The 56,310-nt window shown below is 56.0% G+C and carries 56 protein-coding genes (1 of these 56 only partly in view); 26 read left to right on the top strand and 30 right to left on the bottom strand.

All coding sequences use genetic code 11. From position 1 onward, the window contains the following. The first annotated feature begins 439 nt into the window (after positions 1 to 439). The 4 genes from R6V78_RS15885 (at position 440) to R6V78_RS15870 (ending at position 4,487) form a co-directional block, all read left to right on the top strand. A complete protein-coding gene (locus R6V78_RS15885; protein WP_410290357.1) occupies positions 440 to 1,504 on the top strand; it encodes an extracellular solute-binding protein in 1,065 nt (354 codons plus the stop codon). A gap of 183 nt (positions 1,505 to 1,687) precedes the next feature. After that, the gene (locus R6V78_RS15880) at positions 1,688 to 2,773 is read left to right on the top strand and encodes an ABC transporter ATP-binding protein (protein WP_410290356.1); all 1,086 of its coding nucleotides are present in this window, start codon (positions 1,688 to 1,690) and stop codon (positions 2,771 to 2,773) included. Further along, entirely contained in the window at positions 2,770 to 3,636 is an 867-nt protein-coding gene (locus R6V78_RS15875) for an ABC transporter permease (protein WP_410290355.1), read from the top strand. Before R6V78_RS15880 ends, R6V78_RS15875 begins: the two co-directional genes overlap by 4 nt. Beyond that, complete coding sequence (locus R6V78_RS15870) at positions 3,633 to 4,487, top strand: ABC transporter permease (RefSeq protein WP_410290354.1); 855 nt, start codon at positions 3,633 to 3,635, stop codon at positions 4,485 to 4,487. The genes R6V78_RS15875 and R6V78_RS15870 overlap by 4 nt, the downstream gene beginning before the upstream one ends. A gap of 43 nt (positions 4,488 to 4,530) precedes the next feature. On the opposite strand, the gene R6V78_RS15865 is transcribed toward R6V78_RS15870, so the two are convergent. After that, complete coding sequence (locus R6V78_RS15865) at positions 4,531 to 5,391, bottom strand: PAS domain S-box protein (protein WP_410290353.1); 861 nt, start codon at positions 5,389 to 5,391, stop codon at positions 4,531 to 4,533. 247 nt (positions 5,392 to 5,638) lie between these two features. On the opposite strand from R6V78_RS15865, the gene R6V78_RS15860 reads away from it, so the two are divergent. Further along, on the top strand, positions 5,639 to 5,833 hold the full coding sequence (locus tag R6V78_RS15860; protein WP_410290352.1) for a hypothetical protein: 195 nt from the start codon (positions 5,639 to 5,641) through the stop codon (positions 5,831 to 5,833). Then, positions 5,834 to 6,106: an OsmC family protein gene (locus R6V78_RS15855; RefSeq protein ID WP_410290351.1), complete on the top strand. Its 273-nt coding sequence runs from the start codon at positions 5,834 to 5,836 to the stop codon at positions 6,104 to 6,106. A 152-nt stretch (positions 6,107 to 6,258) separates the two neighbouring features. Here the strand turns inward: R6V78_RS15855 and R6V78_RS15850 are convergent, their stop codons facing one another. Further along, positions 6,259 to 6,729, bottom strand: coding sequence for a pyridoxamine 5'-phosphate oxidase family protein (locus tag R6V78_RS15850; protein ID WP_410290350.1), 471 nt, complete (start codon positions 6,727 to 6,729; stop codon positions 6,259 to 6,261). Positions 6,730 to 6,804: 75 nt separating this feature from the next. Continuing rightward, a complete protein-coding gene (gene lysA, locus R6V78_RS15845; protein ID WP_410290349.1) occupies positions 6,805 to 8,046 on the bottom strand; it encodes a diaminopimelate decarboxylase in 1,242 nt (413 codons plus the stop codon). Positions 8,047 to 8,333: 287 nt separating this feature from the next. Here lysA and R6V78_RS15840 point away from each other — a divergent pair, with 287 nt between their 5' ends. The 3 genes from R6V78_RS15840 to R6V78_RS15830 all read left to right on the top strand — a co-directional run bounded on the left by R6V78_RS15840 (position 8,334) and on the right by R6V78_RS15830 (position 13,109). Next, positions 8,334 to 10,808, top strand: coding sequence for a mechanosensitive ion channel domain-containing protein (locus R6V78_RS15840; RefSeq protein WP_410290348.1), 2,475 nt, complete (start codon positions 8,334 to 8,336; stop codon positions 10,806 to 10,808). Between the two features lie 3 nt (positions 10,809 to 10,811). Further along, positions 10,812 to 11,549, top strand: coding sequence for an oxygen-insensitive NADPH nitroreductase (gene nfsA, locus R6V78_RS15835; protein ID WP_410290347.1), 738 nt, complete (start codon positions 10,812 to 10,814; stop codon positions 11,547 to 11,549). 96 nt (positions 11,550 to 11,645) lie between these two features. Continuing rightward, positions 11,646 to 13,109: an NAD-dependent succinate-semialdehyde dehydrogenase gene (locus R6V78_RS15830; RefSeq protein ID WP_410290346.1), complete on the top strand. Its 1,464-nt coding sequence runs from the start codon at positions 11,646 to 11,648 to the stop codon at positions 13,107 to 13,109. A 102-nt stretch (positions 13,110 to 13,211) separates the two neighbouring features. On the opposite strand, the gene R6V78_RS15825 is transcribed toward R6V78_RS15830, so the two are convergent. The 7 genes from R6V78_RS15825 to R6V78_RS15795 form a co-directional block, all read right to left on the bottom strand. Further along, a complete protein-coding gene (locus R6V78_RS15825) occupies positions 13,212 to 14,321 on the bottom strand; it encodes an NADH:flavin oxidoreductase (RefSeq protein ID WP_410290345.1) in 1,110 nt (369 codons plus the stop codon). A gap of 10 nt (positions 14,322 to 14,331) precedes the next feature. Next, on the bottom strand, positions 14,332 to 14,733 hold the full coding sequence (locus R6V78_RS15820; RefSeq protein ID WP_410290344.1) for a Rieske (2Fe-2S) protein: 402 nt from the start codon (positions 14,731 to 14,733) through the stop codon (positions 14,332 to 14,334). Between the two features lie 11 nt (positions 14,734 to 14,744). Further along, positions 14,745 to 15,803, bottom strand: a complete 1,059-nt coding sequence (locus R6V78_RS15815; protein ID WP_410290343.1) for a DUF362 domain-containing protein — start codon at positions 15,801 to 15,803, stop codon at positions 14,745 to 14,747. A 139-nt stretch (positions 15,804 to 15,942) separates the two neighbouring features. Further along, positions 15,943 to 17,346, bottom strand: a complete 1,404-nt coding sequence (locus R6V78_RS15810; RefSeq protein WP_410290342.1) for an amidophosphoribosyltransferase — start codon at positions 17,344 to 17,346, stop codon at positions 15,943 to 15,945. Positions 17,347 to 17,652: 306 nt separating this feature from the next. Continuing rightward, entirely contained in the window at positions 17,653 to 17,967 is a 315-nt protein-coding gene (locus R6V78_RS15805; protein ID WP_410290341.1) for an AzlD family protein, read from the bottom strand. Then, positions 17,964 to 18,683 carry an AzlC family ABC transporter permease gene (locus tag R6V78_RS15800; protein ID WP_410290340.1) on the bottom strand — a complete coding sequence of 240 codons (720 nt, stop codon included), beginning with the start codon at positions 18,681 to 18,683 and terminating at the stop codon, positions 17,964 to 17,966. The genes R6V78_RS15805 and R6V78_RS15800 overlap by 4 nt, the downstream gene beginning before the upstream one ends. A 151-nt stretch (positions 18,684 to 18,834) precedes the next feature. After that, on the bottom strand, positions 18,835 to 19,488 hold the full coding sequence (locus R6V78_RS15795; protein ID WP_410290339.1) for a TetR/AcrR family transcriptional regulator: 654 nt from the start codon (positions 19,486 to 19,488) through the stop codon (positions 18,835 to 18,837). 203 nt (positions 19,489 to 19,691) lie between these two features. Here R6V78_RS15795 and R6V78_RS15790 point away from each other — a divergent pair, with 203 nt between their 5' ends. Next, positions 19,692 to 21,131, top strand: coding sequence for a pyridoxal phosphate-dependent decarboxylase family protein (locus R6V78_RS15790; RefSeq protein ID WP_410290338.1), 1,440 nt, complete (start codon positions 19,692 to 19,694; stop codon positions 21,129 to 21,131). 60 nt (positions 21,132 to 21,191) lie between these two features. Further along, positions 21,192 to 22,580, top strand: a complete 1,389-nt coding sequence (locus R6V78_RS15785) for a hypothetical protein (RefSeq protein ID WP_410290337.1) — start codon at positions 21,192 to 21,194, stop codon at positions 22,578 to 22,580. 51 nt (positions 22,581 to 22,631) lie between these two features. On the opposite strand, the gene R6V78_RS15780 is transcribed toward R6V78_RS15785, so the two are convergent. Together R6V78_RS15780 and R6V78_RS15775 are read right to left on the bottom strand one after the other, a co-directional pair. Further along, the gene (locus R6V78_RS15780) at positions 22,632 to 23,789 is read right to left on the bottom strand and encodes a M20 family metallopeptidase (protein WP_410290336.1); all 1,158 of its coding nucleotides are present in this window, start codon (positions 23,787 to 23,789) and stop codon (positions 22,632 to 22,634) included. A 73-nt stretch (positions 23,790 to 23,862) separates the two neighbouring features. After that, complete coding sequence (locus R6V78_RS15775; protein WP_410290335.1) at positions 23,863 to 24,771, bottom strand: DMT family transporter; 909 nt, start codon at positions 24,769 to 24,771, stop codon at positions 23,863 to 23,865. A 325-nt stretch (positions 24,772 to 25,096) separates the two neighbouring features. Here R6V78_RS15775 and R6V78_RS15770 point away from each other — a divergent pair, with 325 nt between their 5' ends. Continuing rightward, positions 25,097 to 26,071, top strand: coding sequence for a TAXI family TRAP transporter solute-binding subunit (locus tag R6V78_RS15770; protein ID WP_410290334.1), 975 nt, complete (start codon positions 25,097 to 25,099; stop codon positions 26,069 to 26,071). Between the two features lie 90 nt (positions 26,072 to 26,161). Next, on the top strand, positions 26,162 to 28,093 hold the full coding sequence (locus tag R6V78_RS15765) for a TRAP transporter permease (protein ID WP_410290333.1): 1,932 nt from the start codon (positions 26,162 to 26,164) through the stop codon (positions 28,091 to 28,093). Positions 28,094 to 28,197: 104 nt separating this feature from the next. Here the strand turns inward: R6V78_RS15765 and R6V78_RS15760 are convergent, their stop codons facing one another. The 9 genes from R6V78_RS15760 to R6V78_RS15720 all read right to left on the bottom strand — a co-directional run bounded on the left by R6V78_RS15760 (position 28,198) and on the right by R6V78_RS15720 (position 35,999). Further along, a complete protein-coding gene (locus tag R6V78_RS15760) occupies positions 28,198 to 29,262 on the bottom strand; it encodes an elongator complex protein 3 (protein WP_410290332.1) in 1,065 nt (354 codons plus the stop codon). A 2-nt stretch (positions 29,263 to 29,264) separates the two neighbouring features. Next, positions 29,265 to 29,978, bottom strand: coding sequence for a ribonuclease III (gene rnc, locus R6V78_RS15755; RefSeq protein ID WP_410290331.1), 714 nt, complete (start codon positions 29,976 to 29,978; stop codon positions 29,265 to 29,267). A 2-nt stretch (positions 29,979 to 29,980) separates the two neighbouring features. Beyond that, the gene (locus R6V78_RS15750) at positions 29,981 to 30,871 is read right to left on the bottom strand and encodes a PHP domain-containing protein (protein ID WP_410290330.1); all 891 of its coding nucleotides are present in this window, start codon (positions 30,869 to 30,871) and stop codon (positions 29,981 to 29,983) included. Then, positions 30,849 to 31,211 carry an RNA polymerase-binding protein DksA gene (gene dksA / locus R6V78_RS15745; RefSeq protein WP_410290329.1) on the bottom strand — a complete coding sequence of 121 codons (363 nt, stop codon included), beginning with the start codon at positions 31,209 to 31,211 and terminating at the stop codon, positions 30,849 to 30,851. The genes R6V78_RS15750 and dksA overlap by 23 nt, the downstream gene beginning before the upstream one ends. Before the next feature lie 220 nt (positions 31,212 to 31,431). Beyond that, positions 31,432 to 32,370 carry an ACP S-malonyltransferase gene (fabD, locus tag R6V78_RS15740; protein ID WP_410290328.1) on the bottom strand — a complete coding sequence of 313 codons (939 nt, stop codon included), beginning with the start codon at positions 32,368 to 32,370 and terminating at the stop codon, positions 31,432 to 31,434. Beyond that, entirely contained in the window at positions 32,367 to 33,641 is a 1,275-nt protein-coding gene (gene hemA / locus R6V78_RS15735; RefSeq protein WP_410290327.1) for a glutamyl-tRNA reductase, read from the bottom strand. Before hemA ends, fabD begins: the two co-directional genes overlap by 4 nt. Before the next feature lie 77 nt (positions 33,642 to 33,718). Continuing rightward, complete coding sequence (gene ccsB, locus R6V78_RS15730; protein ID WP_410290326.1) at positions 33,719 to 34,540, bottom strand: c-type cytochrome biogenesis protein CcsB; 822 nt, start codon at positions 34,538 to 34,540, stop codon at positions 33,719 to 33,721. Position 34,541: 1 nt separating this feature from the next. After that, entirely contained in the window at positions 34,542 to 35,219 is a 678-nt protein-coding gene (locus tag R6V78_RS15725) for a bifunctional precorrin-2 dehydrogenase/sirohydrochlorin ferrochelatase (protein ID WP_410290325.1), read from the bottom strand. A gap of 9 nt (positions 35,220 to 35,228) precedes the next feature. Further along, positions 35,229 to 35,999 carry an MBL fold metallo-hydrolase gene (locus tag R6V78_RS15720; protein ID WP_410290324.1) on the bottom strand — a complete coding sequence of 257 codons (771 nt, stop codon included), beginning with the start codon at positions 35,997 to 35,999 and terminating at the stop codon, positions 35,229 to 35,231. A 384-nt stretch (positions 36,000 to 36,383) separates the two neighbouring features. On the opposite strand from R6V78_RS15720, the gene R6V78_RS15715 reads away from it, so the two are divergent. The 8 genes from R6V78_RS15715 (at position 36,384) to R6V78_RS15680 (ending at position 41,021) form a co-directional block, all read left to right on the top strand. Further along, positions 36,384 to 36,650: an AtpZ/AtpI family protein gene (locus R6V78_RS15715; RefSeq protein ID WP_410290323.1), complete on the top strand. Its 267-nt coding sequence runs from the start codon at positions 36,384 to 36,386 to the stop codon at positions 36,648 to 36,650. Beyond that, positions 36,625 to 37,014 carry an ATP synthase subunit I gene (locus tag R6V78_RS15710; RefSeq protein ID WP_410290322.1) on the top strand — a complete coding sequence of 130 codons (390 nt, stop codon included), beginning with the start codon at positions 36,625 to 36,627 and terminating at the stop codon, positions 37,012 to 37,014. Before R6V78_RS15715 ends, R6V78_RS15710 begins: the two co-directional genes overlap by 26 nt. Positions 37,015 to 37,031: 17 nt before the next feature. Continuing rightward, positions 37,032 to 37,706, top strand: a complete 675-nt coding sequence (gene atpB / locus R6V78_RS15705; protein ID WP_410290321.1) for a F0F1 ATP synthase subunit A — start codon at positions 37,032 to 37,034, stop codon at positions 37,704 to 37,706. Next, on the top strand, positions 37,707 to 38,684 hold the full coding sequence (gene atpE, locus R6V78_RS15700; RefSeq protein WP_410290320.1) for an ATP synthase F0 subunit C: 978 nt from the start codon (positions 37,707 to 37,709) through the stop codon (positions 38,682 to 38,684). Between the two features lie 85 nt (positions 38,685 to 38,769). Then, positions 38,770 to 39,018, top strand: coding sequence for an ATP synthase F0 subunit C (atpE, locus tag R6V78_RS15695; protein WP_155305369.1), 249 nt, complete (start codon positions 38,770 to 38,772; stop codon positions 39,016 to 39,018). Between the two features lie 98 nt (positions 39,019 to 39,116). Then, on the top strand, positions 39,117 to 39,566 hold the full coding sequence (locus R6V78_RS15690) for a hypothetical protein (RefSeq protein ID WP_410290319.1): 450 nt from the start codon (positions 39,117 to 39,119) through the stop codon (positions 39,564 to 39,566). A 2-nt stretch (positions 39,567 to 39,568) separates the two neighbouring features. Next, on the top strand, positions 39,569 to 40,147 hold the full coding sequence (locus tag R6V78_RS15685; protein WP_410290318.1) for a hypothetical protein: 579 nt from the start codon (positions 39,569 to 39,571) through the stop codon (positions 40,145 to 40,147). Between the two features lie 172 nt (positions 40,148 to 40,319). Then, complete coding sequence (locus tag R6V78_RS15680; protein ID WP_410290317.1) at positions 40,320 to 41,021, top strand: AAA family ATPase; 702 nt, start codon at positions 40,320 to 40,322, stop codon at positions 41,019 to 41,021. A gap of 50 nt (positions 41,022 to 41,071) precedes the next feature. Here R6V78_RS15680 and R6V78_RS15675 read toward each other — a convergent pair whose 3' ends face one another. From R6V78_RS15675 to clpB, 4 genes are all read right to left on the bottom strand, one after another. Beyond that, positions 41,072 to 43,552: a hypothetical protein gene (locus R6V78_RS15675; RefSeq protein ID WP_410290316.1), complete on the bottom strand. Its 2,481-nt coding sequence runs from the start codon at positions 43,550 to 43,552 to the stop codon at positions 41,072 to 41,074. A 36-nt stretch (positions 43,553 to 43,588) separates the two neighbouring features. Then, positions 43,589 to 44,341 carry an FHA domain-containing protein gene (locus tag R6V78_RS15670; RefSeq protein WP_410290315.1) on the bottom strand — a complete coding sequence of 251 codons (753 nt, stop codon included), beginning with the start codon at positions 44,339 to 44,341 and terminating at the stop codon, positions 43,589 to 43,591. Positions 44,342 to 44,368: 27 nt separating this feature from the next. After that, positions 44,369 to 45,220, bottom strand: coding sequence for a PP2C family protein-serine/threonine phosphatase (locus tag R6V78_RS15665; protein ID WP_410290314.1), 852 nt, complete (start codon positions 45,218 to 45,220; stop codon positions 44,369 to 44,371). A gap of 172 nt (positions 45,221 to 45,392) precedes the next feature. Next, positions 45,393 to 47,975: an ATP-dependent chaperone ClpB gene (gene clpB / locus R6V78_RS15660; RefSeq protein WP_410290313.1), complete on the bottom strand. Its 2,583-nt coding sequence runs from the start codon at positions 47,973 to 47,975 to the stop codon at positions 45,393 to 45,395. Positions 47,976 to 48,269: 294 nt separating this feature from the next. Between clpB and R6V78_RS15655 the strand changes: the two genes are divergently transcribed. Next, positions 48,270 to 49,166 carry a hypothetical protein gene (locus R6V78_RS15655; protein WP_410290312.1) on the top strand — a complete coding sequence of 299 codons (897 nt, stop codon included), beginning with the start codon at positions 48,270 to 48,272 and terminating at the stop codon, positions 49,164 to 49,166. Here the strand turns inward: R6V78_RS15655 and R6V78_RS15650 are convergent. From R6V78_RS15650 to R6V78_RS15640, 3 genes are all read right to left on the bottom strand, one after another. Then, positions 49,163 to 50,395 (bottom strand): PLP-dependent aminotransferase family protein, encoded by a 1,233-nt coding sequence (locus R6V78_RS15650; protein ID WP_410290311.1) that lies wholly within the window; start codon positions 50,393 to 50,395, stop codon positions 49,163 to 49,165. The two genes, R6V78_RS15655 and R6V78_RS15650, sit on opposite strands and share 4 nt — an antisense overlap. Positions 50,396 to 50,595: 200 nt before the next feature. Next, positions 50,596 to 51,195 carry a TetR family transcriptional regulator C-terminal domain-containing protein gene (locus R6V78_RS15645; RefSeq protein ID WP_410290310.1) on the bottom strand — a complete coding sequence of 200 codons (600 nt, stop codon included), beginning with the start codon at positions 51,193 to 51,195 and terminating at the stop codon, positions 50,596 to 50,598. A gap of 218 nt (positions 51,196 to 51,413) precedes the next feature. After that, positions 51,414 to 51,587, bottom strand: coding sequence for a hypothetical protein (locus R6V78_RS15640; protein WP_410290309.1), 174 nt, complete (start codon positions 51,585 to 51,587; stop codon positions 51,414 to 51,416). Positions 51,588 to 51,955: 368 nt separating this feature from the next. Here R6V78_RS15640 and R6V78_RS15635 point away from each other — a divergent pair, with 368 nt between their 5' ends. The 3 genes from R6V78_RS15635 to R6V78_RS15625 are packed head-to-tail and all read left to right on the top strand — an operon-like array spanning position 51,956 to position 54,218. After that, positions 51,956 to 52,495 (top strand): hypothetical protein, encoded by a 540-nt coding sequence (locus R6V78_RS15635; protein WP_410290308.1) that lies wholly within the window; start codon positions 51,956 to 51,958, stop codon positions 52,493 to 52,495. A gap of 21 nt (positions 52,496 to 52,516) precedes the next feature. Further along, positions 52,517 to 53,419 carry a DMT family transporter gene (locus R6V78_RS15630; RefSeq protein ID WP_410290307.1) on the top strand — a complete coding sequence of 301 codons (903 nt, stop codon included), beginning with the start codon at positions 52,517 to 52,519 and terminating at the stop codon, positions 53,417 to 53,419. Between the two features lies 1 nt (position 53,420). After that, complete coding sequence (locus R6V78_RS15625) at positions 53,421 to 54,218, top strand: sugar phosphate isomerase/epimerase family protein (RefSeq protein ID WP_410290306.1); 798 nt, start codon at positions 53,421 to 53,423, stop codon at positions 54,216 to 54,218. Between the two features lie 3 nt (positions 54,219 to 54,221). On the opposite strand, the gene R6V78_RS15620 is transcribed toward R6V78_RS15625, so the two are convergent. Both R6V78_RS15620 and R6V78_RS15615 read right to left on the bottom strand, forming a co-directional pair. Beyond that, positions 54,222 to 54,851, bottom strand: a complete 630-nt coding sequence (locus R6V78_RS15620) for a TetR/AcrR family transcriptional regulator (RefSeq protein WP_410290305.1) — start codon at positions 54,849 to 54,851, stop codon at positions 54,222 to 54,224. Between the two features lie 129 nt (positions 54,852 to 54,980). Next, positions 54,981 to 55,865 carry an exopolyphosphatase gene (locus R6V78_RS15615; RefSeq protein ID WP_410290304.1) on the bottom strand — a complete coding sequence of 295 codons (885 nt, stop codon included), beginning with the start codon at positions 55,863 to 55,865 and terminating at the stop codon, positions 54,981 to 54,983. 394 nt (positions 55,866 to 56,259) lie between these two features. On the opposite strand from R6V78_RS15615, the gene R6V78_RS15610 reads away from it, so the two are divergent. Further along, on the top strand, positions 56,260 to 56,310 hold the 5' end (the start) of the coding sequence (locus tag R6V78_RS15610) for a hypothetical protein (RefSeq protein WP_410290303.1). The gene runs 876 nt beyond the window's last position; the window shows 51 of its 927 coding nt (coding positions 1–51); the start codon lies at positions 56,260 to 56,262; the stop codon falls past the right edge of the window.

The following is a 56,310-nucleotide window of genomic DNA, read 5'->3' as shown; positions in this document are numbered from 1 at the left end:
AGGGATTTGGTTTTGTCAAATGGTGTTCGATTTATCGACCGCCGCATGATGACCGCAAACCGAATCGCAAGGGCCTTTCCATGCGGGCAATGCAGTCCGGATGTCGCAACGACGTTTTCTGATGATGAAACGGCGGCTTTCTCATCGGCGCCTAACAATTGCCTGCCACATTCGCCGAAGCCGTTTCCGGAAAACACCGGTTGCACCGCCATAACCGGCATGGGTAAAACCGCCGGCCGGGAGCCGATTTTTTTCAGGTTTCGTATTGACGCCGCCGCGGCCCGGGAATACTATAAAAAAGTCCAGTGTATCATTCTCAGCACCATTTCAAAGCTTATGATCCCCCGATCAGGTTTGGCCTTGAACCGTGCAGCACAAAACGTTGCAGCGGATCAATTCTGCGTTACGCGCATCGCACTTCAACAGGAGGAGAAAAAAAATGAACAAAGCAGCCGTTGTGTGTGTCGCCTTGTCACTGGTCCTCGCATTTTCCCTTTCTTGCCAGGCCGAAACCCTCGAATTGCTCACCTGGGAAGGATATGCCCCCAAGGTCCTGATGGACAAGTTCGAGAAGGAGACCGGAATCACGGTTAAACCGACTTATTCCAATAACGAGGAGATCATTGCCAAGCTTCGTGCCACGCGCGGGGCGGGATTCGATCTGGCTCAGCCCAGCCAGGACCGCATCTCATCGGTTCAGGCCAAGTACAAACTATACAAACCCATTGACTACACAAAGGTGGATGCCGCCCAGATCGTACCCTCCATGCTTGAAGCGGTCAAGAAAAACACCATGGTTGACGGAAAAAGCTATGCGATCCCCCACGTATACGGCACCTCGGGTCTGATTGTGAACCGTAAATATGCCCCGGAAGCGTCAGACTACAAGGATCTGCTCAACCCCGCCTACAACGGCAGAATCAGTTACCGGCTCAAACGCCCCACCCTGATCGGTATTGCTTATTCCATGCAGCAAGACCCCTTTGTGCTCTACGCCCTTCCGCCAAGCTATGAAAAACTGATGGAACGGGTTGGGGAAAAATTGATCAACGGCAAGGGACTGGTCAAAAATTACTGGACCAACGGGGATGCACTTCTGCAGTCCATGCGTTCGGAAGAAGTGCACGTGGCCATGGCCTGGGACAACGGCGGGTGGAAGCTGCATGCCGAAAATCCGGATATCGATTTCGTGGCACCCAAAAGCGGTGCCCTGGGTTGGATCGACACATTCACCATTCCAGCCAAGGCAAAGAACGTCGAAGCGGCTTACAAATGGATTAATTTCATGCTGAAGCCCGAGAATGCGGCGGTGTTTACCAATATGGAAAAATACGGCACCGCTTCTGCCGGGGCAATCGAGTATTATGATGCCGAGGTAAAAGCCAATTTCCAGCGGTCCTTTTCCAAGGCGGATATCGACAATATAAAATGGTATCCGCCGGTGCCTGCCAAGCTGGAATCGATTGAAGGGTTGATTCTTGATAAGGTGAAGGCCGCCAATTAGTGCGTGTTCATCCAGGAGCGGCATCTTGAGGTCCAGGCCGGCGTTCTCGCGCTTCCGCAATCCTCGACGCAGCGCTGCTACGCCTGCGGGTGCGGAAGCGTTGCGGCCTTGGGCTGAACCTCAACCTACCACTTTCTGGACAAACACGGGGGTGACTTTGAATAGAAACGAACTGCGATTGATATGGCCATAGACCTGTCCGTTGAGCGTGTAACCAAAAAATTTGGCGATTTCACTGCCGTGAGCGAGGTCTCATATACGGTTGAGCAGGGGCGGTTCTTTTCCATTTTAGGGCCATCGGGCTGCGGAAAAACCACGCTGCTGAGAATGATTGCCGGTTTCATCGAACCCACAGGGGGGCGAATTCTCATCCGCGGTACCGACATGGCGGGCTTTCCGCCCAACCGACGGCCGGTGAACCTGATCTTTCAACACCTGGCCCTTTTTCCCATGATGAACGTTGCCCAGAATATCGCTTTCGGCCTCCAGCGGCGCAAGGAGAAAAAGGCCGCTATCAACAAAAAGGTAACGGATATCCTGGAGCGGGTGGGGCTGCCGGGCTTCGCCAACAAAAAGATCGATCAGCTTTCCGGCGGCCAGAAACAGCGGGTGGCCATTGCCCGCTGCCTGGTGCTGGACCCGGCCGTGCTGCTGCTGGACGAACCCCTGGGCGCCCTGGATTTAAAGCTTCGCGAGCAAATGAAGGTGGAGCTGAAAAAGCTGCAGGTCCAGGTGGGGACCACCTTTATCTATATCACCCACGACCAATCGGAGGCCCTGGTCATGTCCGACCACGTTGCTGTTATGAACAAGGGTTGCTTCGAACAGGTGGATACCCCCCGGAATCTTTACGCCCATCCAAAGACCCCCTTTGTGGCCCGTTTTGTGGGAGACAACAACGCCTGGAACGGAACGGTGACCGATCGGCAGGAAGATCGGTGCATCCTCAGAACCAGCGACGGCCAGACGTTCACCGCCGCGGCCACAGCGGATCTGAAACCGGGTACAGATGTCGCTTTTTTTATACGTCCCGAGGCCATCATTATTGCCCCGGATGCCGACTTAGATCATTTCAACCGGCTGACCGTGACCATCAAAGCGGTTCTCTTTGACGGGGCCAACAGCCGCCTGCTGGCCACCCCGGGGAAGGGCAAGGCGGAGTTGATGATCGCCTTACCCCAAAATCGACAATATGATCACCTTGCTGCCGGTGACCGCATCGATATCGGCTGGAGCGCCCGATCGATCAGCTGCTTCAAGGCGTCATGAACGCTTCCCGATCCCGCATTACCCTGCCGTTCATGATTTTCATCACGCCTGTACTCATGTGGCTGTTTCTGCTGATTGTCCTGCCCCACATCGATCTGCTGCTGATGTCTTTTCAAACTGAAAACGACGCCGGCGTTATGGGTTGGAGTCTTGTCAACTATCTGAATTTTTTCAATGAACCGGTCTATTGGCGCACCTTCACACGCACGGCCGTATATGCCGTCCTCACCACGGTAATCACCTTCAGCGTGTCCCTGCCGGTGGCCTTTTACATCACCAAGGTGGTTTCACCGCGCTACAGCGGTTTTTTAAGCCTGCTGTTGCTCATGCCCTTTTGGGTCAGTGAACTGGTGCGGGTATACGGATGGATGATTCTGCTGCGCGAAAGCGGCGTCATCAACCACTTCCTGCTTAAAGCCGGTTTGCTGCAGCGCCCTGTGGAGATGCTCTACAACGACATCACCATGGTTATGAGCCTGGTGTACACCTCCATGTTGTTCATGGTGGTGCCGTTGATATCGGTACTGGAAAGTCTGGACGACAGCCTCATTGAGGCTGCCTACGATCTGGGGGGAAATGTGTTTTCCACTGTCACGCGGATCATCATCCCCCATGCCATGCCCGGAATTGTGTCCGGGGGAATTGTCGTTTTCATGCTTACCCTGGGCAACTACCTGACACCTAATCTGATCGGCGGCAAAAACTCATTGTGGTTTACCGAGCAGATTTACAACCAGTTTATCGCCAGTTTCAATTGGAACCAGGGCGCAGCCTTCGGCTTTCTTTTGCTGCTGCTTTCATCCGCGATCATCTGGATCGGACTGAAGCTTACCCGCCAAAAACTCAGCCAGGTGGTTCAATGATCCGCTCACTGCCCAACACCCGGCCCTACACCCTGGGTTTCAAGCTGTATGTCGTCGTGTTTTTCGTGTTTCTTTTCGCACCGCTGTTCATTACCTGTGTGCTGGCTTTCAACGACTCACAGTTTCCGGCGCTACCCTGGAAAGGGTTCACCCTCGAGTGGTTCACTGCCGATTTACCGGAGCGAGTGGGAATTTTCCACGACGTGGTCAATATCTCAGCTATCGGAGTGAGCTTCAAAGTGGCCTTCTGGGTGTCGATTTTTTCCACCCTTGTCGGCACCTGCGGGGCATTTCTCTTCGAGCAGGAAAATTTTCGCTTCAAGCAGGCCCTCTATTTTCTCATGCTGGGCCCCCTGGTCATCCCCGGCGTGATCCTGGGCATCTCCATCCTGCTGTTCGCCAACACACTGGGCATGTTCTTCGAGGAGACCTTCAATTTGGATGTGCCCCTTTTTCGACCGGGATTCTGGTTGGTGGTGCTCGGTCAGTTTTCCTTCATATCAACCCTGGTGACCTTGGTGGTGTCAGCTCGGCTGAAAAGGTTCGACCGCAGTCTGGAAGAGGCGGCCCTGAATCTCGGCGCCAGTCGGCTTCAGGTGATCTGGCACATCACGCTTAAATTCCTGCGACCCGCCATCATCGGGGCCGGTGCGGTGGCATTTCTCATGTCCTTCGAAAACTTCAATACCACCTTGTTTCTGGTTGGATCACAGGCCACCTTGCCCATTACGCTCTACCTTCAAGTGCGTGACGGTTCCACGCCCGTCATTAACGCCATCTCGTTCCTTCTCATCGTAGGCACCTCGATTCTGGCGGTGCTCAACCTGACCTTCAGCCGCAAAAGGAAATAACCGTTGTTGTGCCTGACAGACGGGTCATGCGGTCATGCCAAATTCACTCTTTTTTCGAAGCCTTGCTTATGTCGATGATTCGGGTGTTGCCGGCGTAGCTTTTGGTTTCGTAGCGGGTAATGCCCTGCAATTTATCGGTAATGTCACCCATGCGTTCAATCTGGGCGGTGAGTTTGGCGATGTAGGGTTCTGCTTCGTGGCCATTGAGTTTCATGGCCATGAGTTCAGTGTAGCCAGAAATGGCCTGCAGGGGCTGGTTGAGTTCGTGGCAGACGGCTCCTGCAGTTTCCAGCACGCCTTCAAGCTTCTCTTTTTGCATGCGGTGGCGAGAGCCGCGGTTTTTATCGGTCAGGTCTGAAAGAACAGCCACACTGCCGCTGCGTTTTCCATGCCGATCGATGACCGGTGCCATGCTGAAAAGAAAATCACGGCGTTGTCCATCGGCGCACTGTACCTTGGTCTCGAAAGCGTGAATGCCGGCTTTTTCGATCATCTTGTATTCTTCGTGCTGATAGGTGGCGGACAGGTCAGCCGGTATCTGATCGGTCAGTTCCTGGGGACGTTTACCGATAATGCGGTCACGGGTCAGGCCCAGGATCTGTTTGGCATAGACATTGTTGCATCCCTGATAAATACCCGCTGCGTCTTTAAAGTAGATGGGGTTGGGAATCGTATTCATCAGCGTGTCCATCAGCTGAAGGAAGCTGCGCAATTTTTCTTCGGTCTGCTCCCACTGGGATTGGTTTTGCGAATGCGCTTCTCCCTGTTCGTGGGTTTTTTGATGGGCTTCCACCAGGGCGTGTTTAAGATTTTGAATCTTGACTTTCTGGAGCCGGTATTGGTGAAACCCCCAGCCCCCCAAACCGGACAGCACAAGAATGACAATCCAGTCTATGTTAACCATAAAGACAGCCTCCAATTGGCCATGCTGGTCGATGGTCTCGAATTTATACATTGTGGTGGTATAAAAATAGTATAATGCATAAGTCCACAAATGTCCGCATGCGCACTGCGCTACAGGAGCTTCTCTTAAGCCCCAATTATGATCGGATCCCTCGTATCCCAGCCTCCGGAATTTACATCTGATCGGGCAGTTCTTATTTTAAGGACCGTCTGCGAAATAAAGTTGCTTTCACAGAAAGGAAAACACCATGGGAGAGATCATCCATCAATCACATATCACAATCAAAAGGGAGAACGGCCCCACCCGCATCGCCCACATCCGGGGATTTGACCAGCCGGTCTACTACGGTGTGCATGGCGGAATTAAGAAATTTTACAACATCGATCCGGAAGAGGAGCATGCCGCGACCCTGGATCATCTGGTGGGCGCCGTTGGCGGCTGAATGATGGGCACATTGGCCGCGGTGCTGGCCAAAAAAAAGATCCGGACCTTCCAGGATCGCTACGTGGCCACGGTCACCGGCGACATAGAGAGTGTCGCCGGGGTGCTCAAGATCGTGCGCATTAACGTACGCTATGATCTGAAGCTGCCGGCGGACAAGCGGGCAGATGCCGAGGATGCCTTCAACAATTACATTACCCTTTGCCCGGCCGCCCAGAGTGTGGTCGCGGCGATAAAGATTACGCATGAACTGGAGTTGGCCGATGACGCCTGACGGCCTGTAAAAATCAGCTTTTGATCCTGGAAATGATTTCATTCAGGCGTCGATCGTCACGACGCCCAGATATCCGTCAACGGTGAGCCGGTCACCGGTATGGATCAGGGCTGTGGCGTCGGCCGCGCCGGTGACACAGGTGAGGATGTCGTTCACAGTGACACGATCCGGTCTTCCTGGATCTCCAGGATGGTGACATCCTGGAAGCGGACCACCACGTCGTAGCGCTTCACAGTGACCTCGATTATGGCCGTGTTGGGGGAATTGGCGAAACCGGACATGTGGGGCTGTTTGGCAAGGTAGACCGTCCGGGCATCCTCCAGGCGGCCTGCGGGCACCTCTTCGGCTGTTCCCGAGACGGTCACGGCAATGGCCTGGCGGATGTCCGTGGCCAGGTTGGAGCTGTTGTGCACCATCAGGGAAACGGATGGATTCCGTTTGAGGTTGGCATATTTACGGGTGGCCCGCGGGGTGCACACGAAGATGGTTTTGAGGTTTTCCCCGGCTGCAAAGGCCACCAGGGCGGTGTGGATGTGGTCGCCGGTTCGGGTTGCCAAAACCGCAAAGTATTGTTCGGCAAACAGGGCGGCAAGCCTTGATTTGAGCTGGGGTACGTCCTTCATGGATAATCTCTCCGGCAGGATTTCTCTTTGGAGAAGAAATCCCGTGTAGGGGCGCGTTCATGGTTTAGGCAGCGGTTAACTTTCCAGCGCGATGAGGTCGTTGTAAGTTTCTCGCCTGCGGGCCAGCGTGGCCTGGTCTCCATCCACGATTACCTCGGCCGCCCGGGGCCTGGAGTTGTACTGGGACGACATGCTGAAGCCGTAGGCACCGGTGGAGAAGACGGCCAGGACTTCTCCGGGTTCCAGCGCAGGCAGCAGCCGGTCCTGAGCCAGGAAATCAGAACTCTCGCAGATGGGACCCACCACATCAACCAGGATGGGCTTTCTCTCCCGGGGCGTTACTTCGCCGATGCGATGAAAAGCCCCGTACAGGGAGGGTCGCACCAGATCGTTCATGGCCGCATCCACGATAACGAAATTCTTGGCGCTGGTTTTTTTGGTGTACAGGACCTGCGTGACCAGGATACCGGCATTGCCTGCAATGGCGCGCCCCGGTTCCAGAATGACGGTCAGATCCTTCCTCTCTGCCAGGGTCTCGGCGATTGAACGGCCCAGGTCTGCAGGCAGGGGCGGCGTCTCTTCGCTGTATGTGATGCCCAGCCCGCCGCCCAGATCAAGATAGCGGATGTCAACACCGGATGACTGCAGCCGGTCTGCAAAGGCGAGCAGTTTCTTCAGGGCTTCCACAAAGGGGCCGAGCTGGGTTAGTTGAGAGCCGATATGGCAGTCAATGCCCACCGGTTCGACAGACGGGGTTGCCTTGGCCAGAAGATAGGCGCCCGTTGCCTCTAGCACATCCAAACCGAATTTGTTTTTTTTGAGTCCGGTGGAAATATACGGATGGGTTTTGGGGTCTACATCGGGGTTGATGCGGATGCTGACCCGTGCCGTCGTATTCATCTCTGCGGCGATGCGTCCGATGCGTTCCAGTTCCTGGGCCGACTCCACGTTGAACATGAGGATGTCGGTCTTCAGGGCTTCCCGGATTTCGTGCGCCTGCTTGCCAACCCCGGAAAAGACGATTTTTTTTGGATCGATCCCGGCTTTCAGGGCGCGGAACAATTCTCCCCCGGAAACGATGTCCACGCCTGCTCCGAGACCCCCCATAAGGCGCAGTAGGTTGACATTGCCGTTGGCCTTGACCGAAAAACACGTCAGGTGCTTCAGCCCCTTCAGGGCGGTATCGAAAGCCTGGAAGTGGCGAACCAGCGTCTTCTTCGAATAGACATACAGGGGTGTGCCGAAACGGTTGGCCAGATCCTTGATGCGAACTGCTTCCACCCAGAGTTCGCCATCACGGTAGTCGAAATAATCCATGGCAGCTGTCCTTATATTTGTGAACCTTTTTGGTTGTCGATGACAGTAATAATACCACAGGCCCGACCGGGAAAACAGAGGGAAAGGGCCGACGGGTTTGCTTTTGAACGTCGATCCCTTCCTCAAAACAGGGGCCGTTTTATAAAACCGCAGGAATTGACGATAACAAAACACACATTGATTCATTCTACAGGGTTGGTATAGAATCCAAGCTGTTTGTGGTTGTCGAATCATTGTCTGTGGATAAACAGTCCGAGCGTCCACAAAGCGATCAGGAACAAAGAACCATGAAATGGATCAGCGTTGCCCCCATACGCGGTTTTTTGGCCGCAATACCCATGGCTCTATTTTTTCTCAGCACCGTCATCCCGGTGACAGGTGAGGAGACCCCGCTGCCTTTAAAAAGCGCTGGCCCCCCCCCAGCGGTTCCCAGCCTGGCCGATGTGGTTTACCAGGCTGGCGCCCTGGGACAGCGGCTTGAGGTGTTAAAAACCCGGATTGATGCAGTCGACGGGCTGCGCAGGATGGAGCAGCGGCTTGAAGGGGCAAAAACCCAGACCGACCGGCTCCACACCCGTTTGGGCGCCATCAATGCCGATGATTTGCAGAGCTACCAGCAACTGGCGGCCCTGAAAGGAGAGGTCCGCGGAGAAGCGGATGCGGTTAAGCGGGTGACGGCGTCCCTTACCGAAATCATTCAGGAGGTGGAGTCCCGACGCCGCATCTGGCTGACGGAAAAGGACCGCTGGGATGGCTGGCGATCCCAACTGGGGGCGGATCTGTCCTTGAAGAGCGTTGCCGATGCTTTCACGCGGGCAAACACCGACATCAACCAGGCCCTGGGTATCATTACCCGAAATCTGGAACCGCTGCTGGCGGTTCAGCAGAAGGCTGGCGAAGTGGGGGCGAGGATCAGCGGGCTGAGCAACCAGATCGATGCCGTCATGGTGCAGCAGCGCGGCGGAACCATCCGAGGCGGAACCATCTTTTCGGCAGGTTATCTGCGGCAGTTGATCGACCTGACCCAGGAGCCGGGTAAAATGATCAATATACTGCCGCTCCCGGATGCATTCTTTTTTTCCCAAAAGGGCTGGGTGGTCGGTCTTCAGACAGTTGTGTTCGCGCTCCTGTTCGCGCTGCTGCGCCGCTATCGCCCCCTGCTTCTCGGACACGCCGACCGGCGGTTTTTGGGCAAGCGGCAGGTGGCCGCGGCCATGTTTGTCTCCATCTTCACGCTATCGTTTCTCTATGGACCACAGCCGACGCTCTGGCGGATGCTGATTGAGACACTGGCCGGTGTTGCCACAGCCCGGCTCGTCGCGGCTTTTGTCCGGGATGCATGGATCAAGCGGGCCATTTACATCCTGACAGTAATGATGGTCGGATTTCAGGCGTTGCTCGCGCTGGGCGTTCCGCTGGTCCTGATGCGGTTGTTTATCCTGGTCTGGACCGTGGTCGGGCTGATCTATTTCGGATGGCGGGCCAGAATAGGGGCCCTTAGCGGCAAATCGGCCGTGATCGTCTGGTTGCTCCGTCTGGTGGTGCTGGTGTTTGCAGTCATCGCCGCGGCCGACATCATCGGTCTTAGCGGGTTTGCCGTGCAACTCATGGACGGTGCCATCCGCACGGCGGTGCTGCTGCTCATGGGGTGGGCCATGATCCGGCTGATCCGGGTGGCTATTGAGATGGCCGTCGAGTCCCTGCCCATGGAACGCCTGCCTTTCCTGGGCCCCACCACCCACTCGATCCTGCCCCGGTTTATGGGTGCGGTCAATGTTCTGATCGTTGTCTTTGTGGCGGCCAATCTGCTGGTGGCCTGGAAGGTTTATTCCCTACCTGCTGAGGTATTGCAGGATTTCTTTACTTTTGGTCTGACCATTGGCGGTCAGAAAATCACGGTCGGGTTGGTACTGGTAGCGGCCGTCATTCTGTATGCAACCTTTGTTTTGTCCTGGAGCCTTCAGGGCCTGTTGATGGAAAATGTACTCAGTAACCGGCAGATGGATACCGGCGCTCGACTTTCAATCGTGCGCCTGGTTCACTACGGCCTGGTACTGGTGGGTTTTCTCATCGCCCTGTCCGCGCTGGGCTTCGAGTTGAAGAATGTTACCATTATCGGTGGTGCTCTGGGTGTGGGCATTGGCTTTGGTATGCAGGCCATCGTCAATAATTTCGTTTCCGGGCTGATCCTGTTGTTTGAACGACCCATCAAGGTCGGAGACGTGATCCAGCTCAGCGACGGGCAGCAGGGCTGGGTGATGAACCTGGGTTTGCGGGCCACCACGATCCAGACCTTTGATCGGGCGGAGATTGTGGTACCCAACGGTGACCTCATCTCCAGCCCTGTGACCAACTGGACGCTTGGCGATCGCAGCATGCGAATAACCATACCGGTGGGTGTGGCCTACGGATCCGATGTGGAAATGGTGATGCGCGTGCTCATGGCGGTGGCCACCGAAAGCGACCATGTGCTCAAAGACCCTCAACCCGTCGTTCTGTTTTTGAATTTCGGCGACAGTTCCCTGGATTTCGAGCTGCGGGTTTGGATTGCCGACGTCAACAACCGACTTATCGTCCAGAGCGCCTTGATCCGTGAAATTGACCGCCGGTTCCGGGCCGAAGGCGTGGAGATCCCCTTTCCCCAGCGGGACTTGCATCTACGCAGTGTGGACGGCAAGGCGGCAGACCACTTGAGGGGTGGTCCAAGACCACCGGCAGGCCCCCTTTCTCCGGTCAAGGCCGCGGTGACGGAAAGCGAATAGCCGATGAACCCGACCATCAACCTGATGAAAGCCCATCGCTCGATCCGCAAATTTACGGATCGTAAGGTTGACGAACAGATTCTGGAAACGATCTTTGCGGCCGCCCAGTGCGCGGCAACCTCCCACTTTGTCCAGGCCTACACAGTCATCCGGGTGCGGAATGTGGCCACGCGCCAGACCCTCGCCGCGCTGACCGGCGCCCAGGCCTGGGTGGCCCGGGCGCCGGTTTTTATGGTTTTCTGTGCTGACCTGAACCGGCTGGAAGCCGTCTGCTGCCTGCATGCTACGGTTATGGAAAAGGGGTGGGCCGAGCAATTTGTCACCGCCACGGTGGACGTGGCCCTGCTGGCCCAGAATGTGCTGATTGCTGCCGAATCGCTGGGAATGGGGGGTGTTTACATCGGTGGGATCCGCAACGATCCTCAAACGGTGTGCGATCTGCTGGAGATCCCCGACCAGGTCTATCCGGTGTTCGGCATGTGTCTGGGCTGGCCGGCCCACGATCCGCCTCCCAAGCCCCGGTTGCCGGTGGATGCGGTGCTCTATACGGACCGCTATCCGCAGCGGTTTGACACCGATGTGCTTGCGGCCTACGACCGCACGACCAACCACTATTTCATGAACCGCAACAACAACCTCAAGGACGAGACCTGGACCCGCCAGATGGCCGAATTCATGGGGCGGGTGATCCGACCCCACATGAAGGCCTTTTTGCAGAAAAAAGGGTTCTTTATTAAGTAGAAGCGCGCAATCTGCATGCCAAATGTCAAGGCGCAGCGGACAATTCAAGGCTGGGGCGTATTTTGATGAATCGTAAAAAGCAAATGGAAAAAGACCATGATGATACCACTCGCCGATAACGCGCTGCTGCGCCACCAAGCGTGGGTCGACGGGCATTGGATTGATGCCCGGTCGACCAGAACGATTATGGTGACCAACCCGGCCGACGGCAGTTCGCTGGGCAGCGTGCCGTCACTGTCGGCAAAGGAGACGCGCATGGCTATCGACGCGGCCGACCGGGCGCAGCCCGATTGGCGCCGTCGAACTGCCAAAATGCGCGCGGAGGTGCTTTACCGGTTGTATCAATTGATGATGGAGTGCCAGAATGACCTGGCTGTGATCCTCACCAGTGAGCAGGGCAAGCCCCTGGCCGAGGCCAAAGGGGAGATCGCCTATGCTGCAGCCTTCGTTCAGTGGTTCGCTGAGGAGGCCAAGCGGGTCTATGGCGATACCATTCCCGCCGCCGCATCCGATCAGCGTATCATCGTGATTCGTCAGCCTGTGGGGGTATGCGCAGCCATCACGCCCTGGAACTTTCCGGCGGCCATGATTACCCGCAAGGCCGCACCGGCGCTGGCCGCCGGTTGCACGATCGTGGTGAAGCCGGCCAGCCAGACCCCCCTGACCGCCCTGGCCCTGGCCGAGTTGTCCCGGCGGGCTGGAATTCCCGCCGGTGTCTTCAATGTGATCACCGGGCCGGCGGGTGAGATCGGCGCTGAACTCACAGCCAACCCCATCGTAAGGAAACTCAGCTTCACCGGTTCCACCGAGGTGGGGCGCCAATTGATGGCCCAGTGCGCGGGTACCGTCAAGAAAATTTCTTTGGAGCTGGGCGGCAATGCCCCTTTCATCGTTTTTGACGATGCCGACGTGGGAAGGGCGGTCAAGGGGGCCATGATTTCCAAGTACCGCAATTCCGGGCAGACTTGTGTGTGTGCCAACCGGATCTTCGTTCAGGAAGGGGTGTACAATGATTTTACGCAACGCTTGATTGCCGAGGTGGAAAAATTGAAGGTGGGCAACGGCTTGGGGGCCGATGTGCAGCAGGGCCCCCTTATCGACCAAACTGCCTTGGACAAGGTGTCGCGCCACATCGACGATGCCCTTTCCCGGGGAGCCAAACTGCTGGTCGGCGGCAAGCCGCATGCCTTGGGTGGGACTTTTTTCCAGCCCACGGTGCTGGGAGAGGTCACGTCCGACATGGCGGTGGCCGCCGACGAAACCTTCGGCCCGGTGGCTCCGCTGATCCGTTTTACATCGGAGGCGGATGTCATCCGCATGGCCAACGGTACGCCTTACGGGCTTGCGGCCTACTTTTACGCCCGGGATTTGGGCCGGATTTTCCGGGTTTCCGAAGCCCTGGAGTTCGGCATGGTAGGCGTCAATACCGGATTGATATCTACGGAAGTGGCTCCGTTCGGCGGGATCAAGCAGTCCGGAATCGGCCGAGAGGGGTCGCGATACGGGATGGACGAGTATGTGGAGATGAAGTATCTTTGCCTGTCCGGCATCGAAAAATAGGCTTCATTTTGAAACGGCGCCCTGAGTCCCGGCTCCGCGGTCCCAGCATTGTTCAATGCGCCTGAATTCGGCTTTTTTGACCCGCATTTATTACCGCGACCCTTAGTTGTTTTCTCTCTCTTCGGTCACGCAGTATATACCCTTGCCGGTCATGCCAGGCCGAAAACACAGGTTGTCCGACTGGCAGCGGGCCCGGGCGAGGTCGCCGGAACGCCAGCGACTGATCAGGTCCGGCTCCCGGATCAGGGGGCGGGACATGGAGAAGTAATCGGCGACTTCCAATTTGAACAGGCCTTCGGCCACCTCCGAAGAGCGGATGCCGCCAACCAGAATCAAAGGCACGCCCAGGAATCGTTTGAAGGCCTGGGCCGCTTCACGGAAATAGGCTTCTTTTTCCACTTTATTGATGTTGGGCCGGCTGGGAGACATTTTTCCGCCGGTGAGCAGGCCGCCGCTCAGTTCGATGGCATCCAGGCCGGAATCCACCATCAGGCGGGCCGCTTCAAGGCTCTCCTCCTCGGTCAGTCCATTCTCCGAGAAATCCTCGCAGTTCATCTTTATCAGGACTGGAAATCCGCAGCCCACAGCCTGCCGAATTGCCCGGATGGTCTCCACGTGGATCCGGGCTCTGTTTTCAACGCAACCGCCGTATTCGTCGGTTCGCCGGTTGAACCAGGGCGAGAGAAACTGGCTCAACAGATAGCCATGGGCACTGTGCAACTGAATGCCGTCGAAACCGGCGGCACGGGCCCGTCGGGCGGCTTCGACATAAGCGCTTATCAGGTCCTGGATGTCAGCCACAGACAGCTCCATCCGAGGCGCCTGGGCCAAACCCGCAAAATTAGAGGCAACCACAGGCGCTTTGCCGATCGCCTTTTCCAGGGCAAAGTGGCCGGCGTGGGCCAACTGGGCCACGATTTTTCCACCGGCTGCGTGAACGGCATCGGTCATGGATTTCAGGCCGTCGATCAGGGTGTCATCGTAGAGGCCCAGTTGCCAGGGGCTGGCCTGGCCCAATTTGGATACATAGGCATGACCGGTGATAATCAGTCCCACGCCGCCGGCTGCCAGAGCCACCATGGTTTCGGTCAGTTGGGGAGTCACCCGGCCGTCTGCGGTGGCCATGCCTTCCCAGGTGGCCGACCGGACGAAGCGGTTGGCCAGGGTCATGCCGTTGATCGTGCCGGCTGCAAACAGGGGGGATGCGGTCAAGGGAACCTCCTTAGGTCGTCAGTACAATGGTGAGCGATTCATCATCGAGGCCTACCGGATAGGTTCGCACCGGTTGCTTGGCCGCTCCGCCAACCGGTTGGCCGTCGTAGGTGAATGTCGACCTGGAGACACTGCAGCACGCGATGGTATTACTGCCGGCAAGGACATCGATGCGCCGGCCCATGTGGCTGCAACGGTTGGCAATGGCGTGATATTTCCCGTCGTCGCCGTGAAAAACCAGCAGTCGCGGATCGAGCCCCTTGCCTTCCAGGCGAACGCCGCTGCCGGGCTGTTTGAGTTCCGGCAACCGGGACAGGACGATCCGCACGGATCCATTTTTCACTGACCATGCCTGCGGGTCGGCGGGTTGCGGGGTGTCACAGATGCCGAAAATTCGTTTCAGCAACTTCATGTCGCTCCTCTTTAGATCAAGCCCCGCTCCTGGGCAATTTTCATATAGGTTTCGATTACATTTTTTGGGGGCAGGTACTGGCGCTCGACCGGTTTTTGCTTCAACAGTATGGCCTCGGTGGGGCAATCGGTGACGCACAGGCCGCAGCCGATGCAGCGGTCCGGGTTGACCCGGGCGGCTGCATCGACGGTGATGGCGTCCATCTGGCAGCGCGCCACACAAGCTTCGCAGGCCGTGCAAAGTTCTTCATTCACCTGGGCATAGTAGTTGGTGTGGACCACCTGGGCCGGCTTTTCCAGGGTCTTCAGGTTCTTAAGGATGCCGCAGCAGCAGCCGCAACACATGCAGATGTTCATGGGTTTTTGCTGGTTGCCCGGCTGGAGCACCAGACCGGCGTCGACGCCGGCCTTGAGAATTTGCAGGGCTTCGGCCTGGTTGATGGATCGGCCCAGGCCGTTTTGTTCATAGTAGTTCGCGCCGCCGCCGAAAATCAGACACACCTCCTGGGGTTTGTCGCAGCCTTTGCCTACCAGCTGCTGTTCTTTGCGGCAAATGCAGTTTGCAACCACGATCTTTGACTGGGAGTTGATGATGGCTTCAGCGGCTTCATAAGGTGTCACCGCCATGCCGGCGGCAATGCTTTTGGATACGGGCACCACCCGCAACTGTTTGGTTTTGACATTTAACCAGCCTTTTTTAAGCAAAGTGGGCATGTATTCGTTGACATCGCGCACCAGGCCTTCGTCCAGTCTGTTGAGATGATACTCCCAGATGCCCACTACGAATTGGGCGGCACTGTAAAGGTTCAGGTCTTTTTTGGTAATCCTGAAAATCAGGCCCTTGCGGGCCATCGACTCTAAAATCTCGGCCAATTTCCCTGCTTCCCTGCCGGTGCGCGCTGCAATGGCAGCCACCGGTTCGGGCATCATGGTCAGCGTCATGGCGAGGTCTGCTTCTTCGGCAGTGAACAACCGTTTTAGAATCCGTAGCTCCACGCCGGAATCGGTTCCCGGGAAGCCGGCGGGCAGACTGTTTAAATGGTTGGCCAGTTTCTGGTAGACATCGGTCATGGTCAGCTCCTTGGATATGATTTGTCCACTAATCGGTATATCAAGTCAACCGCGATTTTGCAGTGGGTCGGTTAGCGGGGTTTCGCAGAAAATGTTTCATGGCGTGCCCATCCAGAAAGCTTCGCTTTCTGGATGGGCGTTATGAATAGCTGCTGCCGTCCCAGCAATGCGTGCACAGCCGCTCCTTGGGCAGGCCGATGGCTGCCACCATGTCATCCATGCGCTGGTATTTCAAGGTGGTCAGGTGAAGCTGCCGGCGGATTTGACCGATCATGGCCAAATTCTTCTGCGAGCCATGGCGGGCGTATTCGTCAAGAAACTGGTCTTCGGCCCCTTCCAGTTTTTGAATCGCCTTGCGGCCGGCCAGGTCCAATGTGGATCGTGACGTGGAGAAGTTCAAAAACTCGCAGGGATGGATCAGGCAGGGGCAGGCCGGGCGCATATGCACCTCCTTGGCGCCGAAATCGAAAAGAATCTGCACGTTGTCACGCAATTGGGTGCCGCGCACGATGGAGTCCTCGCAAAAGAGAATGCGCTGGCCGTCGATGAGCTGGCGGACCGGGATCAGTTTCATGCGGGCCACCAGGTCGCGCATGGTCTGGTTCTGGGGCATGAAGCTTCGCGGCCAGGTGGGGGTGTATTTGACGAAGGGTCGCCGGTAGGGCAGTCTGCGCTGGTTGGCGTAGCCGAGCCCGTGGCCGATTCCCGAGTCCGGGATGCCGCCCACATAGTCCACGACATCGTCGTCATTTAGGGCCAGGGCCGCGCCACAGCGATTGCGGACCGCCTCCACATTGATGCCCTCATATTCAGAGGCCGGATACCCGTAGTAAATCCAAAGGAATGCGCATACCTGCATGCGGTTTCCGGGGGGCGCCTGCTGCGTCCAGCCGTCTGGGTGCATCCGGATGACTTCTCCAGGTCCCAGGCAGTGATCCACATCGTAGCCCAGGTTGGGAAAGGCGCAGGTTTCGGAGCTGACGGCAAAGGCCCCATTCCGACAGCCGATGGTCAAAGGGGTGCGTCCCAGCCGGTCGCGGGCGGCAAAGATGCCCTGTTCAGTGAGCAGGAGCATCGAACAGGATCCCTGGATGGCGTCCTGGGCGTTCTTGATGCCATCGACGAAATTGTCGGCTTCGCAGACCAGCATGGCCACGACCGCGGTGGGGTTCACCTCCCCGGCGGTGGTGTCGGAAAAGTAGCTTCGGCGCCTGAATGCTCGCTGGACGAGGGCCTCCTGGTTGTTGATCTTGCCCACGGTGACAATGCCGAAGGTGCCCAGGTGGGAGCCCACGATCAGGGGCTGGGGGTCGGTGTCGCTGATCACGCCGATGCCGAAATGGCCGTGAAAGCGGTTCAGTTCCGCTTCGAATTTGGTCCGGAAATAGCTGTTTTCGATATTGTGGATGGCCCGTTGGATGCCCGTGCCGTTGCAAACGGCCATCCCGCCGCGCCGGGTACCCAGGTGGGAGTGATAATCGGTGCCATAGTAAAGGTCGGCAACGCAGTCCGAAGTTGAAACAACGCCAAACAGTCCACCCATGAGACGCCCCTTTCGGATAGTTGTGAAACGGTTATTCGAACACCGTTGAAGGTTCGAAACAAACACTGAAAGGTCCGAGGTAAATGAAGCCGGACTGAAAATCAAGGGACAATGTTTTTTAAGTTATGCCGCAAGGGGTGCCGGGTGAAAACCAAAGATCTGATATGACAAATGCCCGTGCAGGCAGATTTGCGGTGTCGCGGTTCGAATGCACTGCGAATTACGAAGAAGCCGCTTGCCGGGTGGGTAGGGAAAAACTGAAACCGTGCTGAGCGATGCCAAATAGTACACTGGCGCAATTTTTTGTCAACCCAACAACCTACCGACCGCCACGATACCCATCCCGACCATCATGGCGAGCAGAATATTTTTTGTTCTCCAGGCGCACAGGGCGGTGGCCAGGGCGGCGGCGCCTCCCAGGACACCGGAGGAGAATATGCCCGGCGCCACTAGAGCGAGAAGAATGGTTCCGGGAAGGGTATCCATAAAACGTTTGAAGCCCCCTTTTCCAGGCAGTCTCTCCGCCAGAAGCAATCCCCCCAGACGCAGGCTGTAGGTGGCCAGCGCGGCTCCGGCGATGGCCAGCGCGATGGACAGGTTGGTGGTTGAAAAGGCGGTCATCTATTTGTCTCCCTGCCGGGGTTGGGCTGGGACCTATTTCTGCTTTGAAAAACAGTTTGAAGGGCAGGCGTCAATGCCCCGCCGATGCCGCCGATGACGATGTACCATTTGCCAGGCAGCCATCGTTCGGCGACCACCGCCAGCACAGCAGCCGTGATCCACGGCACGATATCTGATTTTCCCCGCCACATGCTCACCGTAAGGGCGGTAAAGACCGCCACGAAGGCGAAATCCAGGGCAAATCGCTCCGGTTGGCTGACCAACGCCCCGAGTTGGTGGCCCAGCAGGGTGCCCATGGACCAGACGCTGCACAGGCAGAGGCCCCCGCCCAGCAGAAAACCGGTGGTGGCGCCGCCGCTGCGATAGGCCGCCATGGTCACCGCCCAGTTTTCGTCGGCCACCAGGTGCATGATTGCGGCCTTGTGAGCCAGGGATTTCCCTCGAAACAGCGGGTTCAGGGACGCGCCGATGAGCAGATAGCGCATGTTGATGATCAATACGGCCAGGGTCATCTCCACCACGGGCAGAGGCGGCGCCCACATTTCCACCATGACAAACTGGGCGGAACCGGCGAAGACGGACAGGTTCATCGCCAGCAGTTGAAGCCACGTGAGTCCTTTCTGGGCGGCCAGCATCCCCAGAACACTGCCGTATGCGGCCACGCTGGCGCCCACCGGCAGGTTGGCTGCTGCGCCCTTGCGCATCTCTTCGATCATCTTGAAACACTCCCGATAGCCACCGTTTCCCGACCCGCTAAATGATTACAGATACAGTTTTTTAAAATAATATCAACCTATATACCGACGTGTCGGGGCAAAATGACCCCGCATGATCGTGCATGGTTCCATCACCCCATAATCTGGTGCTTCAGGGCTCCAATGCCAGCTCCACCATGCCCACGAATCGATCAAACAGCGCCTTGCGCCCGATAGCGAAGGCCCCTTCGAAGTTTTTTTCACGCATTCTCATTATTTTTATGACCCCGACGATCTGGCCACAGAGAATCAGCATGAGTTGGCGCGGGGATAGATCTCTTCTCACCCTGCCGCGAGCCATTCCCGCTTCGATGGATGCAGTCACCACAAGCGCCATGTCGACGGCCACCTGCTGACACCGTTGCAGGTGGGTGCCCGAATCTGCGGGAGCGGGCCGTTCAGGGTAGACGAAATAACGGCTCTCGTAGACCATCATCAGGTCGAGGTATTGCGGGTGGTCCGAAGAAAATTCAAAAAAGGCAAAGGCCAGTTCCCGCAGGCCGCTGCTGTTTGTTGGGGCCTTGTCGCGGGCCTGCTTTAAGGCCGTGTAAAGGCTTTCCAGCCCCCGCAACACCACTGCCAGAAAAATATCCTGCTTGTCTTGGAAATAGAGGTAGAGGGTGCGTTTGTTGTAGCCGGCGGCATCGGCAATGGCCGGCAAGGTGGTGCCGTCGTACCCGTTTTCGAAAAAGACCGCCTCGGCCATCTCCACGATGCGGCGTTTGCGCTGTTCCTGTTCCCAGGTTTTGCGATCCGCAGGGTGCATTGCCTTTGCCAGTGTGATTCAGACATTTGGTTTGACAACAACCAATGGTGAATGATATTTCACTATAGTAAATTATACAACACACCATTGAATAGCAACTTTTCCGGATTGCCGTCAAGGCACAAGATGAACGAACCGATCGCGTTTATCGCCTGACCCGCAAGCAGGCAAGCCGAAATCCCAACCCAATCGGGAGTGGTCGCATGGAGATTGCGCAAAATGGAATGACGCGGGAGGCCATCTTCGAACGGTTGGCCGAGCTTCGTAAAAACGACGCCAGGTGGCAGGAGGGACGCACCTATGGCTACATTTTCAATCCGGGCAGGGATGTGACCGAGGTGGGCAAGGCCGCCTACAGTGCTTTTCTTGCCGAGAACGGGCTCGACTTCACGGTATTCCCAAGCCTGATGCAGCTTGAGCGCGAGCTGGCCGGATTTGGCGCCAGGCATCTTCAGGGTGACCGCCAGGTCGTGGGTAATTTTACTTCCGGCGGTACCGAGAGCATCATCCTGGCGGTGAAAGCCGCCCGTGATTGCTACCGGGAAAAGCGCCCGGAGATCAGGCTGCCGGAGATGATCCTTCCGGCAACAGCCCACGCGGCCTTTCACAAGGCCGCTCACTACCTTGGCGTAAAGGCGGTGACGGTTTCCGTGGACCCGGCCTCCTTCCGGGCCGATGCCGGCAAGGTGCAAGAGGCCATCTGCGACAACACCATCATGATCGTGGGCTCTGCACCGTCTTATGCCCACGGGGTAGTGGATCCCATAGCGGATCTTGCCGCCCTGGCACAGCAAAGGGACCTGTGGATGCACACGGACGCCTGCATGGGCGGTTTTCTGCTGCCCTATTTCCGCCGACTGGGAGAACCGGTTCCCGACTTCGATTTCAGCGTTCCCGGGGTAACCTCTATCTCCGTGGATCTTCACAAATACGCCTATACGCCCAAGGGGGCATCCCTGATCCTTTACCGCAACAAAGCGCTGCGCAAGCACCAGATTTTCACCTGCTCACACTGGATCGGTTACTCCATCGTCAATAATGCGGTGCAGAGCAGTAAATCCGGTGGTCCCATGGCCGCTGCCTGGGCAGTGCTGAATTATGTCGGTGATGCGGGCTACCTGGAGATTGCCCGCAAAAAACTGGCGGCCGTCAAAAAAATCGTTGCCGGCATCCAGCGAATCGAAGGTCTGAGGCTGCTCACACATCCGGACATGAGCCTGGTTTCCTTTACTTCGGACGATGTGAACGTCTTTCATATTGTCGATGAAATGCACCAGCGGGGGTGGTATATTCAGCCATCATTTTCCTTCGACAACTCTCCGGCGCACATCCATCTGTCCATTAATGCGTCCAACGTGGGCTGGGAGGACGAATTGCTGAAAAACCTGGCCGAATGTGTCGTCATTGCCCGACGATTGCCTGATGGCACATTGGCCGGTCTGATCAAAGGGAGTCTGGAAGGGGTCGACCTGTCTGCGATTTCCGAGGCGGACATCATGGCCATGATGGCGGCAGCGGGGGTAAAGAACGGCGAGCTTCCCGGCCGAATGGCCGACATCAACGGCGTTCTGGACGCCCTCCCGGCAGCAGTGCGGGAAAAGGTGCTCAGCACCTTTGTCAACGACATGTTTTCACAGCTTTGAGTAAAATCCGACACCCTGGCTTGGAATCAGACGATCATCCCGCTTTTTAAGGAGAGAGTCATGCACAGCCCCTTCCCCTTTAACGGCATGCTGACCTTTGCTTTTCTGTCGTCTCTTTTGCTGGCTGGGGTCGGCCTCCGGGCCCGGATCGGTTTTTTCCAGCGATTCCTGGTGCCCAGCTGCCTCATCGGCGGTCTACTGGGACTGGTGTTGATGCATGCGGGAATGTCTACCCTTGACGCCGCCACCCTTGAGGCCTTTGCCTATCATTTTTTCAACATTTCCTTTATTTCGGTCGGGTTGACGGCAGGTGCAGAGAACGACAACCATCGGAAACAGGTTCAAAAGCTCCAGGGACCAGCCTGGATGGCCCTGATGCAGGGGTTGACCTTTCCCCTGCAGGCCGTGCTGGGCGGCTCTCTGACACTCCTGCTGGGGTGGTTGGGGCTGCAGCTTTTTCCCACCTTTGGCTTTTTGGTTCCACTTGGCTTCAACGAAGGTCCTGGACAGGCCCTTTCCATCGGCACGGTGTGGGAAGGCGCGGGATTCAGCGATGCCGCCACCATCGGGCTCACCTTTGCTGCCATCGGGTATTTTTTCGCATTTTTCGTGGGGGTTCCCCTGGTCAACCGGGGTATCCGCAAGGGGAGAGCCACCTTCGGACCCCGTTCCCTTCCCCGGGAAGTCCTCACGGGCTTTTATAAAGCGGACGATGTCAAGGAGTCGGCCGGCAGCCTCACCATCCACTCGGGCAATGCCGATACACTGGCTTTTCAGGCGGCCCTGGTGGGATGTGTGTACGGTATGACCTATCTGCTCATCAGCGCTATGGGTGGATTGCTGCCGGCCGATGTGTCCAAAATCCTGTGGGGCTTTTTTTTCTTTTTCGGTCTGGGGGTTGCTCTGTTGGTTAAATGGATCTTGTCGCGGACAGGGGTTCAATATCTGGTCGATGCAGGCGTTCAACGGCGCATCACCGGATGGTCTGTCGATTATCTGATGGTGGCCACGGTGGCGGCCATCCAATTGAAAATCGTCTGGGATTATCTCCTGCCGATCAGTCTGATGGCCCTGGTCAACGGCATTCTCACCACGGTTATGGTGGTATACCTCGGCAGGCGCCTGCGGGTCTACAGCCTGGAGCGCACCGCAGCCATTTACGGCGTCGTCACCGGCACCGTTTCCTGCGGACTGCTGTTGCTGCGCATCGTTGACCCGGATTTCAAAACTCCGGTCGCCTACGAAATCGCGGTGATGAATGTCTTTTCCCTGCCGGTCGTGGGCGGTTGCACGCTGCTGGTGAACGGTCCGCTGTGGTGGGGCTGGCCCCTGTGGATGGCCATTCTAGTTTTTATCGGTATCATGGGGGGTGTACTGATCCTGATGACGCTCATGGGACTGCTCAATGGTGCATCCGCTGCCGAACCCGTTGGCGCCGCCTCGAAATGACGGTCGTTGGATCGAGGGGCTGCCCGCTGGAATTGATTGAGACGCCGTGAGCTATTTGGAAATCCCCTGAATGTCGCTTGTGAAGCGGTCTAGAATGTCATACAGCCGCGCAAGGCTGCGGATATCCACGTGCTCATCCGTTGAATGCTGGCTGTTGTTGCCATCTGCCCCCCAGACGATGCCCGGGATGTTGAACTGACTCAGGAAGCGGGCGTCGCTTGCACCGTGGGCGATGCCGGTGCGGGTTCCCTTGGCCAGCGCCAGCAGACGGTCCAGGTAGGGCGACGGGGGACTGATGAACAAGGGTTCGCGCTCCTTGACGATCACCGTGCCGGACACGGCGGCCTGGATGCGCTGAACCAGATCATCCACATCGTCATTTTCGGTATAGCGGATATCGAAGATGGCTTCGGCCTGGTCGGGTACCTGGTTGACCGACCCACCGGCCTGGATGACCGACAGGTTCATGGTGCGATGCCAGTGTTCGGGTGCTTCCAGATCATCGAAAAAACACTTGATAATACGGCAGTCGTCGATCAATTTTTCGATTGCATTTTCACCCAGCCAGGGCCTTGCCCCATGGGCGGTTTTTCCGGTGGCCACGACTTTCAGCCGCAGGATGCCCTTTTCCTTGATCACGATCTTATCCACGCCGCCGCCGTCCAGGGCGATGCAGAAATCGCAGACGATCTCATCAAGGGCGCTGCGGGCACCGTGGATTCCACCAACTTCCTCGTCGCCGGTGATCAGTACACCCAGGGGAAGGGTTTCGTCATTCAGTCCCCTGCGGCGACCGGCTGTCAGACGATTTTTCAAAAGGACCATGGACAGGGCTGCGGCGTACTTGTCATCGATGGCCCCACGGCCGTAGAGTCTGCCATCCTTTTCAACGGGTTCGAACAATGGGTCGGTTGCGTCGACCACGTCGATGTGAGACATCAGCAACAGGGCGGCCCGGCCGCCAGCCGGGAGCGATCGAACCGATGGTACGCCATGGTTGTGCACGAGTGTGCAGGGAATATGGTGCCCAACGAACCAGGCTTCGATGAACCGGGCGCATTTTTGGATCTCTTCCTGCCGGCCATGGGTGGATTTGAAGCGAATCAGGTCCTTGGTCAGGTCAACAATCTCCTGCAAGGCCGCGGTTGATTTTTCAGCAAGGGTTTCGATGGGTATTCTCCTTGTGTCGGGACTGGCCGAAAAAAACATCGCTGCCGTGGTTGATGTTGCTGTCGGATGAATTGACCTTAGCGCATAACCGGTGTGAATGTAAACGCTTGGTTTAGCCGGTCGATGGGGGTGGTTCCCGTTCGCTGGTCGCACCGAAATAGATGGCCAACAGGGCCAGGCCCACGCCGGCCCAGGCCATGGTTGAGGTCTCGCGTGCAAAAAAGACCACATCCCAGATAAAGGCCAGGGCCGGCTGCAGCAAAAGCAGCAGCCCGGCTATTGCCGCCGGGATCCGGGGCAGAGAGTGGGTGATCAACAGCCACCCGACGGTTTGGCTCATCAGGCCGAGGGCGGCCAGGGAGACACCACTTTTAAGATTTGGGATGGCGAAGGATGTATCGGTGCGCACGATTTCCATGGCCAGGTACAGCGCAGTGGACGCTGAGACCACCATGAGGCTGAGCGCCGCCGATGGTTTGGATGCGTGGGATTGAAGTTTTCGCAGCACGATCAGGAATCCGGTGTAAAAAAAGGCGGTGGCCAAGCCGTAGGCGATGCCGATGCGGTAATCTGGACTCAGCGCTTCCCAGCGGATGCCCACAATCATGAAAAGGCCGGTCACCGCCAGCGGTACGGAGAATAGGAACCGAGGACTCAGCTGTTCCCGGTAAAGGACCACACCTGCCGCCGGCACCAGGAAAACCTCGAAGTTGCCTAAGATGGTGGCCAGTCCCGGGCCCACATAAGCAATGCTGCGGTGCCAGGTGTAAAGGTCCAGGGCGAAGAAGATCCCGGCCGTCAGGGACAACCCCAGGCAATGCCACCCGCGCCACAGCTTTTCCCTGCGCACGGCCAGAATGGCCAGCAGAAACAGTCCCCCGAAAAAGACCCGGTAAAAGGCCGAAACCGTGGGTGAAACGTCGGCCAGCTTGACCCACACTGCCGAGAAGCTGATCAGCATGGCACCGAGGGTGGTTCGCAACACTGCGTGCGATGATGCCCGAATATCGTCGCGGGGCATAGGTGCCGGGACCTCCTTTCTTTAAAATTCAGTTGTCAGGGCGTCCGAGAGATAACCAAACGCCATATCTATCAGGGTTTGTCGGTTGACGGCAACCGCTTAACGCCGCGCTTCAGGAAATTGAGTGCCGGGCAGGTTGCCGACGGTGGTTTTTTAGGGTGGTTGTAAGAATATTTCTGACACAACAATCAGAAATTCCCCCAATTGAACCTTTGTGCCGACCTTGTTAAGGTGTCAACTATAGGGAGTTGCCCTTTTTACGCTCCGTGGCGTTCGAAAAGACCTGTCGCCCCGGGGGAAACTAAAACACCTGCAGGAGGAACGAATGAGGAATAAACTTTTTACCGTTGCAGTCGGTGTTTGCGCAGTTTTTGTAATGACGATGGCCTTGTCGGCCGATGCCAATGCCAGAACGATCTACAAGTTCGGCGGCGGCCCTGCCGGAGGGGTCTTCCAATTCATGGCCGGCGGTATCGCCACCTATGGACCGGTTAAGGACATCCAGGAATTCAGGATTCTGGCGGGCGCGTCGGGGGGATCCACGGAGAACCTCAGAAAGGTCGACTCCGGCGCCTATGCGTTTGGGGTGACCTATTCCGGTGATATTTATCTGGCCCGCAACGGACTGATGACCAATGATCCCAAAAAATACGAAAATGTCATGGCGATGGCCTATTTTTACGGTGCGCCAGCCCAGCTCGTGATTAAAAAGGGCGGCGGGATCAAAAGCCTGAAAGACTTAGAGGGCAAAAAGGTCGGCGTGGGCAATGCCGGTTCGGGGGCCTTTGCCAACTGTGAACTGCTGTTCTCCCACATGGGCATCTGGGACAAGATCGAACGCAACGCCATGGGTTACAACGATGCGGCGGCGGCTTTCGGCAACAACCAGCTGGACGCCTTCTGGCTGTTTGTCGGCTATCCTTCCGGTGCCGTGATCATGGCCGCCCAGCAGAACGACATCGAACTCCTGCCGCTATACACGGAAGCCGCGGCCGCCGGATACTTTGAAAAATATCCCTGGCTGTCAAGAGTCGATATTCCCGCAGGCACTTACAAAGGTGTCGACGCACCTGTCCCCACCTTTCAGGATTCCGCCCTGTGGACCGCCAACAAGGATGTTCCTTCGGACGTCGTCTACCAGCTGCTGTCCAAGATTTTTACTCCCGAGGGGCTGGCCCATATGGTCAACATTAATAAAGCCGCCCGGTCCATGAGCGTTGAAGACGGCATTAAAGGGGTGGCAACACCACTGCATCCGGGGGCCGAGAAGTTCTGGAAAGAAAAAGGCGTAATTAAATAAATCCCGCCAATCCGGGGCCGGCGGTGCAAGCCGCGGCCCCTTTTTCCCATTGTTTACATATAACCATTTTGCAACAAGGCAGGGGCCGCCGTGTACGATCAACTCAAGCGATCCGAACAGATTGTTTTCGATGTGCTTTCGGTCATGCTGGTGCTGTTCTACTCCTATGCCGCCATCGTTCAACCGGCATCGACTGAATATCACCGCGGGATTTATGTGATCATCACCTATGTGCTCGTATTTTTGCTGTACAAATCCAAATCCGTTGTCATGCGGGTGGTTGACTACATTCTGATCCTGCTTTCCATCGTCTGCATCGGTTACTGGATCTTCAATTTCGAGGCCATCAACTACCGCACGGGCGCGGAAAATGCGCTGGACAAGACCGTTGCGGTGGTCGGCGTGCTCATCGGCATCGAACTGGCCCGGCGGGTGGTGGGCAACGCCTTCGTGATCATCGGCGCGGTGATGCTGCTTTACGGCGTATACGGACCCTATGCACCGGACCTGTTCGCCCATCCGGGGGACACCTTGCCCAACCTGTGCACCACCATTTACTACATGAGCGACGGTGTCTTCGGCATCATGGCCAACGTGCTGGCCACCTACGTGATCCTCTTCGTGATTTTCGGGGCCTTTCTGGAGAAGAGCGGCGCCCAGAAGTTTTTTATTGATTGGCCCCTGGCCGCGGTGGGCCACAAGATCGGCGGTCCGGCCAAGGTGTCGGTCATCGCCAGCGGCCTGTTCGGCTCCATCTCCGGCAGCGCCATTGCCAACACGGTCTCCACGGGAACGTTCACCATCCCCATGATGAAGCGGGCCGGTTTCCGGCCGCATATCGCCGGCGGCATCGAGCCGGCGGCGTCCATCGGCGGCATGTTCATGCCCCCGATCATGGGTGCCGGCGGGTTCATCATGGCCGAACTGACCGGTGTGCCCTACTCGACCATCATGCTGGTGGGCCTTTTCCCGGCTTTCATGTACTTTTTCAGTGTGTTTGTCATGGTGCACTACGAAGCCAAGATTTACAACATCGTGGGTGAACGCTCCGAACACAGCGCCATGGCGATCCTCAAAAAAGAGTGGTTCTACACCTTGCCGCTGCTTGTCATCACCGTCTTCATGCTGGCCGGTTATTCCCCCGGCTATTCGGCTATCCTGGGCATGGCCACCTGCATCGTCGTCAGCTACAAATATGACGAAAATCGCATGGACAAGACCTTGGCGGTGATCACCGTGCTGGTGGTGGTCTCGCAACTGATCGCCCTGTTCTTGAGCAAAACCGTTGGACCCGAGGCTGCCAGAAGTTTTACCCGGATGTTTTCCGAAAAGGAAATGGTGATCGTCGGCATCGTTGCGTGCATCATCTGGTATGGGCTTAAAAAAGAGCGCCGACCGGCAATCAAGGTGGGACTGAAGCGCTTTTTGGACGCCTCCCGATCCGGAACGGAAAACAGCCTCAAAATCGGCGCCACCATCGGCGTCATCGGCATCATCATCGGCGTCCTGACCTATACCGGCCTGGTGTTGACCTTTGCCGACATTGTCATCGAACTGGCCGGCGGATCGCTGGTGATGACGATCTTCCTGATCGCGCTGGCATCCCTGGTTCTGGGTATGGGTGTGCCGGTGACTGCGGCCTACCTGATCACGGCCGTGGTGGCCGTTCCCGCCCTGACGCATCTGGGGGTCAACGAGATCGCCGCCCACATGATCGTCTACTGGCTGTCACAGGATTCCAACATCACCCCGCCGGTGTGCATCGCGGCATTTGCCGGAGCTACCATTGCCAAGGCCAATATGTGGCGCACGGCCTTTGCGTCCTTCAAGTTCGCCAAGTTTCTCTACCTGGGACCGTTTCTGTTCGCCTATGTGCCGGCTTTCTCGCTGAACGGCAGCGCCATGGATATCATCAAGGCCTTCATTTTGATTATATTTGCCACCTGGTTATATTCTTACATTTTGAGCGGAATTTGGATCCGGCAAATTAGGGCGTGGTTCAAGAAAGCCCCTGCCGCCTGATCCATTCCCGGAAGACGCGTTCGCGAAACCCCTTCCTGTTCACCAAAAAAACCTTCGCCCTATCGGGTGGGGGTTTTCTGGTTTAGAGGCTTCGTAACGCGAACCTATGGCAGGGCAACGTGATGGTTGGCGACCATCAGATGGTTTTTTTCCATATCCCCATCCTGATGCAGGATTATTTTTTTCAGATCAAAGGTGCTCTGCCAACGGCAGATATTTTTTTTGTTCAGGCCCTGAACGCGGGAAACCATGGTTGGATGGGCGGTGATGATCAGGGGGTCCGGCTGTTTTTCCATCCTGTACAGTGTGGATGAAATGGCATCGAAGACGATTTCCCCGTGCACCAGATGGCCAAAGGCCGGGTGGAAGGGGCCGGCGATATACTCGCCCGCCCGGGTCAATCCGTCCGATGCCTGCAGCCCCATGCGGACCACCGGGATGTGCCGGGCTTTGAAATAAAGATACAGCCGTTTTACCAGGCTGATACACGCGTCCAGTGCCATGGGCTGGTAGCCGCCGCCTCTGAACCGTCCAGCCAATGGGCTGCCGTTAAGGACCAGGGTGGGATAGATCCTGACAAAATCCGGCTGCAACACGGCCATCTGGTGGGCCGTTTCCATGGCGCCCGCGTCGTCGTCCGCAGGAAGCCCGACCATCATCTGCAGGCCCAACTGGTAGCCCCGCCCTTTGATCAGGCCGGCAGCCTTGACCGTGTCCGACGCCCGGTGCCCCCGTTCGACAGCATCGAGAACCCGGTTGTTCATGGATTGAACACCTAACTCCACCGTGGAGACCGGAAAGGGTTCCAGCAGGCTCAGGGTTTTTTGATACACCGTGTCCGGTCGTGTGGAGAAACGGATGCTGTCCACCGCATTCGCCCGCACAAAGGGCATGGCCGCTTCCAGCAAAGAGAGGACAGATCCTTTTTCAAGCCCCAGAAAACTGCCGCCGAAAAATGAAATCTGGGTCGTGGAGGGGCGTTTTTTCCCGTATTTTAAAAAACGGTTCACTTCCGTTTGGATCCGGGCCACAGAAGGCATCCGTGTGCTCTTGCCCGTGATGGCCTGTTGGTTGCAGAAAATGCACCGGTGGGGGCATCCCAGGTGGGGGATGAATAACGGAATGATCAGGGGCCGGCCGGCGCTATCGGCCTCATCAGGGGGTCCCATGGTCAAAGAGATCGGTCCAGAAGTTCAAGTCCGGCCCGGGCGGCTTCCTGTTCGGCCAATTTTTTACTTTTTCCATCGCCCTCGGCAGTGATCCCGGCCACGGTCATCCGAACCCGGAAGGTCTTGTCGTGATCCGGTCCGCTCTCATCGACCACCTGATAACGGGGTACTTCGTGATGGGTTGACTGGACGCATTCCTGAAGCCTGCTCTTGTAGTCGGTTTCAAGGCGATTGCCGGATGCTGAGCGCAATCGTTCACGAAACTGAATTTCCACAAATCTAAACGCGGCATCGAATCCACCGTCAAGATAGATGGCGGCGATAATTGCTTCGACGGCATCGGCCAGAATGGAGTTTTTGTTTCTGCCGTCGGTCAGTACTTCGCCTTTTCCCAGCAATAAATGGGGACCAAGGCCGACCTCCCGGGCAATGGCGGCCAGTTGGACTTCATTGACCAGCTGTGCCCGGTTACGGGACAATTCTCCTTCGGCAAGATCCGGGTACCGCCTCATCAAAAGCTGGCTGATGGCCAGATTCAACACGGCGTCGCCTAAAAATTCCAGCCGTTCGTTGCTGACCAGGCTGGACTGGGGTTGTTCATTGACATACGAGGTGTGGCAAAGGGCGCTGGTCAACTGCTCGGGCGTTTTGAAATGGTAGCCCAGAGCCGTCTGCAGGCGATCGTTGGCTGCGTTTTCAGGGCTCGACACGCGCATGGTCATCGTTCCAGATTTGCAGCCAGGGCTTGGTAGAGCGCATAGGGCACATGAAAGCCGCCCCTACCGATGCCCATTTGAATGCCTGGCGTAACCTCACCGTGGAAATCCGTCCCGCCGGTGATCAACAGGTTGTGTTTCAGGGCCAGGCGGCAATACTCGGCGGTAGCTGCTTCCGGGTGATCGGGATAAATGGCCTCGATGCCCTTCAATCCCATGGATTGCAGTGTCAACAGAAAGGCCTCGAACGCTTCCGGGTCGGTCATACCGGTCAGATGGGGATGGGCCAGCACAGCCACGCCACCGGCCTGGTTGATGGCGGCAATTGCGTCGCCCATGGGAACGCGGAATTTTTCGACATAGGCAGGCCTGTTTCTTCCTAGAAACCGGTCGAAGGCGTCGTCAATGGAATGCGCCATTCCTTTTTTAACCATCAACTGGGCAATGTGGGCGCGTCCGGCAACGGCATCGCCGACGATACTGGCCAATTCGTCGGTGTCCATAGCCATTCCCAGGCTGGCGAGTCGGGAAATGATTTGCGGATTCCTGTTTTTCCTTGCGTTTTGCAGCACGTCGAGAAGTTGATTGAGTGCACAATTGCGGGGGTCTATCCCGTAACCGAGAATATGGATGCTGCCGTTCAGGCCACATCCGGTTGGCGCCGCGGCGCTGACCTCGATGCCGGTCAAAAACGCGAGCGTCGCTGGAATGCCGGCGGCCATGGCGGCAATTGAACCGCCGAGGGTGTCGTGGTCTGTGATGGAGACGGCTTTCAGGCCCAGCCGGTCCGCCATCGCAAGAATCTGTGATGGCGTCAGGGAGCCGTCAGAAGCCGTTGAATGGACATGCAGATCGATGCCGGCAGATAAATCAGATGCCAAGGGCTTTCTCAAAAGCTTCCTCTTTGGTTTTGCAATCGATGCACTGCGTGGTGACCGGTCGCGCCTTGAGACGCTCTACGGAGATGTCTTCACCACATGTTTCGCAGATACCAAAGGTGCCGCCTTCGATGCGATCAAGTGCTTTTTTCACTTTCTTGATCAGCTTGTGCTCACGGTCGCGTATTCTCAACATGAAGTTGCGATCCGATTCCAGTGCCGCCCGATCCGTGGGGTCCGGAAAATTCTCCTTTTGTTCCGTCATGTCCGAAACGGTTTCACCGGCGTGACTCAGCAGTTCCTGCAGCCGCTTTTGAAGGAGTGCTTCAAAAAATTTCAGGTCTTTTTTGTTCATCGCTCAATCCTGCTCAAGTGAAGTTGACTGTTTTTAACAAAAAAGGGAAAGCTAACACAAGCATATGGAGGTGTAAAGTGTTTTTGTCGCCTGGATTGATGCCGAAAACGGCGTTATTATCGAATTTTTTCAAATATTTGACATTTAACTGGGCATCGTGGGGCAACAGGGCGAGTCTTTTTAAGACATGTTTGTTTGGTATTTCTGCATGTTTTTTCCTTCAAAGGATTTCGGATACCAGGTTCTCAAGGGTTTTCAAATTGCTGACCGTGAAGGCGGCATACGCATAATCCGCCGGAATGATTTTTTTCAGCAGCCCCGTGAGCACTTTGCCGGGGCCCACCTCCACGAACACCGTCACCGCTTCAGCCATCATCCGGCGGATCGTATCGTACCATCTCACCGGACTGCACAGCTGCAGAGCCATGAGGCGTTTGATCGCTTCCCCGTCATTGCAGCTGTCTGCGGTAACATTGTGAATGATTGTGTTGCCTGGCTTATTGAACTGAAGCGTGTCCAGAAAGGCTGTGAATTCATCTTCGGCGCCCTTGACCAGATTGCTGTGCCAGGCTCCGCTCACCTTGAGGGGAATGGCCCGGGCCCCTTTCGATTTGGCAGCTTCCGAGACCGCCGTCACCGCTTCGGGGCTTCCGGTGATGACGATCTGCTGCTCGGAATTGTGGTTGGCGACGGAAACCACGCCGGTTTGCCGGCCGCCTTTCACCAATTCCGCCACGGTTTCGATGTCCAATCCCACGATGGCGCTCATGGCACCCTTATGTTTCAATGATTCGCGGTGCATCAACTCGCCGCGCTTGAACACGAGACGTAGGGTGTCGCCCATGGAGGCTACCCCGGCTGAAGTCAGCGCACTGTATTCGCCCAGACTGTGGCCCGCGGAGAGACTGCAGGCGATGCCTGCACGTTGAATGGCGGTCAGGCAGGCCAGGTTGACGGCGGTAACCGCCGGCTGAAGATTGACCGTTTCCGTCAAGGTTTCCATCGGACCCTGGAAACAGTATCGGGAAATGGGGCTGCCGGCAATGTCATCGGCCGCGTTGAAGATCTCCCGGACGAAATCGTATTCCTGAAACAGGTCCTGCCCCATGCCCACCGCCTGAGACCCCTGCCCGGGAAATAGGAAGGCAATTTTGTTCAATGGTTTTCCTCCAGATTGAAGAGTTTTCGCGTCAGGTCCAGAAGGGTGGATTTATTGCCCTGACAACCATCTTTCTTTAAAAAATCAGTGGGTTCGTGAAGAATTTTTTTTACCAGTGTGCCTGTCATGCGTTCGATGGCGCGCTTGTCGGTTTCGGTAAGATGACTCAGCGCTCCCAGGGTTTTTTCCAACTCCTGCCTGGCCATGGCCTCCACCTTGCCGCGCAGAGAGACAATCGTCGGCACGACCTCCAGGGTGTCGTACCATTTGAGAAATCCGATAACCGCCTCATCGATGATTCGATGGGCTTTGACGGCCTCACGCTGCCGGTCTTCCATGTTGTCATCCACGATGCCCTTCAGGTCGTCGATGTCGTACACATAGGCATTGCTGATCCGGTTGATGGCCGGATCGATGTCTCGGGGAACGGCGATGTCGATAAAGAAGAGACTGCGGTTGCGGCGAACCTTCATGGCTTCCTTGATCTGTTCTTTGCCAAGCACATAACCGGTGGCGCCGGTTGAGCTGATGACGATGTCCACCGTCTTCATGCAGTCGATAATTTCTTCGAATTTTATCGCTTTTCCACGGAAGCGCGCGGCCAGCTCGACGCCCCGCGCAAAGGTACGGTTGGCCACGGTAATGGTGCCGGCGCGGTTGCGGATCAGATGCTCGACGGCCAGTTCAGCCATTTCTCCGGCACCGATCAGCATGACCCGTTTGCCGTCCAACTCACCGAAAATTTTCTTCCCCAGTTCGACGGCGGCGTAGCTGATGCTGACCGCGTGATCGCCGATACCGGTTTCCGTGCGCACCTTTTTGGCCACGAAGAAGGTGCGATGGAGCAGCTTGTTGAGGATTACACCCGAGGTCTTCTCCAGGGTTGCCCTGCGATAGGCCGCTTTCATCTGGCCGAGGATCTGAGGCTCGCCCACCACCATTGAGTCCAGGCTGGCGGCCACTTGAAAGGTGTGTCGTACGGCTTCTTCACCGATATACTGGTAAAGAGAATTCTCAAACTGGGAGAGGGGCACCTTCTTGAAATCGGCGATGAATTGCTTGGCAAGGGATAACGCCGCCTCGCGCTCGTCGACGGCCATGAGCAATTCGATCCGGTTGCAGGTGGAAAAAAGAACGGATTCGCCGATGGCGGGGTTCTCCCGAAGCATCATCAGCGCCCGGGCAGTCTCGTCCGCCGTAAAGGCGATGCATTCCCGAACGTCCACGGGAGCGGTTCTATGATTCAGTCCAAGCAGTACAATATCGCGCATGGTTCATTATCACTGTCGACTCCCGGCGGGCGGCATCTGCAGCCCAAGGAGCCGGTTGCTTATGGTGTGTTGTCGGTCTACCTGGCCGTGAAAGTTCCGTGGTGCCCCTGCAGTAGAAAGTTTACACCCAAAAAGGTAAAGAGCAGGACGCCGAATCCAATGATGGCCATGACGGCCGCCCGCCGTCCACGCCATCCGACTGTCAGCCGTTCATGGAGCATTGCCGCGTAGAACAGCCAGGTGATGGCGGACCAGACTTCCTTGGGATCCCAGCTCCAGAAACGCCCCCAGATCGCTTTGGCGTAAACAACACCGGTAATCAATCCGATGGTGATCATCGAAAAACCAACCACGATGCAAGCGTATCCGCTGGTGTCCAATAGGTCCAATGACGGTAGTCTGCTGAAGAAAAAACCGCGGTTTTTCTGTTTGATGGCGTTTTCCTGAAGCAGATACAACAGACCCAGGCCGCAGGCCAGGGCAAAGGCCGCGTTGCCTATAAAGATGGTGATGATATGGGCGGCCAGCCACCAGCTTTTAAACAGCTGAGGATCCTGGGCGACCGGTGTGGGCATCTGATAGGCGGCGATCATTATCAGCACAATCAGCGGCGCGGCGTAGATACCCAGTATTTTAAGTTTATACTTCAAGGACAAGGCCAGAAATACAGCGGCAAGGGCCCAACCGGTAATAGACAGCGTCTCATGGAGGTTGTTCACCGGAAAGTGGCCCGACCGGACCCCCCCGACTGCCAGAAAGATTGTGTGCAGCGCGAAGCCAAGCGTCATCAGTCCGGCCGCCATCCGTTGAAGGGCGCCTTTCTGGAAAAAGAGATAGCCGAAATAGCAGGCGCAGCTGCACATGTAGGTGATGGTGGTGATGATGAAAACAGGCTCCATTTTATTTCCCGGGATTTCGGTTGGATGGCATCAACTGGTCGAAGCGGTATCCGGCGCCCAGAACATGCTCCAGTAATTGATCGATCCGGGCCGTCTTTTTGTCTTTGATCAGCGTCAGCAGATCTCCCGCAATCAGCTTTTCGAAAAGGGGTTTGTGCGCCTCCGGCGCATGGGCTTCGGCCAGCAGTTTGGCTCGGATGGCTCCCATCAGATCCAGCAGGGTGCCGTATTCGGGGCCGAACTGGGTTTCAAGACGCTTGCGGATATGTTTGGCAAAAGCGGGGCTTTTGCCGGCGGTGGAAATCGCCAAAACAAAATCACCGCGCTGCACAATGGCCGGAAGAATGAAATTGCAGATCTCCGGCCGGTCGGCAATGTTGCACAGCAGGTTGTGGCGCTCTGCATCGGCATTGATCTGACGGTTCAGGGTTTGGTCGTCGGTGGCCCCAATAACCAGGAACATACCTTCCACATCCGATGATCGATAGGGGCGCTGTTCCAGAATGATCGATTTTTCAGCGGCCAATTGCACGAGCGTGGGAGAGGCCTCGGGACTGACTACAGTTACCACCGCACCACACGTGATCAGGGTGTCGACCTTGTGGGTCCCCACCCGCCCACCGCCGACTACCAGGCATCGCCGGTCGCGTATGTCAAGATTTATCGGGTAATACCGCATCCATGCACCTTAAAGGGTAAACGTCATCCTATCTTCGGCCAGCACAATCTCACCACTATAGGTGCTGCGGCACTGATTTTCAATATCGGCGCCTTCGCATGCCGGATAAAAATGGGTCAGAACCAGGCGCCTGACGCCCGCCGCCTGGGCAATTTTCCCGGCAAGCGAGGGGGTCAGGTGGCCATCGACTTTTTGATCATCGGGAAAGGCTGATTCGCAGATCATCAGATCGGCACCGGCGGCAATGGCAATCAGCCCTTCGCAGAAATCGCTGTCCCCGGAATAGACCAGCACTTTGCCTGCGGCATCGACAATGCGATAAGCCAGGCTTTCCGGTCGGTGGGCGACCGGCATAGCGGAAACGGCAAATGAAGGGCCAGCGAAGTGATCAGCCTTTAGCGTATCGAGTTCGACCACGGTGAACCGATCGGCCGGCAGCGCGATCCAATGACCGTAAACCGCCTTTAGGCGTTCATAAAATGCGTTAAATCCCCGCCCCGCCACAAGGGTCAGGGGCAGTTTTTGACATGCCGGTGCCGGATATTTCAAGGCGAACAGAAACGAGGCCAGTTCGCCGCTGTGGTCCGGATGGAAATGACTGAGGAAGATATGCGAAATATCGAATATGGCGACACCGACTTCCAGCAGGCGGCGCATGGTCCCGGGTCCGCAGTCAAAGAGCAGGTTTTGCGCACCGGTTTGCATTAAAAATGAGCACGGGCCGCGGTCCAGCGAAGGCACGCAGGTTCCCGAACCCAGGATGGTGATCAGGCTTTGCATGGTCGGTCTGTTTCCCTTAAAAAGTGGGTCAAGCCGTTAACTTGCCATGTTATGATGAACCCGAAAAGAATTCAACCACAAGATATCCGAAAAAAATTAGCCCTACGAAGCGATTCCACCGGCATCGGATCGCTTGATCTGATTGGCGGATCAATCATGGCGCTTGACATTGTTGAAAGCTTTTTGCTATCTCTGCCGCTATTCGAAAAAATATTATTAAAATCCAACCGGCGCAGTAATTTATGTTCAACCGAACGCCGGTATCGATTCGCGCCAATTGCCTCAAGTGCCCATGCGTTTTAATCGCTTATCCAGGACCCGGTCCGATCTGACGACCGCTGGCGGATGAAAAGGACGCATGATGCATCAACACGGAAACACTGATTGTTCGACTACAAAAAAAACAGGGACTGGGCCGAGAACCTGACCATTGTCATGCAGCTGGGGCTGACCATGGCCGGCTGCATCGTCTTTTGTTTTTTTGTGGGGCATTTTTTAGATAAATGGCTGGGGTTTCGGGGGCTATTCACCACGGTTTTCCTTCTCCTGGGCATTGTCGGCGGCGCCAACGTCTGTTATCGACAAATATTGGAAATCACAGAGCCGAAAGACAAGGCAGGTCCTGATGGAAACGGACACAACGGTCCTTGACCTACAAAAAAAATACGGCTCGCGGGCGTTGGTCCTGGCTATTGGTGCCGGTCTTCTTTTTTTAGCCTTGGGCCAAAAAGAGGTTTGCCGTGGATTGGTGCTTGGCGGGGTGTTCAGCGCCGTCAATTTTGCGCTCATGGGTCAGGCGCTGCGCTTCCGCCTCAACGACAATCGCAAGGCGGCTATCCGGCGATCGCTACTTTCCCTGCTGGTGCGATATGCACTGCTGGCGATGCCGCTCGTTTTGGCCGTGGAGTCTGACCGGTTTAATTTTCCAGCCACGGCAGCGGGTCTGTTCATGGTTCAGCTGGTGATCATGATCGAACATGGTTCCCGGTTGATTTTCGCTGCTGTCAAACACTGAACCAAGGACGACGATACATGGGAGAACTCGGAAGAATTCATCAGTTGATCATACCGGTTTTCGGCTATTCCATGACTTTCAACCTCGAGGTCATCCTCATGACCTGGATCGCATTTTTGGTGATTGTCGCGCTGGGTTTTTTAACGGTGCGCAAACGGGGCATGGTGCCGGAATCCATGCAGGTGTTTGGAGAGCTGCTGGTTTCCAATCTCTACAAACTGACGGAAGACGCCTTGGATAAGGAGATGGCCAAAAAGTACGGACCCCTGATCTGTGCGCTTTTTCTGTTCCTGCTGGTATCCAATTGGCTGGGGATCGTTCCTCACCTGGATGAACCCACCAAGGACCTCAACACCCCCTTGAGCTTCGGCCTGATGGGTTTTGTCATCGCCCATGTCGCGGGGATACGGAAAAAAGGGTTTAAAAACTATGCCAGCGAATATTTCCAGCCAATCTTTTTCATGGCTCCGTTGAATATCATCGGCGAGGCTGCCAAGATCGTATCCATATCCTTCCGTCTGTTCGGCAATATCATGGGAGGGTCGATCATCATTCTTGTGGTCTCTTATCTGACTTACGGCATCCTGCTGCCGCCTTTTCTTTACGCATTTTTCGGCATGTTCGTGGGAACCATTCAGGCGTTTGTTTTTACAATGTTGACGGTTGTATACATCTCAGTCCAGGTGAAATAGATGATGGATCTCGATGTTCAGGCCTGGGTTAAGGTCGCCGCGTTTGCCGGGGGGGGTATTGCCATGGGGCTGGGTGCGGTCGGCGCCGCCATCGGCGAAGGGTATACCGCAGCCCAGGCGAATCTGGCCGTTTCCAGAAACCCGAAGATTTCCGGGGAGATATTCAAAAATATGCTGGTGGGGCAGGCGGTAGCCGAATCAGCCTCCATTTTTGCCCTGGTGGTCGCTATCCTGCTTTTGTTCATGGACAAGGGAAATCCAACGCTGCTCAAGGCGGCCGCCCTTTTCGGCGCCGGTGTCAGTATGGGATTCGGGGCCATCGGTTCGGGTGTCGGGTCCGGGTTTCCCGGCGGCCAGGCTTGCCTGGGGATTTCCCGCCAGCCAGCGGTGTCCAATAAGCTCACCACCAACATGCTTATCGGATCCGCCGTTTGCCAGACCCCGGCGATCTTTTCCATGGTGGTGGCCCTGATGCTTCTGTTTATGGATTTTTCCAAGGCACCCCTTCATCCAACGTGGGCTGCGCTGGTGGGGGCCGGTCTGAGTACGGGGCTGGCTGCCATCGGCTCCGGATACGGCGGCGGCATGGCTGCCGGGGCCAGCTGCGAGGGGGTGTCCCGTCAGCCGGAGGCGGTGGGGAACGTCACAACCATTATGCTGGTGGGCCAGGCCGTGGCCCAGACACCATCTATTTTCGGATTGCTGGTGAGTTTTATCCTGATGTTCAAAACCTTTCCCGAATCCATGCAGCTGCAAACAGCCATGGCACTGCTTAGTGCAGGTCTTTGCACCGGCCTTGGCGGCATTGGACCGGGTGTGGGCAACGGCATGGCAGCGGAAGGCGCCGTTCGCTGGGTGGCCCGCAACGTCACACATGCGGCGGATCTCATGCGGATCATGCTGGTGGGGCAGGCGGTCTCCCAGTCCACGGCCATTTATGCGATGGTGGTCAGCCTGGTTTTGATCTTTGTCCTGTAGCTTTACTATTTTAGCGACGCGTTGGTCCTTGAAAATTCGGATTTTCAACTACACGATGATAAAACGGTAACGGAGGAGGCGTATCATGGCCATCGAAGGTGCAGACATTGTAAAAGCGGCAGCATTTTTAGGCGCAGGTATTTCCATGGGCTTAGGCGCAATCGGCCCCGGTGTGGGCGAAGGAATGGTGGCCGCCAAAGCGTGCGAGGCCATCGGCAAGAACCCCAAGGAGGCAGGACTGTTGACCCGAACCATGCTGGTGGGCCAAGCGGTCTCCGAATCAACCGGCATCTACTCCCTGGTTATCGCTTTGTTGCTGCTGTTTGTGGTTTAGCGGACCATCACCGTCGCCGGTATTTTCGGATCCGTCTCAACCTGCCGTCCGGGCATTAAAATCATGCAACGGCAATTATTCAACAAAGAGCATCCACCATGGAAATTATTGCGACCAACGCGTTGATCAGTATCAATGAGACCGTTGTTGTCCAGCTGGTCTCCTTCCTGATCTTTCTCTATATCATGAACCGGATTATGTTCCGTCCACTGCTCAGTACCATTTCCCAGCGGAAGGAGCTAATTGCCGATTTCCATAAAGATATCATTTCAGGGAAAGAAGACCTGGTTCAGTTAGGCAAAGATCTTGATCGCGAGCAGGCCAAAATCATCCAAGAAACCCATAAGGTCGTTCTTTCTCTTGAAACCGAGGGGGATCAGCGGGCCATGGATATTTTGGAAGAAGTCCGGCAACAGATTTCAGAATTGAGGCATGAAACGGAGGACCGGATAAAAGATCAGGTACGGCAGGCTCGGGTGGAATTGGCCGGGGAGGTGGAGGCCGTTACCCTGACAATCATGGAAAAAGTGCTTCATCGGAGGCTGTAATCATGAGGTTGACTGGAAGATCCGGTACGCTGTGCGTCATGATCCTGTTTGTGGGCGTTTATGTGCTTGCGCTTCCTGAAGCGGCCCAGGCCGCAGACCCCCAATGGAGACCTACCTACGACTTGGCCATGCGCTGGGTCAACTTTATCATCCTTGTCGCCGTGATTGTAAAATATGCCAGAGAACCCATTAAGGATTTTTTAAAGCTGCAAAAAAGCGACATTGTTGATAAAATTGGCGAACTGGAAGCCGAGAAAGCCAAGATTGTCAGCCAAATCAAGGAAGTAAAGCAGAAAGGGGCGGAAAGCCGGACCCATTTCCAGGAACTGAAGGCGCGATTGATTGCCCAGGGAGAAACCCGCAAGCAGCAGATCGTGGAACAGGCCAGGCAACAAAGTAAAATCATGCTGGAAGAGACCCGGCGTAAAATGGAGAACCGGATCACCCAATCCAAGGCCGGCCTCCAAATGGAGCTGCTGGACATGGCCATCGATCAGGCAAAGGCAAAACTGCCGGACATCATGACCGCTGGAGACGCTCAGCAACTGTTGGATGATTACATGCGCGGTCTTCACGCCTGAACGAATGCGTGTCTCGCCCACGCAACTATCCTTTAATACCCTTTAACCGGTCATGCTTTGCGGCTTGACAGCGTTATTGTTTTTCCTTAGGGAATCCTCGGTTCTACTTTCGTCAAAACAACTTCTATCAAGCGCTGTTTTTGGGCTTAACGGGCAGGACGGGACCGCGATCATGGAAAAAAATTCCTCCATCGAAACATTTATTACGGATCAGATCGAAAAGTGGAAAAAAAAGACCCAAACCCATGTGCCGGTGATTACCATCTCTTCAGAACCGGGCAGCGGGGGGCGGAAAATTGCCCAGGGACTGGCCAAACGGCTCAATATCGACCTGTTTGATCGGGAAGTCGTCAAGGCAATTGCCGAAAGCGCCCACATCAGTGGTGCTGTGATTGAAACCATGGAAAAAGATCGCCTTTCCGGCATCCAGGATTTTATTTCGTCCCTGGTTAACGACCGCTATTTATGGCCAGGCGTTTACCTGGAACATCTGATGAAAGTGGTTGCCGCAATTGCCAGCCATGGCAATTCCATTATTGTTGGCCGAGGGGCTAACTTTCTGATACCGCATGAAAAACGTTTGAGCGTCCGGATTATTGCGCCGCTGGACTCCCGGGTGAATAACGTGGCCGAAGAGTTTGGCGTGACCCGTGACGAGGCCAAGCGGCGGGTAATCAATCGGGAAAATCGACGATCCGCATTTATTCGTCAGTCCTTTAATGCCGATGTATCCGATCCGCACAATTACGATTTGGTGGTCAACACCAAAAAACTGAACATCGACGCTGCCTTGGGTGCGGTGGTCGGCATGGTGGTCGGTAGCAAAGACGTCGTGATAAAAAAACCGGCGGAATCCAAAGCCAAAAGGAAATGAGGGTTGCCCCCGTCAGGCCGCATGCCGAAATCCACGGCGAGGATTCCGAATTAATTGTCGTTTAAAATGGTTGAAACCATTGAGCGGTTTTCCATCACCGCTGCTTGTTGATCGGGTACGCCGGCTGCTGCGGGCAGCGCATTCCAGCGTGACTTGTACATGGCCCTGAAGGCAATCTGGAACATGGCTTCGATCAGGGTGTAGGCGGAAACGGTATGGGGTGGATGGGTAAAAGTGGCCATCGCCCTGCGTTTTTCAGATTCCCCCTGTTTCAATCGATTCAGATTATTCAAGAACGCCACCATCTGGGGTGCCACCTGGTGATGCTGCGTCGGAAGTTGGGCCCTGTTGTCCCACCGGGCCACCTGTTTGACAATGGCATCGCTGGATGCTTCTGTAAGAAACCGCCTGTTTTTTTCACTTTTGAAAAGGGGAGATAACGAAACATGTTTGCGAATTGCCAACCGCAGGCACGCTGCTTCCCTCTCCAGTTCCACGTTGATTGATGCGGCCATGGTTTCGGGAACCGAAAGGTTCAGATTGTTCAATACCTCGGAAAATGACACCAGGTGGGTTTTGACGTCCGTTGCTGCCGCCGACCAGAAATTCTGGCTCATGGCCTTGACGGTTGTTTCATCGGGGTCTGATCGGTCGCGGCTGGATTTGAGGATCTTCAATATTCCCGGGAAAGAACGGGCTGCGCGTGTAAAAAGGTTTCTGCCGGTGATTGCCTTGAAGATAATAGCGATGGAGGCATACCAGTCCTGAAAATGGAGGGCTTCCTCCAGGTTCCCGAAATAGGCGGCAAGGGTTCTGTTTTTCAACAAGTGCAACGGTGTGGCATATAGGGGCGTCCCCCCGAGAAGGGGCTGGGTGAGGGAGCCGTCCCGTGTGGGAATCAGTGAGGAGGCCGTCTCCACATCGATGACACCGATCGAAAATAAGTTTGAATTTTGCAGAAATACTGGATAGTTGTCCGGGTCGGCGTCTAAAAATAAATTGTCCGGCTTCAAGTCCCTCAGCGCAATGCGCTTTTCTTTGAGCAGGCAGAGCAGGCGCAGCACATTCGACGCAATATTTTCGATCGGCTGCCGGCTTTTTAAAAAAGTTTTTTTCTCCAGCTGTGACTTCAATAGCCGAAACAGGTCGTCGACATTTTTCTGATTGGAATTGAAAACAGTGCAAAAGCTATTTTCGATTCGGGACAGCAGTGCGTCATCAATCTCCTTCTCCTGCTGATTGAGTTTTTCTCCGGCGATAGTATCGAGAAACCAGTTTTTAATCTGAAAGGTGTGGATCTTTGTCCCATGGCCCGACGCCTTGATAATGCGCCTGGCCTGGGTTTCACACAGCCGGTAAAGGGTTTGAAGCCCTTCAAACACGGGCAGGGAATCCAACCCATAGCGGGCGGTGAAGGCCTCCTGGTCCCAGGCCGCTTCGGGCGCCTCCCGAATTTCGTCACCGGGTTTGTCCTTGGATTCGTGCAGTTCGCCGATGACGCGCCCTAAAAAAAAGCTGTTGGACAGTTCCATGAAAAAAGCAAAACGGCCTCCGATTTTCAGGTATTCCTGATATTCGGGTCTCTCTTCAACCATTCGGATATATTGTTTTTCCAGCTGCTCCCGGGTGAGGCTGGATTCATAGGGAAGCTGCTTGACCTTATTGAGGATCACCGACACCATGGGGACGATGCATGCGATCGGTGCAAGGTGTGCGGCGATCTGCACTTCTTTGCGGATGTCCCTGACATACTTTTCCATGTCGGTGATTGGCACCGGCGGTATCTTTACCACCATATGGGTATCATAAATGACATAAAAACATTTGCTCTTGCTGCCGGTTTCTTCCCCCAACGGTCCGATAGACATTCGCCGGGTCAGCCAGTCGCCGCCGCTTTTGACGCCCAATTCGAAAATTTTCGTCTTGCGCATCACCGAGGCGGTGGTCATGGAAAATCGACCTGGAGCATCTTTTGAAAGACCGTTTTGAAGCTTGTACAGTTCGAGGAAAAACATGGCGATATCCCGCAGGTCAGAGGATTCCTGGCCCTTGTGGGGAGAGTGGCGCATCTCACCGGCTGTCAATGGCGATCCCTCTCCGGTCGATGCCGGGAGTTTGGCTGCATTCAAGCTGGCGGCAAGCATCAGGGTCAGCTTCATGATCCCGGCGGCCACGGAAAGGATGAATAAAAAAAACAGCAGTCGACTGTCGACTGCGCGGATTATTTTCGCTTCGATGCCCAGGCTTGCTGCAATCCATTGCTTGTTTCGGTCGATGATCTCCAGTAGGGAGGTTTTTTGGCTAACCTGGATCGATCCGACGGAGGCAACGTCATCTTTCATGAACATGCCGCTTTTCCCACCCGCTTCGTAAAAGACAAACTGGTCCGACCGGCTGACACTGTCAGCCAGCACCGGTTCCCCGCCCCGGATATAAATGACCTGCCTTTCCAGGGTAACGTCAATTTTAAAAAATGAGATCATGGCGGCAAAAAGCGCTGAACATGCAACCACAACAATCCATTTTTTCATAGCATCCACATTCGTTTCATTCACTTATCCGGGCAGTCACCGATAGGATGATGAGAGATCACTTGAGGCGTATTGGAGCACCACCGCACCGATTTTTATCACGTCCATGTCTTTCAGGCGGACCGGCCCCCGGATCGTCTGGGAATTGACTTTCGGTTTAATCCAGCCGCCGACGCCGCTGATGTAGTGGTGTTGGGGGGTTTTGCTTATGGCCGCAGCCGGGTCTCCGGCAAGGAAGGCAAACAAACCGGGGATGACGATATCGCAACGGTGGGTCCTGCCGATGGTAACCAGGCTTTTAGCCAGGTCGAACCGGCCGTTTCCGCCGGCCAGAAAAGCCACATATGCCTGTGATTCGGGGATTTCGGGAATGTCTCCGCTTTCGGTCAGCATGCGACGGTAGACTTCCGTGTCCATGAACATGGTGTGGTCCGGGCCCGGATCACCCGGTAATGCAGAGGTTTTCAGTCCACCCTGTTCGAGTCGCGGTCTCGGTCTACCGCGGTCCAGAAAAACCAGCGTGTGTTTGCCGATCGTGATCACGTCCCCGTTTTTGAGAATCGCCTGCTCGACGGTCAATCCGTTTAAAAAGGTACCATTTTTACTGTTGGTGTCCTTGAGGATGAATCGGTTGGCGTCTTTGAGGATGACGGCATGGTTTCCAGAAACCGCATAATTGTCAATGACCAGATGGTGGTTCGGGTTTCTGCCGATGGAAAGGGTGTCGATTCGGTCAAGGGCGAACTCTTTGATCGTCCGGTCCTTGAACTTGACGAGCAGTCTGATCATTTGGCAGCCTTTTAAAAGAGACAACGCTCAGAAGCGTTTGTGGGCACTGAAAAGGGAGCCAGCCCATGCCCGAAAAGCGCCAAGCCGTCCAAACAGGCGTTTGGCTGAATCCCCGTTTACGGATTTTACGCGCACCACGATCACGGTAATATTATCCTCGCCACCTCTTTGGTTGGCAAGGCCCGTCAGCTTACTGCAGGCCGCTTCCGAATCATTCCGGCAGGCCAGATCCCGGATCTCTTCCCTGGAAATCTTGCCGCTCAAGCCGTCGCTGCAAAGCACGATGATGTCCTGTGAAAAACACGGTGTTTCCACGAGATCCACACCGACTTCAGGCCGAATGCCAACCGCCCGGGTAAGGATATGCGCCAACTTGCCGCTGGAAAACCGGCCTTCCAGCGACTTGGGCACTTTTTTTCTTTCGTGAAACAGGGTGTGGGGGGTGTAAAGGTCCTCGATTTCCCCGTTTCGCAGCAGATAAATGGGGCTGTCGCCCACATTGGCAGTTATGATGGAATTGCCGGCAAGGTAGAGCGCAGAAACGGTGGTTCCCATTCCCCGGCAGGTCGAATCCTTGACGGACTGTGAGTAGATCTTCTGATTGGCCAGAAAGATGCTTTGGCGAAGTTGTTTGGCGGCTTCACTCTGGGGCTCCTCGGCTGGGGACATGTCTTTGTCCGACGATTGCCCGATCCCGTTCACAATGAATGTTTCGATGGTGTCCACGGCAATTCGGCTGGCAACGCCGCCGCAGCGATGCCCGCCCATGCCATCCGCCACGACATAGAGCCCAGCCGGTTCGTTGAGCAGCAAGCAATCTTCATTTGCTTTGCGGACTTTTCCGATATCACTGAAACCAGCGCTCTGAACAGTCAACATGATTGGCCCCTTTTGCTCTTAAAAACAATAAATTGGGCCTATTGTCAAGCTAAACAGTGGTTTTGTCGGGGATTGAAAAGTCCGTTGACCAACGTCATGGAAGTGTCTTTCGCGTATCATATAGCCACGATTCATCGATCCCAAGCAGGGCCATGTCGTTCATGCAATCGAATCACACTTGCCGGAACACGATTCGCTCCCCTTCCGCCTCGGCGCTGAGCTTGGTGCCTTCGCGTATCTTGCCTTCCAGGATTTCCATTGCCAGGGGGTTCTCGATCTGCCGCTGGATCACCCGCTTCAATGGCCGTGCACCGTAGACCGGATCGTAGCCCTGGCGGGCGATGAGATCGCGGGCTGAACCGGAGAGAATCAGTTCGATATTCTGCTCGGCCAGTCGGTCGGACAGGCGCCCGATCTGGATGTCAACGATTTTACCGATCTGGTCCGGTTCCAGGTTCAAGAAAATGATGGTCTCGTCGATGCGGTTGAGGAACTCCGGCTTGAAGCTGGCGCGCAGGGCCCCGGTGACCCGGCGCGCCATCTCCTCGCGGTCACGGCCGCCCAGCTCCTGAATGTACTGGCTGCCCACGTTGGAGGTCATGATGATGATGGTGTTCTTAAAATCCACCGTTTTGCCATGGCCGTCGGTCATGCGGCCGTCGTCGAGGATCTGAAGCAGGACGTTGAATACCTCGGGATGGGCCTTTTCAATTTCATCGAACAGGACCACCGCATAGGGCCGCCGCCGCACCGCCTCGGTGAGGTAGCCCCCCTCGTCGTAGCCCACATAGCCGGGAGGGGCGCCGATGAGGCGCGACACCGAATGCTTCTCCATGAATTCGGACATATCTATGCGCACCATGGCCTGCTCGGAATCAAAGATGAACTGCGCCAGGGCCTTGGCCAGTTCGGTCTTGCCCACACCGGTGGGCCCCATGAAGATGAACGAGCCGATGGGCCGGTTGGGATCCTGAAGGCCTGAACGCGCCCGGCGCACCGCATTGGAAACAGCCTGGATGGCCTCTTCCTGGCCGATGACACGTTCGCCGAGGCGCTGCTCCATCTTGACGAGCTTCTGGCGCTCGCCTTCCAGCATGCGACTCACCGGAATGCCGGTCCAGCGGGAAATTACCTCGGCGATGTCCTCGTCATCGACCTCTTCCTTGAGCATTTTTTTGTCGATTTGCAGGGCTTCCAGTTCCTTTTTGGCCTGCTCCAGTTGCGCCTTCAGTTCATTGCTCCTGCCATAGCGCAGCTCGGCCACCCTTGCCAGGTTGCCCTCGCGTTCGGCCCGCTGCTCTTCGATGCCCGACTGTTCCTGTTCCCCCTTGATTTTACGGATGGCCTGGATCAGGCGCTTTTCCTCCTCCCAGTGGTTTTTCATGCCGGCGATCTGGGCGCGCATGGCTTCCAGGGCGTCCTCCAGCTTAGCCAGCCGCTCCCGTGAGGCCGGGTCGGACTCCTTTTTGAGGGCTTCGCGTTCGATCTCCGCCTGGAGGATCTTGCGCTGGATTTCGTCGATCTCCACGGGCATGGAGTCAATTTCGATGCGCAGTTTGGAGGCGCACTCGTCAATAAGGTCGATAGCCTTGTCCGGCAGAAATCGGTCGGCGATATAGCGGTGGGACAGGGCCGCTGCGGCCACGATGGCCGAATCCTTGATGCGCACGCCGTGGTGCACCTCGTATTTTTCCTTGAGTCCCCGCAGGATGGAGACGGTGTCTTCGACGCTGGGTTCACGCACCAGCACCGGCTGGAACCGTCGCTCCAGGGCCGCGTCCTTCTCGATATATTTGCGGTACTCGTTCAAGGTGGTGGCGCCCACGCAGCGCAGCGTCCCGCGGGCCAGGGCGGGTTTTAGCATGTTGGAGGCGTCCATGGCGCCTTCGCTGGCCCCGGCCCCCACCAGGGTGTGCAACTCGTCGATGAACAGGATCACTTCGCCTTCGGCTTTTTCCACCTCCTTGAGCACGGCCTTGAGGCGGTCTTCGAACTCCCCGCGGTATTTGGCGCCGGCAATCAGGGCGCCCATGTCCAGGGCCACCAGCCGTCGGTTTTTCAGGCTTTCGGAAACATCTCCGGCCACAATGCGCTGGGCCAGGCCTTCTACGATGGCGGTCTTGCCCACACCGGGCTCGCCGATGAGCACCGGGTTGTTCTTGGTCCGGCGTGAAAGCACCTGCACGATGCGCCGAATTTCGTCGTCCCGACCGATCACCGGATCCAGTTTTCCGCTGCGGGCCATATCGGTCAAATTACGGCTGAATTTCTTGAGGGCTTCATATTTTTCCTCGGGGTTTGGATCGGTGATCCGCTGGTTGCCGCGGATCTCCATGAGTACCTTCAATATGACGTCCCGATTCACCCCGGATGCGGACAGGATTCGGGATGCCTCGCCTGCCTGCTTGTCGCACAGGGCCAGCAGAATGTGTTCGATGCTGGTGTATTCGTCCTTCATCCTGCCGGCTTCTGTAAACGCCGCTTCGAGGACCGCCTTGGCGTGGGTTGACATATACACATCCCCCCCCCCGCTGACCTTGGGCAGTCGATCAATGGCCTTGGCGGCGGCGCTGGCGATACTGTCACCGGAGGCACCCACCCGTTGGAATACAGATCGGGCGACGCCATCCTTTTCGTCCAACATGGCCGCCAGGAGGTGCAGCGGTTCGATCTGTTGATTGCCGTGGGTGGATGCCAGGGTCTGGGCGTTCTGGATTAATTCCTGTGATTTCAGGGTAAACCGTTCGAACCGCATCGGCGCCTCCTTTGGTGGACAATGGGTATAGTTGGTTTCTGGTCTGTATTTTGCAAATCCAACATAAACATTGCCAAGATGATGTCAAACACTTGAAATACAATGATTTCGAATCCAATGTGATCCAATCGTGCGGCATAATATGAAATGCACCGATGCGGCAATGCAGGCTAACCCTTGACGCCAAAAAGTGGTTGTGCCAAAAGTCTGAAGAAAAAAAGTGGGATCGGATACCTTGGGTTTGGGGTGGGTCCATGCGGATCGTCAATTGAAAAAATTCTGGAAGGCGTGTCGATGGCCGGTTTTGTTCCTGTTCGTTTGAACCAGTTCGTCAAGCAATACCTGCGCAACAACAAATTCGCCGACGGCGATGCGGTGCGTGCCGCCGTCGAAGACGCACTGGCCGCCCGGCGTCAGGGGGTCCGCTGCGCATGTGGCAACCCCCTATGGGTGGCAGGGTCCGCTGTTGCTGGATACGGCTGTTTTACCTGCATCACCGGATCGGCCGAACCGGACGGCGATCCTGAGATCGATACCGCCTTCGACGGTTTTTATTTTGAAGCGGATTACCCCGAAGACCGGATGGCCGTGGTGAGCGAGATCATCAAAAACCACCCTCGGGACTATCGGGAGCGGCTGGAGGAAGTCGGGTTTGAATGGCAGGATGATGAAGGTGACCAGCTTTATGCGCAAGAGGCCAGGGAAGAGCATGCGGCTGTACCCAAAACAAAAAACCAGCTGCGACTGATTCATTTCCTGGACCACGGTGGACGGCTCACCCGGCGAGTGCTGGATGCCTATCTGGAAGAACGCTATTCCGAAACATCCAATATCCCGTTGATCCGAAAATACTTTAAACTGGCCAATCCCAATTTGAAGGCCATTTTGCTCAAGGGGTTGGCGGATAACCCCACCGACCTGGATCTCCTGGACGACCTGTCCTATTTCAGCGAATTCGACAGCATGCTGGGAGAGCTGATTCACTATTACACCGATGCCTGCCTCAAGGAACCGGACCTGGAGCGCTTTTCCCAGCTGATCCAGGATTTTCACATGAACACCTATGACCAGGGGTATGACGCCCTTCAGGCGTTGAGCACGATTTTTCCATCCGGCACAAAAGGCGCTGTCATCCAGCAACTTTCCGAAACCATCGATGATTATGAGGAGGCGGAGGACAATTTCTTCTAGTCCCCATCAATCGATCGTGTCCGACCTCGGCTGCACATCTTTGTAACTGCGCATTCAAGAACTTCGCCTAAAATCCCAACCGCGCGGGTCAGTGTGGCTTCATCGGCCATGGTGTAGTTGAGCCGCATGGTGTGCCGGCCGTCTCCGGGGCGCGCGAAAAAGAAGGTGCCGGGGACAAAGGCCGTATTCCGGTTCACCGCCTTCTGATTGACCGCTTCCATGTCCATCCCGTCGGGTCCCTCCACCCAGACAAACATGCCGCCGTCCGGCGCAGTCCAGGTGAACGCATCCGGGAAAAAGCGCTTCATGGCATCAAGAAGAGCCTGTTGGCGCGGACGATACAGGGCGATGATGCGCGGCAGATGGCGTTTCAAATGTCCGCCGGTCAGGTATTCCGAAGCCAGGGCCTGATTGAAGGTACTCGTGTGCAGATCCACCCCCTGCTTGGCCAGGACCAGCCATTGCCGAATCAGGTCGGGCGCCAGGCAGAACCCCATGCGCAGTCCCGGTGCGAAGACCTTGGACAACGTGGAAATGTACACCACATGATCCGGAGCCAGGGTTTTGATCGGCGGCACTGATGTCCCCCGGTAGCGAAGGTCACCGTAAGGGTCGTCCTCCACCAGCAGGGTGTCGAACCGCTGGATGATGTCGGCGATGGCCCGGCGACGTTTCATCGGCAGGGTGCGTCCGGTGGGGTTCTGAAAGGTGGGCACCAGATAGATGAACTTCACGGGCTGCCGTGACAGGGCATCTGCCAATGCATCGGGCAGCATGCCCTGATCGTCGGTGCCGATTTGCACGTATGCCGGTTCGTAAGGGTTAAAGGCCTGCAAGGCGCCGAGGTAGGTGGGCGCTTCAAGGGCCACCTGGTCACCGGGGCTGATGAGTATTTTCCCCAGGCAGTCAAGCACTCCCTGTGACCCGCTGGCAATCAGGATGTGCTCCGCCGTCGCGGCGATGCCTTTATCGGCCAGGTAGTCCACCAGGGCCTCCCGCAGCGGTCGGAAACCTTCGGTGAGGTCATACTGGAAGGCGGCAGGTCCGAATTTATCCAGTACGGCTGCGGTCAGTTCACGGACCACCTCCATGGGAAAGCTTTCCGGCGCGGGGATACCGCCGGCTAAAGAAATCATGCCCGGCCGGGACACGACCTTGAGGATTTCGCGGATGGCGCTGGCACCCATGTTGCGGGTGCGGCGGGCCAGCCGATTTTCGAACGACGTCATGCTTTGTCTCCTTAAAAAAATAAGACCGGTTGGTATTTAAATGGGTTCGAGGATTCGAGGACCCCGGGGGCAAGCGTTCACAGGACTATTGTTTTCCATCTACTAAAAAAGCCGTAGCGCGCGTTCATTGACGGTGTTGGCTTTTTTCTTTCAGCCTTGTTTTTCCTCGGACCCTTGACCCCTCGACTCCTTGAACCCTTTTATTTCTTACGCAACTGCCGGATGAAAAACCGCAACTGGTCATGGGTCTGCTGAAGGATAGCCCTGTCGCGGGTTGACATGTACAGTGTGGCGGCACCGTTCAAGGTGATGACCATGAAATTGGAAATTTCCCGGTAATCCAGGTCTGGTTTTAGCAAGCCGGTGTTTTCCGCCTCCGTCAGCCAGGACTGGAACAGTTTGGAAAATCCAACAAAACCTTTGAGGATGTGGCGGCCCATGCTGTCGGACTGGCCGGACAACTCCACCAGCATGTTGACGAAGAAACAGCCGCCGTCGAAGATTTCGCCACCCAGGTAGGCGAGAAGGACATTCCCAATGGTGCGCTCAACCCGCTCCAGGGGGTCAGCGATGGTGCGCATATCCCTAAAGACCACCTTTTTCCAGGTATCAACCGCATTATCGTATACCGCCCGCCAGACCTCTTCCTTGCTCTTGAAGTGGCAGTACAATCCCCCCTTGGTCAACCCGGTGGCCTCAAGGATGTCACTGATGGATGTGTTGAAATACCCTTTGACGGAGAAGAGCTGCAGGGACTTGTCGATGATTTTCTGGCGGGTTAATTCACCCTTGGCAGACATGACAGCCTCCTTTTAAAACCGACCGGTCTGTTTTTTATTTGGGCGGACGCTGTTTGTCAAGCCAATAGTTGCACAGGCCAATCATTCGACCCCACGAAAATAGAAACGGTGGAATGCAGTTATGGCTGGCTGATTCCACCGTCTCCAACTATTCGCGGAAATTCTGCTATATCCGGTTTGATGAGGGGCAGCAGGGGGCTCCCTGCTCCACGATGACCTCAGACCGTCTGTTCCCGATAAGCCCGGCCTTTACCAAGTATCAGATTTCGATAGACCAGGCCGACCACTTGAACGAGGCCGGTGATGATGCCCAGGGTGATAAAAACAACGATAAAGAGGGTCAAAAAAGCGAAAAGTCCAGCGCTAAGTCCGGCCAGGATGAAATCGATCATGGGTTATCTCCTTTTCGATGGCGCGTCGGGTCGATGGGTTGCGGGCGCTCTGGATTAAAAAGCAAATTTTTTGCCAGGGTGCTAACCAATTCATTAACTGTCTGGAAATAAGCGCAATAAAAGTTTAAGAAGCGTGGGTTAGAAAAAGGAGCGGAGCAGAATTGGGAAAAACTAGGCCGAAAACCGAAGGATTTGTGAAAAAAAGGTGATGTTTTAAATCCGCCGACGCATCAAGTTTGCCAAACAAGGTTTGACTCACCCTGCCGAGGGTGGTATCCCGTTGGTTCTTTTGGGGTGGGTGAGATTTGACGCCTCCGTGCGGTAGGCCGCGCAGAGGGGAGTTGCAGGCAGCGAAACAATTTGCAAGCATGGATGTTTCCATCAATACGTTTCGGAAAGCGGTGGGCAACCTCGCGGGTCAATGGCTGACCGCCGGGTTGCCTTCTCGGCAGGGTCTCGACGAGGCGGCGGGGAATCTTGCGCGCTTGCGGGAGCACCTCACCCTTCACGGCATCTGGGAAGATCCACCCTGCATGGTGACGGCCACGCTGGACGACGGGCTGGGCCAGGGGTTGGCCGTGATCGAAAAATATGCCCTGCTGATCGGCATGCGGTTGGTCCGCCTGGGTCTGATGCAAACGCCCGAAGCTATCGTCGAGGCCTGTCGACGCCACCAGCCCGATTATCTGGGGCTGACCATCCTGCAATTGGATACCGAAGACGATCTGACCGGTATCGCCAACCGTCTGCCCTGCAAAACACGGATTGTGGCAGGAGGGCCGGTATTTGCCGCAGACCCTGATTTTGCTGGCCGGACCGGCATTCATTATGCCGCCAGGAACGTGGCTGCATTTCTGCGGTTCATGGTGGATCAGGCCTGTTCCAGGCAGTCATCGGGTTTAACTTAAATGGTTCCGGGCAATTCGCATATGAGCCTGCTTCCCGGGCTCTTCATCGTCTTTCTCACCGTGATCTTCGGGGCCAATACCGTGGCTATCAAGATGACCCTGGCCGGTATGGGACCATTGACCACCGCGGGTCTTCGTTTCGGCTTGGCGGCGATTGCCATCGCCTGCTGGGCGCGCGGCGGCGGGCGATCATTTCGCATCCAGACGGGTCAACCGTTCCAACTGCTTATCGTGTCAATCGGTTTTACGATTCAGCTGGCTCTGTTTTATCTGGGGCTCGAGCGAACCTATGCCTCCAGAGGAGGGCTGATCGCCAACCTGCTGCCGTTTTTTGTCTTGTTCCTTTCCCACCGGTTCATTCCCGGTGAACGCATTACCTGGAAAAAAATGGTGGGGATCGTGCTGGGCTTCAGTGGCGTGGCCTTCATGTTTGCCGACACCGAAGGTTTTTCCATCACCTTTCACACCGGGGATCTGATTATCCTGGCGGCGGTAGCCATCTGGTCCATCAATGTGGTCTATACCAAGCGCATCATCAATGACTATGTACCCTTCCACCTGGTGCTCTATCCGATGATCTTTTCGGTGCCGGTTTTCCTGTCCGCCGGCTTCCTGTTGGATGATCGGATGCTTTTTAACCTGAACCCGACAGTGGTTGGCGCCTTCGCCTACCAGAGCCTGGTCAGCGCCGCTTTCGGTTTCGTGGCCTGGAACAACTTGCTTCAACGCTACGGGGCCTCCACCCTGCACGCCTTTGTGTTCATCATGCCCATTGCCGGAGTGGTCTTCAGCGGGCTTGTGCTGGACGAACCCATCACACCGCATCTCATCGTCGCCATGGCCTTCATTGCCGCCGGGATTCTGTTGGTTCACATGAACCCGAAGAAGCCCACTTTCACCTTTCCCCTGGGCCGGGGGTTGTGACATGCATTTTGGTGCCATGAATTTTCCGGTGACACCGGTACTGGACGAAATCGAAACGTTTGCCCGGCTGGGGTTCGACTATCTGGAGCTGGCCATGGATCCGCCCATGGCCCACCACAGCATCCTCTCATCCTCCCAGGTGGCCATCACCCGGGCCCTGAAGGTCAACGGCCTGGGCCTTGTCTGCCATCTGCCGACCTTTCTCACCACAGCCGATCTCACAGAAAGCCTCCGGCGGATATCGGTGTCGGAGATGCGCCGATCCCTGGAGGTGGCAGCCGAACTGGGAACAAAAAAGGTGGTTCTGCACCCCAGCATGGCCAGTGGTATGGGCCCTTTCGTCCTGGACACGGTCAAAGGCTACGCGTTTGAATTTTTATCGGCAATGGTTGACGCCGCCCACATGCTGGACGTGACCATCTGCCTGGAAAACATGTTTCCGAGAAACCGACTGGGTGTGGAGCCGGACGATTTTGAGGAGATATTCAAGACCTTCCCGTCCTTGAAGCTGACCTTGGATACGGGCCACGCCAATGTCGACGATCGGCGGGGACGGCGACTGAAAGCGCTGGTGAGCCGATTTGGCCAACGGATCGGCCATCTTCATTTCAGTGATAATCAGGGTAAACTGGATGACCATCTGGCAGTGGGCCAGGGAACCATCAATTTTGCGGAGCTGGTGCGGTGCCTGAAAGGTGTCGGGTATGATGACTCGGTCACCTTGGAAGTTTTCGATAAAAACCGCCAGATGCTGGTGGAGAGCCGGAAGCGGATCAAGGCCATGTTTGCCGATGGATAGTTATCATTTTTCATCCGGCTTGAGAATGCCGGTCAAAAGCAGCTGACAAACCACTCTCCCCAAGTTCTCCACCTGTTGCTCCGTCGCAGCCAGGCGGCTCAGGTAGCCGCCGGAGATTAGCTGTGTCAGGCCGTGAATGCCGGACCAGGTGGTAACCGCCAGTTCCATGGTGTCGCGGTCTTGAAAGACGCCCGCCCGTTTCCCATTGTTAATGATGGTTTCCACGAGTTGAAAAGCCGCCCAAGAGGATTGCTTCAGGGCACGTGGAGCGGTCCGCATGTTGATTTCCCCGCCAAAAAGCAGATGGGCCATGCGGGGGTTCGTGACGCCGAAAAGGATGTACTGGACCGATGCGGCCACGAACTGTTTGCGCGGATTGCCATCATGCCGTCGAGCTGCTTTGCCGGCTCTGTCCGTGAGCTGTTCGAATCCCACCTGAGCGATGGCCGCCAGCAGATCGGCCTTGTCCTGGAAATGTCGGTATGGTGCCGTATGGCTGACGCCGGCGGCCCGGGCAACCTCCCGAAGGCTCAGTCCGGTTATTCCCTTTTCCTCGATCATCTTCGACCCGGCCTGGATCAGAGATCGGCGCAAGTCCCCATGATGATAGGGTCGTTGATCGATGCTGGACAATCTATTCTCCAAAACGATGGTTTACCTGATGCCTTGCCGTGTCAAGACGCAAAAAGGCATTATCTGCCGTTACATGTGGTGATACCCCCTGATATTACCGCCGTGTCTGGCAGCGACGGGGCAGAAGGTTCAGACGGGAACGTTTTTTTGCAGAATTTTCACGATGCGCTGCAGGTATTCCGCCGCCTTTTCCCTGCCAAAGCGGCAGGCTCCGGCACCGGGATGCCCGCCTCCGTCAAAGGCGGCGAGCATCTTGCCAACATTTACCCTGCAGCCCCGGTTCAGGATGCTGTGGCCCACTTTGATGCTGGCCAGATTGTCTTCACCGTAGACGATTTTGACATTCACCGTACATTCAGGAAACAGTGAGTAGACCAGAAAACGGTTGCCATCGGGTGGCGGATCCAGACCCCTGAAATCGGTGATGGAGACATGGTCCACGAGTGTGGTGTTGGTCCTGAGCGCCTTTTCATAAACAATGTTGGCCGCCACCACCTGTCTGCCGTGCTGCCGAACCATTGCATCGTCCATCACCTGAGCCATGGCACAGGTTCGCAACAGCTCCACCAGATGGTCCCAGTAGTGTGTTTCATCAGGGTCGTGGCCGCTGATGGTCATCGAAAGCAGCACGTAGGGGTGGTTCTCAGGATTAAGGATTTCGTCCAGGGTCAGATCCGCCGAATCGATGCGGTCGGTCTGACGGACCAATTCGGCATAGTCCCGAACCAGGTGGTCCCGGTAATAGTGGTAGATGATGCCGGCGGCCGATGGCGCGATTTTAAAAACACCGTTGATGGGTTTATCGGGTTGATTGGAATAATGGTGATCGAACCACAAACTGCATTTTTCATCAAATGGCAGGTTGGCGATAATGTCACCGTTTTGAACATCCACCCGCCGGTGCTGCATGTCGCTGGGCTGGACCCATACGACCGGCAGGTCAATCTGCAATGCGTCCATCAGCAGGACGGCACATACCACACCGTCGAAATCTGGTCTGGTGATTACTCTCATTTGGTCTGTTCCTCAACCTGGCAAAAGGGTCCCGTAGGCGCTGAAACAAAAAGAACAGGGCCGTTTGTCGATCAGTTGATGGTTGACTGGTCTGGAGCATGGCTCAACCGCCATGGGCCAACATGTATCAACAATCCTGTTGAACCGCAATAGCCAGGGGCTGATGCGGTCGAACAGCGACCCCGATCATCGAGGAGATGCAGATAAGAGTTGAAGTTTAGGCTGAACCATGGCAGGAAAAACGCTGTGATCGAGCGTTTGGATGAAACGGTCCATCCCTGTCCCTGGTGTGCAGCCGTCCGGTACCGTCGGGGCAATTGGACTGACAGGTCCCTGCCGCAAGCAGCAGGGATTGCGCTCGCATTCTCGGTCCAAGAGGAAGGGTAACCCGGGCATGGCAGAAATCCAGCTGGCCAATCTGGTGCAAATGGAATCGCCGCAGGCG

The sequence above is a fragment of the Desulfosarcina sp. genome, assembly GCF_046496365.1.
GTDB lineage: Bacteria > Desulfobacterota > Desulfobacteria > Desulfobacterales > Desulfosarcinaceae > Desulfosarcina.
Note: the sequence above shows the minus strand (reverse complement) of the source record. Positions and strands in the feature narration are given on the sequence as shown.

Excerpts from the sequence above, each read along its gene's own strand:
- R6V78_RS15630 (WP_410290307.1), top strand. The coding sequence starts at position 52,517 with ATGAGCCTGCTTCCCGGGCTCTTCATCGTCTTTCTCACCGTGATCTTC.
- R6V78_RS15870 (WP_410290354.1), top strand. The coding sequence starts at position 3,633 with ATGATCCGCTCACTGCCCAACACCCGGCCCTACACCCTGGGTTTCAAG.
- R6V78_RS15640 (WP_410290309.1), bottom strand. The coding sequence starts at position 51,587 with ATGATCGATTTCATCCTGGCCGGACTTAGCGCTGGACTTTTCGCTTTT.
- R6V78_RS15720 (WP_410290324.1), bottom strand. The coding sequence starts at position 35,999 with ATGCAAAGCCTGATCACCATCCTGGGTTCGGGAACCTGCGTGCCTTCG.
- R6V78_RS15830 (WP_410290346.1), top strand. The coding sequence starts at position 11,646 with ATGATGATACCACTCGCCGATAACGCGCTGCTGCGCCACCAAGCGTGG.
- R6V78_RS15625 (WP_410290306.1), top strand. The coding sequence starts at position 53,421 with ATGCATTTTGGTGCCATGAATTTTCCGGTGACACCGGTACTGGACGAA.
- atpB (WP_410290321.1), top strand. The coding sequence starts at position 37,032 with ATGGGAGAACTCGGAAGAATTCATCAGTTGATCATACCGGTTTTCGGC.
- R6V78_RS15840 (WP_410290348.1), top strand. The coding sequence starts at position 8,334 with ATGAAATGGATCAGCGTTGCCCCCATACGCGGTTTTTTGGCCGCAATA.
- R6V78_RS15685 (WP_410290318.1), top strand. The coding sequence starts at position 39,569 with ATGAGGTTGACTGGAAGATCCGGTACGCTGTGCGTCATGATCCTGTTT.
- rnc (WP_410290331.1), bottom strand. The coding sequence starts at position 29,978 with ATGCGCGTGTCGAGCCCTGAAAACGCAGCCAACGATCGCCTGCAGACG.
- R6V78_RS15635 (WP_410290308.1), top strand. The coding sequence starts at position 51,956 with ATGGATGTTTCCATCAATACGTTTCGGAAAGCGGTGGGCAACCTCGCG.
- R6V78_RS15880 (WP_410290356.1), top strand. The coding sequence starts at position 1,688 with ATGGCCATAGACCTGTCCGTTGAGCGTGTAACCAAAAAATTTGGCGAT.
- R6V78_RS15800 (WP_410290340.1), bottom strand. The coding sequence starts at position 18,683 with ATGATCGAAGAGATGCGCAAGGGCGCAGCAGCCAACCTGCCGGTGGGC.
- R6V78_RS15860 (WP_410290352.1), top strand. The coding sequence starts at position 5,639 with ATGGGAGAGATCATCCATCAATCACATATCACAATCAAAAGGGAGAAC.
- R6V78_RS15815 (WP_410290343.1), bottom strand. The coding sequence starts at position 15,803 with ATGACCGATGTCTACCAGAAACTGGCCAACCATTTAAACAGTCTGCCC.
- R6V78_RS15670 (WP_410290315.1), bottom strand. The coding sequence starts at position 44,341 with ATGATCAGACTGCTCGTCAAGTTCAAGGACCGGACGATCAAAGAGTTC.
- R6V78_RS15680 (WP_410290317.1), top strand. The coding sequence starts at position 40,320 with ATGGAAAAAAATTCCTCCATCGAAACATTTATTACGGATCAGATCGAA.
- R6V78_RS15775 (WP_410290335.1), bottom strand. The coding sequence starts at position 24,771 with ATGCCCCGCGACGATATTCGGGCATCATCGCACGCAGTGTTGCGAACC.
- R6V78_RS15785 (WP_410290337.1), top strand. The coding sequence starts at position 21,192 with ATGCACAGCCCCTTCCCCTTTAACGGCATGCTGACCTTTGCTTTTCTG.
- R6V78_RS15885 (WP_410290357.1), top strand. The coding sequence starts at position 440 with ATGAACAAAGCAGCCGTTGTGTGTGTCGCCTTGTCACTGGTCCTCGCA.
- R6V78_RS15810 (WP_410290342.1), bottom strand. The coding sequence starts at position 17,346 with ATGGGTGGACTGTTTGGCGTTGTTTCAACTTCGGACTGCGTTGCCGAC.
- R6V78_RS15820 (WP_410290344.1), bottom strand. The coding sequence starts at position 14,733 with ATGAAGTTGCTGAAACGAATTTTCGGCATCTGTGACACCCCGCAACCC.
- R6V78_RS15655 (WP_410290312.1), top strand. The coding sequence starts at position 48,270 with ATGGCCGGTTTTGTTCCTGTTCGTTTGAACCAGTTCGTCAAGCAATAC.
- R6V78_RS15805 (WP_410290341.1), bottom strand. The coding sequence starts at position 17,967 with ATGACCGCCTTTTCAACCACCAACCTGTCCATCGCGCTGGCCATCGCC.
- nfsA (WP_410290347.1), top strand. The coding sequence starts at position 10,812 with ATGAACCCGACCATCAACCTGATGAAAGCCCATCGCTCGATCCGCAAA.
- R6V78_RS15675 (WP_410290316.1), bottom strand. The coding sequence starts at position 43,552 with ATGAAAAAATGGATTGTTGTGGTTGCATGTTCAGCGCTTTTTGCCGCC.
- hemA (WP_410290327.1), bottom strand. The coding sequence starts at position 33,641 with ATGCGCGATATTGTACTGCTTGGACTGAATCATAGAACCGCTCCCGTG.
- R6V78_RS15855 (WP_410290351.1), top strand. The coding sequence starts at position 5,834 with ATGATGGGCACATTGGCCGCGGTGCTGGCCAAAAAAAAGATCCGGACC.
- ccsB (WP_410290326.1), bottom strand. The coding sequence starts at position 34,540 with ATGGAGCCTGTTTTCATCATCACCACCATCACCTACATGTGCAGCTGC.
- atpE (WP_410290320.1), top strand. The coding sequence starts at position 37,707 with ATGATGGATCTCGATGTTCAGGCCTGGGTTAAGGTCGCCGCGTTTGCC.
- atpE (WP_155305369.1), top strand. The coding sequence starts at position 38,770 with ATGGCCATCGAAGGTGCAGACATTGTAAAAGCGGCAGCATTTTTAGGC.
- R6V78_RS15795 (WP_410290339.1), bottom strand. The coding sequence starts at position 19,488 with ATGCACCCTGCGGATCGCAAAACCTGGGAACAGGAACAGCGCAAACGC.
- dksA (WP_410290329.1), bottom strand. The coding sequence starts at position 31,211 with ATGAACAAAAAAGACCTGAAATTTTTTGAAGCACTCCTTCAAAAGCGG.
- R6V78_RS15865 (WP_410290353.1), bottom strand. The coding sequence starts at position 5,391 with ATGGTTAACATAGACTGGATTGTCATTCTTGTGCTGTCCGGTTTGGGG.
- R6V78_RS15650 (WP_410290311.1), bottom strand. The coding sequence starts at position 50,395 with ATGACGTCGTTCGAAAATCGGCTGGCCCGCCGCACCCGCAACATGGGT.
- R6V78_RS15615 (WP_410290304.1), bottom strand. The coding sequence starts at position 55,865 with ATGAGAGTAATCACCAGACCAGATTTCGACGGTGTGGTATGTGCCGTC.
- R6V78_RS15690 (WP_410290319.1), top strand. The coding sequence starts at position 39,117 with ATGGAAATTATTGCGACCAACGCGTTGATCAGTATCAATGAGACCGTT.
- R6V78_RS15875 (WP_410290355.1), top strand. The coding sequence starts at position 2,770 with ATGAACGCTTCCCGATCCCGCATTACCCTGCCGTTCATGATTTTCATC.
- clpB (WP_410290313.1), bottom strand. The coding sequence starts at position 47,975 with ATGCGGTTCGAACGGTTTACCCTGAAATCACAGGAATTAATCCAGAAC.
- R6V78_RS15725 (WP_410290325.1), bottom strand. The coding sequence starts at position 35,219 with ATGCGGTATTACCCGATAAATCTTGACATACGCGACCGGCGATGCCTG.
- R6V78_RS15780 (WP_410290336.1), bottom strand. The coding sequence starts at position 23,789 with ATGTTTTTTTCGGCCAGTCCCGACACAAGGAGAATACCCATCGAAACC.
- R6V78_RS15770 (WP_410290334.1), top strand. The coding sequence starts at position 25,097 with ATGAGGAATAAACTTTTTACCGTTGCAGTCGGTGTTTGCGCAGTTTTT.
- R6V78_RS15710 (WP_410290322.1), top strand. The coding sequence starts at position 36,625 with ATGGAAACGGACACAACGGTCCTTGACCTACAAAAAAAATACGGCTCG.
- R6V78_RS15665 (WP_410290314.1), bottom strand. The coding sequence starts at position 45,220 with ATGTTGACTGTTCAGAGCGCTGGTTTCAGTGATATCGGAAAAGTCCGC.
- R6V78_RS15790 (WP_410290338.1), top strand. The coding sequence starts at position 19,692 with ATGGAGATTGCGCAAAATGGAATGACGCGGGAGGCCATCTTCGAACGG.
- R6V78_RS15760 (WP_410290332.1), bottom strand. The coding sequence starts at position 29,262 with ATGGGACCCCCTGATGAGGCCGATAGCGCCGGCCGGCCCCTGATCATT.
- R6V78_RS15645 (WP_410290310.1), bottom strand. The coding sequence starts at position 51,195 with ATGTCTGCCAAGGGTGAATTAACCCGCCAGAAAATCATCGACAAGTCC.
- R6V78_RS15850 (WP_410290350.1), bottom strand. The coding sequence starts at position 6,729 with ATGAAGGACGTACCCCAGCTCAAATCAAGGCTTGCCGCCCTGTTTGCC.
- lysA (WP_410290349.1), bottom strand. The coding sequence starts at position 8,046 with ATGGATTATTTCGACTACCGTGATGGCGAACTCTGGGTGGAAGCAGTT.